This is a genomic window from Streptomyces smyrnaeus (assembly GCF_017676345.1).
Classification (GTDB): Bacteria; Actinomycetota; Actinomycetes; order Streptomycetales; family Streptomycetaceae; genus Streptomyces; species Streptomyces smyrnaeus.
Genome location: NZ_JAFFZM010000011.1, coordinates 170,065 through 224,781, shown reverse-complemented (window position 1 = coordinate 224,781; position 54,717 = coordinate 170,065). Strand labels below are relative to the sequence as shown.

The following is a 54,717-nucleotide window of genomic DNA, read 5'->3' as shown; positions in this document are numbered from 1 at the left end:
GGTGTGTGCTGCGCCGCGAACTCGGCCCCCGCGGCGCGGCCGGCTCCGCCGGACCGCCGTCGCGGCTCGTGCGGCCGGGCCTGCGGAGTCTCCTCCGGCCGTGCCTGCCGGGCGCTGTCGGAGGTCAGTACGACCAGGCCCCAGGCGGCCAGCGCCCCGGCGCCCAGCGCCAGCACCGTGCCCGTCGCGCCGTACCGGAAGCCCTCGTCCAGCAGGAGGATCCCGGCGGCCGCGGCGACCACCGGGTTGGCGACGGTGGCGGTCGCCAGCGGTGTGGCCAGACCTCCGTCCCGGTAGGAGGCCTGCGAGCTCGCCAGCCCGGTGGTCGCCAGCACCACCGTCAGCACGGCGAGCGGCACGGTGGCGGCGAGGGGGGCGGAGGTCCAGCTGTCGGCGAGCGTCTTCACGAAGACCGAGGCGGCGCCGTAGGCCACCCCGGCGGCCAGCGCCAGCGATGCGCTGCGCAGTGCGACGAGGCGGCTCCCGGGGCGGTCGTGGGCCATCCGGCGTGCCGCTGTCGCCGTGCCCACCAGCAGCGCGACGGAGCCCAGCACACATGCCGCCAGGGCGAACTGGCCGGTGCCGTCCAGGGAGTCGGCGCCCCGGTTCCCGGTGAGCAGCAGTATGCCCGCCAAACCGGCCGAGACCAGGATGATGCCCCGCCATGCCGACGGGGTCACCGGACGCCGCCCCAGGAGGGCCGCCATGGGGGCGGCGAGGACGAGCGTGAGCACGCCGAGCGGCTGGACGACGGTCAGCGGTCCCAGCCCGAGCGCCACCACATGCAGCAGCGCGCCCGCCCCCTGCAGCACGGCGGCGGTCCACCACATGCCGGTGCGCAGCAGGCCCCACCGGCTGGGTGCTGTCGTCGTGGCGATCCGCTCCTGCACGATCGCGGCCAGCGCGTAGCTGACGGCGGACACCAGGGACAGCAGCACCGCCATCGTCAGTGCGCTCATATCCGGTCCGTGCGGCGCGGCTTGGGCATCGGCTTCATGCCCTCCACGATCCCGTCTCCGCGGTGACCTGTCGTCACCTGTCAGCACCGTCTTGATGTACAGCCAGCGGAGTACGGCGCGCGCTCGTATCCGCCTGTCAGGTGACCTCCGGAGGACTACCGCCGTGCCGGGCGGCTAAGGCTGTGTCGGCAGGGGGCCCTCGCCCGAGACCTCGACCGGCCCGAAACCGCTGCCCAGCAAGGTGACCCGGCAGACGCGTCCGTCGGCCAGCCGCAGCCCGGCCGTGTCGCCCTCCAGCTCGGTCCACAGTGGCTGGCTGCCCTCCGGCCTGATGGTGCCGGACCATGCGGTTCCCGCGCCGCTGGTCTCCGTGAACAGCGCCGCGTCGACCGGCACCTCGGCGGCTCCGGTCAGCAGGGTCGCGGGACCACGGTAGAACTTGTCCATGCGGCCAGTGTGGCAGTCCTTTTCCCGCTCGGCACAACAGTGCGCGGGCTGATCGCTCGACGCGAACCGACGGAACCCCGCCGCCCGCACGGTGCGGGGGCGGGGTCCGACGGCCGACGTGCACTGTGGTGCCTGGACCTCAGAAGGTGTTCTTGCAGTAGCTCTGCGGGACGCTCAGCGCCGGGATGACGTTGATGCCGCAGGCGTTCACGCCGAGGTCCAGAATGCTCGGCGACTTTTTGGGGCCGTCGTTGGCGACCGCGGTCCCCGCTGTGGTGCCGAGCAGGGCGACGGCGCTGAGGGCGCCGGCGGCAATGGCGGTACGGATTCGCATGTTCGCTCCCAAGAGAGAGGTAGTTGTTGTCTCCACGCCCACCGTGGGTCCGTGGGGATGCACCGTGCATTTCGGGATACTCCGGACGGGTGTTCGTGTTGGTACGGTGCGTGCCGACGGGCTCGTGCGGTGCCAGGGCTCGTGACGCCGGGGAAGGGGGCGCGGATGACCGCGAAATGGGAGCCGGACCGGGCCGCCGGCGGCGATGCGGTGGCCACCACACGGGCGGCGGAGGACGCAGCCGCGGAGCGGGTGGACGCCCAGGCGGCCCCGCTGCCGGGGAGCGAGCCGGTGTCCGGGCGGCGGGTGCTGTGCCGCATGTGCGGGCAGCCGCTGCGCGACCGGGCCTCCCGGCTGTGGGGCCTGGGGCCGGACTGCCGTCGCAAGCTGGCCGTACGCAGCGCCCCCGCACCGGCCCGGCACGAGGTCGACCAGGACGCGCTGCCGGGGCTGTGAATCCTCCGCTGCCCCGACGCGTCCCGGCCGGGCCACTGGCGCGTCCGCGCCGGGTTTCCGGAGCGCGCCGGGAATCATGGGGGAGTCCACCGGCGAAAGGCAGTTTCCGTGTCCCAGCCACCGCAGCCCGGCCCGCACCGGGACGACGATCCCCGCTCCCACCGCCGCCCCCGCTCCGGTACCGAACCGGTGACCGCCCGCAGCGACCTCCGACTGCGCACGTTGCTGTCGTCCATCGGAGTGCCGTTCTTCGCCGCGGCCGCGGCGCTGTTCGCCTGGTGGGCCGCCTCTTCCGACAGCCACAGCACCCCCAGCGACCGGGTTCTCGTCGTGCTGGCAGCCGTCTGCGGCGCGTTGGCGCTGGGTGCGGCCGTCGATCTGCTGGTGCTCAGGCGCAGGCGCCGGCAGGAGCGCGAACGGCGCCGCTGACGGCAGCCGGTCCGCCCCCGGGTCCGGCGGTCAGCCCACCGACTCGCCCGCGTGCGGGCTGAGCACGCCCGCCGCCATCAGCGCGAACAGGGCCAGTCCCAGCAGGATCCGGTAGATGACGAACGGCATGAAGCTGCGGGTGGAGATGAACCGCATGAACCATGCGATGACGGCATATGCCACCACGAACGCCAGTACGGTGGCGAAGAGTGTCGGGCCCCAGGAGACATGCCCCTCGCCGATGTCCTTGAGTTCGAACAGGCCCGAGGCGAGCACCGCGGGAATCGCCAGCAGGAAGGAGTACCGGGCCGCCGCCTCGCGCCGGTACCCCATGAACAGGCCACCGCTGATGGTGGCGCCCGACCGGGACACCCCCGGTACCAGCGCCAGTGCCTGCGCGCATCCGTAGAGCAGGCCGTCGCGCACGGTGAGCTGTTCCAGCGACTTGCGCTCGCGCCGCGCCCGGTGCCGGCCGCCCTTGGTGTCGCGGGCCGCCATCCGGTCGGCGATGCCGAGGACGATGCCCAGACCCACCAGCGTGCTCGCGATCAGCCGCAGATCGCGGAACGGACCTTCGATCTGGTCCTTGAAGGTCAGTCCGAGCACCCCGATCGGGATGGAGCCGACGATGACGAGCCAGCCCATCTGCGCGTTGTGGTCGCTGCGGGCCTCGCGGTCGTGGAGCGAGCGGAACCAGGCCGCGAGGATACGGCCGATGTCCTTGCGGAAGAAGATCAGCACGGCTGCCTCGGTGCCGATCTGGGTGACGGCGGTGAACGCGGCGCCGGGATCCTTCCAGCCGGCGAACGCCGCGACCAGCCGCAGATGGGCGCTGGAGGAGATCGGGAGGAACTCGGTCAGTCCCTGGACGAGTCCGAGGACGAAGGATTCAAACCAAGACATCTGCGGCGGGGCTCGTCCCTGTGATAGTCGGTGTCAGTGGTGGGAGACCGGCTCGCGCACCGGCGGCGAGCAGGCTTCGGGAGGGGCGGTGGTCGCGGCGGCCTCGCGGGGGGCGGTGCCCCGCAGCTGGGCGCGCTTGCGCCAGGCGACCACGCCGCCCGCCAGCCCGGAGAGCGCGATGAAACCGAACGAGGCCAAAAAGACCGGGGAAGTCGGCGTCGCGGCGCTGCTGCCCGCGATGACGTAGGCCGCGGTGTTGGGCACCGAACCGAGCGCCGTCGCCCCGAGGAAGGCGGGCCAGCTCATCCGGGAGACGGCGGCGCCGTAGTTGGAGGCGGCGAACGGTACGCCGGGCAGCAACCGGATCACCAGCATCGAGCGGAAGCCGTGCTTGCTCAACTGACGGTCGGCGGCGGCCAGCCAACGCCCCCGCAGCAGTGTGCGCAGCGCGTCCTGGCCCAGCAGTCGGCCCAGTCCGAAGGCGATGCCCGCGCCGATCACCGTGCCGGCCGTCGCCGAGAAGGTGCCGGCCTGCGCGCCGAAGAGCACGCCTGCCGCGACGTTGAGCACCGGGCGGGGTACGAAGGCCGCGGTGCACAGCCCGTAGGCGGCGCCGAAGAGGGCGACGGCCACTCCGCCGGCGGCCTGCGGAGGCCAGCCGTGGGCGAGCAGCCGCTGGGGCTCGTACAGCAGCATCGTCGTCGCCGCCCCGCACAGCAGTACGGCCAGCAGGGCGAGGCGGGACCATGGTGAGAGCAGCGTCCTGGTGAGACGGCCGGGGAGTCCGTCTGGCTGCGTGGCGGGGACGGGCACGCTGGGAGCGTAACCGACGAACCGGTCCCTCCGCTGTTCGATGCGGTACGGAAAGCCCGAAAGGTGCCGCTTCGAAGCGGTGTTCGTCCGCTGTCCATCCCCGCTTTCACCTGCGCCGGAGGGCGCAGCACGGGCCGCGGGCGGCAGCGTCGAAAACCGTTCGACGCGGGGCGGTTGAGCGGGCGATGATCGACCGATGTTCCGGCAGCCCCGACTCTGTGCTCCGGCCGCGGTCGCGGCCGCTCCGCGGGCTGCCCTCGTCCCGCTCCCGGGCCTGCGCGTGCTGACCGCGGGCACGCACGCCTGCTGCCTGCCTCCCGGCGTCCGTCTCCGCCGACGCTGACCCTTCCCGGACCGAACCGAGGACCCCGCAGGGGAGGGTCGGTCCTCCTGCGGGGTCCCGCCTCGTCTCGTACCGGTCCAGGAGGGCACCCATGTCCGGCCACACCCACCCGTGCGTCATCCCGCATCCCGTTCCGCATCTGACCATCGGCACGCTGGGCCACCAAGGGCACGGCAAGACCACGCTGGCCGCTGCGCTGGCGGCGGCCCGCACGCCCGGTGCCCCCGGCCCCCGCCGCCCCGGATATCCACACCGGCCACGACGACGATTCCGGTACGCGACCGACACCCGTCGCTACACCCTGCTGGACCCTGCCGAGGGCCCGGAACACCTGGAAGGCCGGGAAGACCGGCAGGATCCGCTCGGCCCCGGGGGGCTGGGTGGCCTCGACGGTGCGGTGCTCGTCGTCTCCGTCCTGGAAGGCGCCCGCTCCGGCACGGCCGACCACCTCGCGCTCGCCCGGCGCAGCGGCCTCGCACACCTGGTCGTGGCCCTGTCCATGGCCGACGCCGGCAACGACGAGCTGACCGAGCTGGTGGAGAGCGAGGTACGGGCGCAGCTGACGGCGCACGGCTTCGCGGGGGAGTCCCTCCCGGCCGTACGGGTCTCCGCCCGCCGTGCGCTGGAGGGCGATCCACGGTGGCAAGGCACGATCGAGGCGCTGCTGGATGCCGTCGACACCTACGTGCCCCTGCCCGAGGTGTCCTGAGCCGCCCGCCCACCCGCACAATGGGGCGGTGGACACCGACGCCCACGGGGAGCAGATACCCCGCACCCGAGCCGTCGCGGGCGGCACCGCCAAGCTGCTGCCGGACGTCGACCGGGAGCGGGCCTGGCTACTGACCGTGGACGGGGCGCCGCAGTCCTATGTCGACCTGGACGACCCCCGGCATCTGGAGTTCGAGTACGCGCGCCGGGTCGGCCACCTGCTGGATGTGGCGGCGCCGCCCGGGGCGCCGCTGGACGTGCTCCACCTCGGCGGGGGAGCGCTGACCCTGCCCCGCTACCTCGCCGCCACCCGGCCCGGCTCGCGGCAGCAGGTGGCCGACCCGGACGCCGAGTTGACCGCGTTCGTCGCCGCGTACCTGCCACTCCCGGACGGTGCCGACATCACGGTGGAGGCCGTCGACGGGCGGGCCCTGGCCGAGTCCTCGCCGACCGGCAGCGCGGACGTGCTGGTGGCCGACGTCTACGGCGGCTCGCAGGTGCCGGCGCATCTGACCACGCTGCCGTACGCGAGGGAGGTGGAACGGGTGCTGCGGCCCGGGGGCACGTACGTGGCCAATCTCGCCGACGCCGCTCCGTTCCGCTTCCTGGCCTCCCAACTGGCCACGTTCGCCGCGGTCTTCCCGCAGCTGGCAGTCGTCGCCGAGCCGGCGGTGCTGCGGGGACGGCGGTTCGGCAACATTCTGCTGCTCGCCTCGCGGCACCAGCAGCCGCTGTCCGAACTGGCCCGCCGCTGCTCGGCCGATCCGTTTCCGGCCCGGGTGGAGCACGGAGCGGCACTGGAGCGCTTCACGAGCGGCGCGCGGGCGGTCGAGGACGGCGACGCCGTACCGAGCCCCGAACCGCCGGACGGCGCCTTCAGCATCGGCTGAAGGCGCCGCCCCGGGCCCGCACCGCGCCGGGCTTGCCGGGTCAGCCGCGGGGCTCGTTCCCGCCGCCGTCGTAGGTGCGGAGGCTGCCCATGATCTTCTTGATGGTGGCGTCCGGGAGCTCGTCCTTGACGCCCGCGTCGGTGTAGAGGACCCAGATCGCCAGGTCACCGTTGCTGTTGATCCAGGACGCCGTGACGACCTTGCCCGCGCTGGTGGCGCACTTGTCCGCCTTGGGAGCTCCTGTGACCTTCGCGGTGGCGGTGTGGCCCTTGATGCCGTGCTTGTTCTTGAACGGCTTGGCCTTGGAGACCTTGAGGGTGCCCTTCTGCTTCTGGTCGTAGCCGGCTATCGCGAAGTTGCCCGCCGCGATCCGCGCCGCCTCCTTGGTGTTCTTGGAGCCCTGCCCGCCCTTGGTGCCGACGGCGGCGCGGCTGCTCTCCTTGCACCAGTTGTCCTTGTAGTAGGCGGGCGCCGACATGGCGACCAGGACCTTGCCCTTGTCGCTCTCGAAGCCGGTGATGGTGCCCTGGCTCGCGAGCGTCCAGTCCTTGCTGTCCGGTACGTCGAAGGCCGAGTACCACTTGGGGTTGACGACGGTCTGCCAGCCGGGGACCACCGGGTCGGACGGGTCCTTGGAGGCTTTGCCCCCGCCTCCCGGGTCCGCATCCTCGCTCTTCTCCGGCTTGGTCTTCACCGAGGGCGAGGCGGACTTGTCGGCCTCGTTCTTCTTGCCGCTGTCGTCGTCACCGCCGAGCACGACGACGCCCGCGACGGTGGCCGCGACGACCGCGACCGCGGCGACGATCGAGATGACGACCGTCTTCTTCCGGCCGCCCCCGCCGCTCCCGCCGCCCTTGGGCGACTGCGGACCGCCGGGCATGTCCGCCGGGCCCCACTGCCCCGACTGGCCGGGGCCGCCCGGCTGCTGGCCGTAGGGGTACGACGGCGCTCCTTGCTGCGGCCCGTAACCGGGCTGACCGGTCGGCGGCTGCTGCCCGTAGCCGGGCTGACCCGCCGGCGGCTGCCCGTGACCGGGCTGCTGGCCCGGAGGCTGTTGCCCGTAGCCGGGCTGCTGATACGGGTTCGGCTGCCCGTAGCCGGGCTGTTGGTACGGGTTCGGCTGCTGCGGGTTCTGCTCGCCCCCGGGCTGCTGCTGTCCTGGCCACATGGCTGACAACCCTATGGTGCGCTCTTCCTGCCGACCACCGCTCCCCTCGGATCGGTACGTACCCGCTACATGAATGGGTCGGAAGCGGGAAAGAACGATTCTCCCGCCCGCGGTTACTCAGTGGTAACGTGCGGCCATGACCACTCAGTCGCAGCCGGACATCGGCGAGATGATGAGGGCTTCCGTGCCCATGGCCCGCACCCTCGACCTCCAGTACCTCGAAACGACACCGGAGCGGGTCGTCGTCTCGCTGCCCGACCGGAGCGAGTACCACAACCACGTCGGCGGCCCGCACGCCGGTGCGATGTTCACGCTCGCGGAGTCGGCGAGCGGAGCGGTGACGCTGGCCGCCTTCGCCGACCAGCTCTCCCGCTCCGTCCCGCTGCCGGTGCGCGCCGAGATGGACTTCAAGAAGATCGCCAAGGGCGTCGTCACCGCCACCGCCGAACTCGGCCGCCCGGCGGCCGACGTGGTCGCGGAGCTGGACAGGGGCGAACGACCGGAGTTTCCGGTGCGGGTCGCGCTCAGCCGCCCCGACGGCGCCGTCACCAGTGAGATGACCATCGTCTGGACCCTGCGGCCCAACGACTGACCTGGCGCTGCGCTCGACGCGGGGTGCGCGGCCCGGGCGGTGCCCGGTCGAGTAGGCTTCCGGACCCGTGCTGCCATGACAGCTCGTGCCCGTGTCATGAGAGGAAGCCGCAGTTGCACATCCAGGAGTGGCTGGAGAGCGTTCCGGCCGTGAGCGTGTACCTCCTGGTGGGGGTCGTCATCGGGCTGGAGAGCCTGGGCATTCCACTGCCCGGGGAGATCGTTCTCGTCAGCTCCGCGCTGCTGGCCTCGCAGCAGGGCCACATCGACCCACTGATCCTGGGAACCTGCGCCACGGTCGGGGCCGTGGTGGGCGACTCGATCGGGTACGCCATCGGCCGCAAGGGCGGCAAGCCGCTGCTGGAGTGGCTGGGCCGGAAGTTCCCCAAGCACTTCGGGCCCGGCCATGTGGCCACCGCCGAACGCTCCTTCCAGCGGTGGGGTATGTGGGCGGTCTTCTTCGGCCGGTTCATCGCACTGCTGCGCATCTTCGCCGGACCGCTCGCGGGCGTACTGAAGATGCCGTACTGGAAGTTCCTGACGGCGAACGTGCTGGGCGGAGTGCTGTGGGCCGGTGGTACGACCGCCGTCATCTACTACGTCGGTATCGTCGCCGAGGCGTGGCTCAAGCGCTTCTCCTGGCTCGGACTGGTGGTCGCCGTGCTGATCGGCGTCGCCTCCATGGTGATCGTCAAGCGCCGCGCGGCGAAGGTCACGGCCGGGACGACCGGGAGCCCGGTAGCGGAAGGGCGACCGGACCCCGCCGGAGCCGGAGGGGAGCGGACGGCCGCGGGTGCCGGGGACGCGGACCGGTCCGCGGACGGCGTGAGCGTTGCGGCGCCGGAGCTGGACACCGCGGCGACGGGCCCGGCAGGTGAGTGAGACGGAACGCGGCAACAGCGGCATACCCGAAGCGGAGAGTGGTGTGGCACAGCGTGGACTGCTCGTGGCGGTCGGCGGGCACGAACCCCAACTGGACGGCGCGGCGTTCAACGCGCCGACCTCCGTGATCGCCGGCCAGGTCACCATGGCCGCCGGGTCGAGCCTGTGGTACGGCGCCGTGCTGCGTGCCGACGCCGGTCCCATCGTGCTGGGCGAGGACAGCAATGTGCAGGACAACTGCACCGTCCACGGCGACCCGGGCTTCCCCGTCACCGTCGGCGCACGGGTCACCGTGGGACACAACGCGGTGCTGCACGGCTGCACCGTCGAGGACGAGGTGCTGATCGGTATGGGAGCCACCGTCCTCAACGGCGCGCACATCGGTGCCGGTTCGCTCGTCGCCGCGCAGACCCTGGTGCCGCAGGGCACCGTCGTGCCGCCCGGCTCGCTGGTCGCCGGGGTGCCGGGCAAGGTGCGCCGGGAGCTGACCGAGGAGGAGCGTGAGGGCGTGCGGTTGAACGCGCTCGCCTATGTGGAGCTGGCCGCACAGCATCGCGCGGCGTCCGTCTGCGAGCCGCCCTCGCCCTCCTGAGCCGCGCAGCCGCGGACCGGCTGCGGCCGGGTCGGCGCGACCCGGAAGCTACTGGTGAGGAACCTCACCGGGGCGAGCGGGTGCCAGGGCGCTACCGTGACGGCGTGCCATCCCTCAGGAACACGTTCTCGTCCCTCACCTCCCGCGCCGTGCACGGCATCTGGCGCCGGGTCCAGTACGCGGGAGCCGTCACGGCCGAGCGCCCCGGGCCGTACGCGTTCCGCCGGATCGGCACCGGGACCCGGCTCGCCTTTCCGCAGGGAACGCTCTTCGGTACGCCGTGGATCGAGCTCGGCGACCACTGCGTCGTCGGCCAGGACGTCACGCTGACGGCCGGGATGATGCCGGATCTGGACCTGGGCCCCGAGACCGTGCTGCGGCTGGGCAACGGCGTGGTGCTGGGCCGGGGCAGCCATGTCATCGCCGACACCCGGGTCAGCGTGGGGGACGACGTGTTCTGCGGCCCGTACGTCTACATCACCTCCACCAACCACTCCTACGACGATCCGGCACGGCCGGTCGGCAAGCAGTGGCCGCGCACGGCACCTGTCGAGATCGGCGCCGGCAGCTGGATCGGGGCCGGGGCCGTGGTGCTGCCGGGTGCGACGCTGGGGCGGAACGTCGTGGTCGCGGCGGGTGCAGTGGTGCGCGGGGAGGTGCCGGACCACGCGGTGGTCGCGGGAGCCCCCGCCAAAGTGGTGCGCCGCTTCGATCCGGAGGAGGGATGGCAGCCGCCGCTGCGCACCCCGCCGCCGGTGCCCGTCCCGGAGGGCGTCACCCCGCAGGAACTGCTCGCCCTGGCCGAACTGCCCCACCGGCGTGGCCCGCTGGACGGCGGCTGCGACCGCGACCCCGACGGCACCGCGGACGGCGGCTGAGCCGCGCGCCGGTCAGCCCGAGGCGAGCAGCACCGTGCCCAGCAGCGCCAGTCCCGCGCCCGCGGTCTGCAGGGCCCTGAGCCGCTCCTGGAGGACGCCCCGGGCGGCCAGCGCGGTGACCACCGGGTAGAGGGAGGCGAGCACCGCGGCCACCGTGACCGGGCCGTGCTGTGCCGCGACGGCGTAGGTCCCGTTGGCGGCGACGTCCGCCAGGCCGACGAAGGCCAGCGCGGGCAGCACCGTCCACACGGCCCGGACCCCCTCCTCGGGGAGCGCGGGGGTGCCCCGCCGCACCGAGGCGTACAGTGCGCCGCCCCCCACCACGACGTTGACGACCCGCTGGAGGAACAGCGTCAGGAAGAGCCCCGCGATGGTCGTCGACGCCTCGGCGACCAGGCTCATCGTCGCACCGAAGCCGAAGGCGGCGATGAGGGTCAGCAGGACGGTGCGCTGTTGCACGGGCGCGCTGCCCCCGCCCACGCCGCCGGCCAGCACCACACCGGTGACCGCGACCAGGGTGCCCACCGCCTGCAGCAGGCCGGGCCGTTCGCCGTGCAGCACCATGCCGACGGCCACCGGCACCGCCACACTGCCGAGGGTGGCGACGGGTGAGACCACGCCCATCGGGCCGATGGCCAGCGCCCGGTAGAAGCACAGCATCGACACCGGCCCGATCGCGCCGGCGGCCACCGCGCACCACAGCAGCCGGGCGTCCAGCTCGCTCCAGGCGCCGGTGGACAGCACGATGGCGCCGAGCACCAGGCAGGCCGCACCCTGTGAGACGACCACCACGGTCAGCTCGCGCAGACGCTTGCTGAGCAGCCCGCCGCCGAAGTCGGCCAGCCCCCACAGGAGACTGGTGGCCAAAGCAAAGACAGCGGTCATGACGGAATACCTCACAGTACAGTGTGGTGAACACTCAAGTCCAGCACACCGTAGTTCAGCGTAGTGCACTCTGCAATCTAGTATTTTGGATGGTGCGGAACACCGTGACGGACCTCGACCACCTCACGCAGGCGCTGGCCCGCAACCTCAAACACCTGCGGGCCGAGCGCGGCTTCACCCTGGATGCGCTCGCCGCGCGGGCAGGTGTCAGCCGGGGCATGCTCATCCAGATCGAACAGGCCCGCACCAACCCCAGCGTCGGCACCGTCGTCAAGATCGGCGACGCGCTCGGCGTCAGCATCACCTCGCTGCTCGACTTCGACCAGGAGCCGCAGGTCCGGCTGGTCCCCCCGGAGCAGGCCGTAAGGCTCTGGTCCACCGAGGCCGGCAGCCACAGCACCCTGCTCGCGGGCACGGAGGCCCCCGGGCCGCTCGAGCTGTGGCACTGGAAGCTGGTGCCGGGCGACGCCAGCGACTCCGATCCGCACCCCATCGGCACCGCCGAACTCGTCCACGTCAGGGAGGGCACGCTCACCCTCGATGTGGACGGCGACAAGTACACCGTCCCGGCCGGGACCTCCGCCTGCTTCGAGTCGCACGTACCGCACGGCTACCGCAACGACGGTACGGAAACCGTCGAGATGACCATGGCCGTCTCGGTACCCGAACCGCGCTGACCCTCCCCGGTCCGCGGCCGAACGGTACCCGTCGGCCCGACGCTCGCTAGAGTGCCGGTATGCGTGCGCCCATCGGAGAATTCGACAACGCCAGGCCGGCCCCCGAGGTCCTCGACCAGTTGGCCGCCCCCGTCGCCACCGCGGTCCGCGGCTGGGAAGGCCCCGTACCCGCCGACCAGTTGTTCCACGTCGACACCGATCCCGAGAAGGCCGACACGGCCGCCTTCGTGGAGGCCTACGGCCAGGAGTTGCTGGAGTCCTCCGCCAACTGTGTCGTCGTCGCCGCCAAGCAGGGCGGGGTCCGCACCCTGGCGGGATGTGTGGTGCTCTCCGCCGCCCGCGTCGACGTCAACGGAGCGGTCCGGCGCGGTCTCGGCGCCCGCAAGGTCTCCTTCGCACCGCACGAGACCGCCGTCGGCGAGACAGGCATGGAGTACGGCGGCATCACTCCCGTCGGGCTGCCCGGCGACTGGCCGCTGCTGGTGGACGCCGAAGTCGCGGCCCTGCCCTGGGTGCTGATCGGCAGCGGCAGCCGCCGGGGCAAGCTGATCGTGCCCGGCAAGGCACTGGCCTCGCTGCCCGGCGCCGAGGTCGTGGAGGGGCTGGGGCTGCGCGGCTAGTCCAGCGCTCAGCGCCGTGGAGGCCGGGAGGCGGCGTCCGGTGTGCCGACATCGAGCGACAGCGGGATCGAGTGCTCGGCGAAGCCCATGGACCGGTACATCGCCTCCGCCTCCGGCGTCGCGTGCAGATCCACGCGCGTGACGCCCGCGCGGGCGAACTGGGCCAGCAGCGCGGCGGTCGTCGCCCGAGCGTAGCCGCGACCGCGGTACCGCTCGTCGGTGCACACGTTGAAGACGAAGCCGAACAGGCCGTGCGGGCTCACCGGCGCCGGCAGCCGCTCCTCGACCCGGCCCACCGCGCACGCCGCGAGGTGGGCCGGCAGGTCGGGCCGCTCGCCGTCCACCACGAACGCCAGCAGCGGAGAGTCCTCCAGCGCGAGCTGCCGCCGCGCGATGCGTACGGCTTCCTTCTCCCACGGCCCCGGCTCGTCCCGGCCGAGCATGGCAGCGAACATGACCCTGCGCAGCCGTACGATCTCCTCGGCGTCGTCGGGTGTCGCCCTGCGTATGTCGATCATGCGTGGACGCTAGCGCGCCGCGCTCATCCCAGCCGGGGAATCTCGATCGCCGGACACCGGTCCATCACCATCCGCAGACCGGCCGCCCGGGTGCGTTCGTACGCCGCGTCGTCGACCACCCCGAGCTGGAACCAGACCGCTTTGGCGCCGATCGCCGCCGCCTCGTCGGCCACCTGTCCCGCCAGGCGGGAGTTGACAAAGACGTCCACCACGTCCACGGGGAAGGGGATCTGCGCCAGGCTCGGATAGCCGCGCTCGCCGTGCACCGTCTCCGCCGCTGGGTGGACGGGCACGATCCGCTTGCCGTGGCGCTGGAGCACCTCCGCCACCCCGTATGCGGGCCGGGAGGTGTTCCGGGAGAGCCCCACCACCGCCCAGGTATCACCCAGCTCGGTGAGAATCTCCCGTACCGTCCCGGAATCGCCGTACATCGCTCTCTCCTCCGCAGCAGACATGCCCCCTCCACCCCGACAACGGCTCGCACCCCGCACCGATTCCCGCGGCCCGCGGCCATAGGCTGGCGGGATGCAGCCCGAGCAGCGCCCACAGCACGAGCCGGAGGGACCGGCGGAGTACCTCACCGTCGCGGCCGAGGGTGTGCACGAGACCGAGGTCAACCGCTCGCGCTTCCTGTGCGCCCTCGCACCCGCCGCCACCGAGGCCGAGGCACAGGAGTTCATCGCGCGGGTGCGCAAGCAGCACCCCGGCGCCAACCACAACTGCTCCGCCTATGTCATCGGCGCGGACGCGAGCATCCAGAAGGCGAACGACGACGGTGAACCGGGCGGCACCGCGGGAGTGCCGATGCTCCAGATGCTGCTGCGCCGTGAGGTCCGCTACGCGGTCGCCGTCGTCACCCGCTACTTCGGCGGTGTCAAGCTGGGCGCGGGGGGCCTGATCCGGGCGTACGGCGGAGCGGTCGGAGAGGCCCTGGACGCCGTCGGGACCGTCACCCGGCGGCGCTTCCGGCTGGTGACGGTCACCGTCGGCCATGAGCGTGCCGGACGGCTGGAGAACGATCTGCGCGCCACCGGGCGCGAGGTACGCGAGGTGCGGTACGGCGCCGAGGTCACCATCGAACTCGGACTGCCCGGCGCGGAGGTGGCCGAATTCCGGCGCTGGCTCGCCGACGCGACCGCGGGCGCCGCACACGTCGAGGTGGGCGGCGAGGCGTTCGGCACCGTCTGAGTGCACCGTCTGCGTGCACCGTCTGAGCGCGCCGTACGAACGCACCGACTGCGGGCGCGTCCGAGCACACCAGCTGCGCGCACCGTCCGGAGCGGGCGGGGGACAGCGGACGGTCCGGGGTGCGGCACGCGCTGTCAGTGGTGGGCCGTAAGGTCGTTGACCATGCGTCTGCTGCACACCTCGGACTGGCATCTGGGCCGGAGCTTCCACCGCGTGAGCCTCCTCGATGCCCAGCGTGCCTTCCTCGACCACCTGGTCGCCACCGTCGAGGAGCGCGCGGTGGACGCCGTGCTCGTCTCCGGCGACATCTACGACCGCGCCGTCCCCTCCCTCGCCGCGGTCGAGCTGTTCGACCAGGCGCTCCACCGCCTCGCTGACCTGGGCGTGCCCACCGTGATGATCTCCGGCAACCACGATTCGGCACGCCGGCTCGGCGTCGGCTCGAAGCTGATGGGCCGTGCGGGCGTGCACCTGCGCACCGACCCGCGCGAGTGCGGCACACCGGTGCTCCTCGACGGCGCCGACGGGGGCGGCCAGGTCGCCGTCTACGGGCTGCCCTACCTGGAGCCCTCGCTGGTGCGCCAGACCCTCGGCGCCGAGGGCACCGGCCACACCGCCGTGCTCCGCGCCGCGATGGACCGGGTCCGCGCCGACCTCGCCACCAGACCCGCCGGGACCCGCTCCGTCGTCCTGGCGCACGCCTTCGTCACCGGTGCCGAAGTCTCCGACAGCGAACGGGACATCACCGTCGGCGGGGTCGCCTCCGTACCCGTCTCCGTCTTCGACGGCGTCGATTACGTCGCCCTCGGTCATCTGCACAACTGTCAGTCGATCACCGAACGGGTGCGCTACTCGGGCACCCCGCTCGCCTACTCCTTCTCCGAGGCCGGGCACGAGAAGTCGATGTGGCTGGTCGAGCTCGGCCCCGGCGGCGAACCGGCCGCCGAGCGGCTGCGCTGTCCTGTCCCGCGCCCCCTGGCCCGGCTGCGCGGCACACTCGCCGAACTGCTGGAGGAGCCGGCCCACGAACAGCACACGGGCTCCTGGGTGGAGGCCACCCTCACCGACGCCGCCCGCCCGCACGACCCGATGGCCCGGCTGGCGAAGCGCTTCCCGCACATCGTCAGCCTCGTCTTCGCACCCGAGCGGGAGGAGACCGACGACTCACGCTCCTACGCCGTCCGGCTCAAGGGCCGCACCGACCGCCAGATCGCCGAGGACTTCGTCGGCCACGTACGGCCAGGGCGGCAGGCGGCGCCCGAGGAACGCGAGATGCTGGGACAGGCGCTGGAGGCCGTCCGCGTCGCCGAGTCGGAACCGGACGAGCCGCTCGCCGCCTCCCGTACGGCACCGACGGCACCGACGGCGGCGCGGCAGGGCGAGGGCGCACCCGGGGTGGTCCGATGAGGCTCCACCGGCTCACCCTCACCGCCTTCGGCCCCTTCAGCGGCACCCACACCGTCGACTTCGACACCCTCTCCTCGGCAGGGCTCTTCCTGCTGCACGGCCCCACGGGGGCGGGCAAGACCTCCGTGCTGGACGCCGTCTGCTTCGCCCTCTACGGAGGCGTGCCCGGCGCCCGCCAGCAGCCCGGCGGCACCCTGCGCAGCGACCACGCCGACCCCCGCACCCGCACCCAGGTCGTCCTCGACCTCACCGTCGCGGGCCGGCGGTTGGAGCTCACCCGCGCCCCCGAGCAGCTTCGTCCCAAGGCCCGCGGCACCGGTCTCACCCGGGAGCGGGCCCGCTGCGAGCTGCGCGTCCTGGACCCCGCGACCGGTGAGTGGCACGGCCTCAGCCGCTCCCACCAGGAGATCGGCGAGGAGATCGGCCAGGCCCTGGGGATGAGCAAGGAGCAGTTCTGCCAGGTGGTGCTGCTGCCGCAGGGCGATTTCGCGCGGTTCCTGCGCTCCGGCGCCGAGGACCGGGCGAAGCTGCTGGGACGCCTCTTCGACACCGGCCGGTTCGCGGCCGTCGAGGAAGAGCTGGCGCGCAGGCGCAAGAGCGCCCAGCAGGAGGTCGCCGCGGCCGACGAGGAACTGCTCGCCCTCGCCCACCGGATGCGGCAGGCGGTCGGCGATCCCGCGGAACTGGGCGACGGCCCCACACCCGCGCCCGAAGCGCAGCCCCTCCCCGGCCAGCGCACCGCCCCGGCGTCCGGCAGCGCCCCGGCGGCCACCTCGGGCCCGGAGCCCGGCACCGCAACGGGCGGCACCCGGCGTGCCGGACGGGGCGGCGCCCGTGCCAAGCAGTCCGTGGCACCCGAGCGCGGCCGGCTCGCACCCGGCGACCCGGGTCTCACCGAAGCCGTGCTGACCTGGGCGGCGCAGGCCCGCTGCTACGCCAGGGAGCGCCTCACCTGCGCCGCCCTGGCCGCCGAGACGGCGCGCGAGCGGTACGGGACCGCCGTAGAGAAACTGGAGGCGAGCCGCGAACTCGCGCGAGCACAGCAGCGGTTCGCCCGCGCCCGGCAACGCGCCGACGAACTGGCGGCCGGCGCGGAGGAGAGCGAGGCGCTGCGGCGCCGACTGGAGCGGGCGCAGTCCGCCGAGGCCGTGGCGCCCGCGCTCCGGTTCCACCGGGCGGCACATGACGAGCACGTCCGGGCGCGTGCGGCCGAACGGGACGCGCGGGCCCGCCTGCCGCAGCCCCTGGCCGAGGCCGCCCCCGAGCGGCTGGCGGAGCTGGAGCGGGAGCTGCGCCAGGAGCTGGGCGCGCTGCGGGCCGTCCGCGAGGAGGAGCCGCGCGCTGCCGGGATCGAGGCCGAACTGCGCCGGCTGGACGCCGAGTCACGGGCCGACGAGGATCTGCTCCGCGAGGCGGCGGAGTGGCTGGCGGCCTGGGAGGAGCAGCGGTACACCCTCCAGCGCCGCGTCGAGGACGCACAGGAGGCTGCCACCCGCGCCGAACACCTCTCCGGACGGCTCCACCCGGCCCGCGCCCGCCTCCAGGCCGCGCGCCGCCGCGACCAGCTCGCCACCGAGATCTCGGCCGCCGTCGAAGCCCTGCACAGCGCCCGGGAGGTGGCCGCCGAGGCGAAGGAGCGCTGGCTCGCCCTGCGCGAGCGGCGGCTGCGCGGTGTCGCGGCCGAGCTCGCCGCCCACCTGGTGGCGGGCGAGCCGTGTGCCGTCTGCGGCTCCACCGCCCACCCGGCTCCCGCCCGCGAGGAGCCGGACCATGTGGACCGCGCGACCGAGGACGCCGCACTCGCCGCCTCGCAACGGGCGGCCGAGCACCGCCGGTCGGCCGAGGAGCGCCTCGCGGCGCTGCGCGAGAACCACACGGCGGCTCAGACCGAAGCGGCGGGCGGAGCCGTCGGCGGGCCGGGGACCGAGGGGTCCGCCGCGCTCCCGGGGGAGGCCGAGGACGCGAGCACCGAGGCGCTGGCCGCCGCCGTCGCCGCGCTGGAGGACGAGCACGCGGAGGCGTACAGGCAGGCGTCCGGCACCCACGAGGCGCGTGAGGCGTTGGCCGCCGCCGAACGCGAGCATGCCGAGCGGCAGAACGCGCGCCAGGACGCCGAGCGCCGTGCAGCGGCCCGCACCTCCACGCGGGACGCGCTGCAGCGGGAGCTGGCGGCCCTCACCGAGCGGCTGGCGAAAGCCCGCGGCGAGGCCCCCAGCGTCGCCGCCCGCTTCACCGAGCTGGAGCGGCGCGTCGGACTGCTGTCCCGGGCGGCGGAGGCCGCCCACACGGCCGCCCGCGCCGCCGAACGGCTCGCCGAGGCCGCGGAGCAGTTGGCCGACGCCGCCGACCGGGCCGGGTTCCGGGGGCCCGAGGACGCGGAGCAGGCCGTGCTGCCCGAGTCCGAGCAGCGCGAGCTGCGTACCCGGCTGGAACGCCGGCAGGCCGAGGAAGCAGCCGTGCGCGAGGAACTGGCCGACCCCGCACTGGCCGCGGCAGCCGCGCGGTCGGCGGCGGACCCCGAGGCGGCGCGGGCCGTCGCCGATGCCGCGGAGACGCGGCTGCGCTCCGCCGACGCCGAACGCCATGCCGCGCGGGGCACGGTGGAGGCACTGGACGGGCTGGGGGCGCGCGCCGCCGACCGCGCGCGCAGGCTGGCGCCGCTGCGTACGGCCTACGACCGCGTCGCCCGGCTAGCCGCTCTCGCGGCGGGTACGTCGGCCGAGAACGAGCGCCGCATGCGGCTGGAGTCGTATGTGCTGGCCGCCCGGCTCGAACAGGTCGCCGCCGCTGCCTCGGCACGCCTCGCCCGGATGTCCTCGGGCCGCTACACACTGGTGCACTCCGACGCACGGGCCTCCGGGCGCGGCAGATCCGGGCTGGGCCTGCACGTCGTGGACGCCTGGACCGGAGCCGAGCGGGACACCGCCACCCTCTCCGGCGGTGAGACGTTCTTCGCCTCCCTCGCCCTCGCCCTCGGACTCGCCGACGTGGTGACCGAGGAGGCCGGCGGCACCCGGCTGGAGACGCTCTTCATCGACGAGGGCTTCGGCAGCCTGGACGAGCAGACGCTGGATGAGGTCCTGGACGTGCTCGACTCGCTGCGCGAGAGGGATCGCTGCGTCGGCATCGTCAGCCACGTGGCCGACCTGCGACAGCGAGTGCCCGCCCAGCTGGAGGTCGTCAAATCCCGGCACGGCTCCGCGCTGCGCCACCATGCGGCTCCCGCGGACGGCTAGCTTCTCCGCCGCGACGGTGCTCAGCCGACGACTCACTGTCCGGCTGCCCGCCGTCGCGGCGGAATGGGGAAGAGGGGAAGGGCGGCTCAGCTGCTCAGAGCGCCGACAGCTCCCTCACCAGATCATCGAGGCCCAGCGAGCCGAGCGAGAGCGCCGCCATGTGCCAGGCCTTGGCGTCGAACGCGGCGCCGCGCTCGCGCCGCGCCGCGTCGCGACCCTCCAGCCAGGCGCGCTCGCCCAGCTTGTAGCCGATCGCCTGACCCGGCATACCCAGGTAGCGCACCAGCTCGCTCTCCACGAAGTCGGCGGGGCGGCCGCTGTGCATGCCGAAGAACTCCTGCGCCAGTTCGGGAGTCCACCGCTCGCCCGGGTGGAAGGGGGAGTCGGCGGGGATCTCCAGTTCCAGGTGCATACCGATGTCGACGATGACCCGGGTGGAGCGCATCATCTGCGCGTCCAGATAGCCCAGTCGCCGCTCGGCCGTGGTCAGGAAGCCGAGCTCGTCCATGAGCCGTTCGGCGTACAGTGCCCAGCCCTCGGCGTTGGCGCTGACCATGCCGACGGTCGTCTGGTAGCGGGAGAGCTTGTCGGCGACGTACGTCCACTGCGCGAGCTGCAGATGGTGTCCGGGCACACCCTCGTGGTACCAGGTGCTGACCAGGTCGTAGACCGGGAACCGGGTCTCGCCCATGGTGGGCAGCCAGGTGCGGCCCGGCCGGGAGAAGTCCAGCGACGGCTGGGTGTAGTACGGCGCGGCGGCGCTGCCGGGCGGGGCGATCCTGGCCTCCACCCGGCGCACCGGATCGGCCAGCTCGAAGTGGGTGCCGTCCAGCTCGCTGATGGCCTCGTCCATCAGCCCCTGGAGCCATTCGCGGACCGCGTCGACGCCCTCGATGGCCTCGCCGTGCGTGTCCAGATGGCGCAGCGCCTCCCAGGGGGTCTTCGCGCCGGGAAGGACCTCCTCCGCCTCGGTGCGCATCTCGCCGAGCAGCCGGTGGAACTCCTCCCAGCCGTAGTGGTAGGCCTCCTCCAGGTCGAGATCCGCGCCGTTCCAATAGCGCGCCCAGCGCGCGTACCGCTCGCGGCCCACCGTCTCGGGGGCGCCGGCGATGCCCGGTGCGTACACGTCCCGCAGCCAGTCGCGCAGCTCGGAGACGGCGCGGGTGGCCTCGGCAGCCGCTTCGCCGAGCTCGGGACGGAGGGTGTCGGGGCAGCCGCCGGCGAACTGCGCGAACCAGCCCCGGTCGTCTTCCGAGTCCTTCTCGCCCAGCCACTGCGCCAGCTGTCCCAGCACCGTGGACACCTGCCGGGGCCCGGCGTACAGCCCGCGGGAGAGGCCCTCGGCGAGGGAGGCGCGGTATCCGTCGAGCGCGAGCGGCATCGCCCGCATCCGGTCGGCGACCGCCTCCCAGTCCTCCTTCGTCTCGGACGGCATCACGGTGAAGATGCCGCGCACCGCGTGGAGGGGCGAGTTGAGGTTGCTGACGGCGCGCAGCCCCTCACCTGCCTCGTGCACGGCCAGCTCGGCGGTCAGCCGCTCGCGCAGCAGCCGCGCGCAGCGCCGCTCCTCGTCGCTGTCGCCGCCGGGCCGCGCCTCGGCAGCGGCCAACTCCTCAAGGGTGGTGCGGTTGAGTACGGCCACCGCCTCCTGGCCCGCGGGGGAGAAGTCGGGCAGCTTGCCGTGGCTCTCGGGCACCCCGAGGTAGGTGCCGGAGATCGGGTCGAGTTCGACGAGCGCGTCGACGTAGGTGTCGGCCACCTGACGGGGCAGGGGACCGGGGGTCGCTGTGTTGATCGCATCGGACATGCGCCCATACTCGTACGCCGACACCCCTGCCGTCAGCACCGGGACGCCGCAGGTGGAATGCCGACGCACGGTGCCGTGGCGGTCGGTGTGCGGGGCGGCGCTCAGCGCGGCGCCACGGCGGCGGGTGTCAGCGCCGCGGTCACCACCAGCGTGCCCTCCTCGACCTGGTAGTCGAGCGGCAGCCCCAGTCCGCGCATCGCGGCGACCATTCCCGTGTTGGACGACTGGGTGACCGCGTAGACGCTCTCGCAGCGCGCCTCGCGGGCCATGCCGATCAGCCGCCGCAGCAGTGCCGAACCGATACCCCGCCGCTGCCAGGCGTCCTCGACCAGCAGCGCCGCCTCGGTCTCGTCGCCGTCCCACAGCAGATGGCCGAGCGCCACCAGCTCGCCCGCGGGTGACTCCACCGCGAGGGTGCGGCCGAACCGGGGGGAGAGCAGATGCCGCAGATAGCGGTCGGCGTCCTTGACGGGGCCGTGGTAGCGGCTGCCGAGGGTCTGCTTCGAGCAGCGGGCGTGCATCGCCAGCGCGGCGTCGAGGTCGCCCTCGTCGGCGCGGCGGATCGACACGGCCCGGCCCTCGGGCAGCGTCAGCGCGTGCTGCTCGCGCGGGGCGCGCCGTCCCAGCCGCGCGTCCAGCTGCACCAGAGCGTGTGCCCGTGCGAACTCGGTGGGGGTGAAGGGCACATGGTGCCGTTCCACGACGATCTCTCCTCCGGCAGGGTCGGGCAGGCGCAGTAGCGTACCCTCCAGTGTGCCCTGGGCGGGGGTGTCGCCGGGGACCGAGCGGATCGTGCAGCGGCCCAGCAACGTCCGCAGGGCCAGCGGGAGTTCGGCGGAGTCGAGTGCGGCCCGGGTGGCCAGGCCGAGGATCCGGGTGGGGGTGTCCACCAGGTCGTGGGCGTCGGCCCGCTCGGCCCAGGTGTCGTCGCCGCCGGCCTCGGACAGCAGCCGGGTCAGTTCGGGTGCCTCCAGCGCCGCGGGGGTGCGCAGCAGGAACTCGTCCACCGTGCGGTCGCCGAGCGGGTGGGTCTGCAGGGTGAGGATGTCGACCCGGCCCGCCGCCAGCGCGCCGCACACCCGCGCGAGGGAGCCGGGTTCCTCCCGTACGGTCGTGCGTACCCGCCACAGGCAGGTGGTGCCCTCGGGGCACGGGCGGCCACCTGCCCCGGCGCCCTCCCGGGGGCCCTCGCCGTGCACCTGGCGGGCGCGCCACGCCCGCCATCCCTCCCGTGCGGCCGTCGTCGCACGGTGCCAGGGACGCGTCGTCGCCCCGGTCGTGGTGCCCGCCTTCTTCGCGGCAGAGTCATCAGCCATACGACCACCCTCCCGGACGGTCGTTGCCTGACCACGAACGATGCGTGACAGGTGCGTAAAAAGAGCGCCTGGCGGCCAAACATCCCTTTTGAGTCATCTGTTGAGCATTCACCCTGTGGGGGGCCGCTCCCGCGCCAGTCGCCGCAGCACCTGCCCGCACCGGTGCGCGTACAGCCGCTGCAGCACCGGCACCAGGGGGCCCGCCGCGCGTGTCCACCACACCGCCGGGTTGCTGTAGGACCATACGGTCAGCCGGACCCGGCCGTCCACGGCCTGCTCGACCCAGAACGCCTCCTCGCCGCACTGCGGATGACCCGGCAGCGTGCCGTACGCCCATCCGGCGCGGCGCTCGTCCTCCACCAGCCACACCACCCGGCAGGGTCCGTACACCCGCAGCGGCCCGATGCCCAGGCCCACCGTCACCTGTACGCCGGGCGCCGCCCGTTCGGCGTCCGTCTCCATCCGTACGCCCATCGCTCGGTGCATCCGCCACTCCAGCACGGCCCGCGAGGCCGCCTCGAAGACGGCCTCGCCGGTGCCCAGGGGAGTACGTACGCACAGCGGGCGGAAACCGGGCGGCGTCACCCCGTGCGCGGTGCGGCCGACGGGCGCGTAGCTGAACGCGGGATGCTGCTCGGTCACGGCTGCCGCCCGCCCCGCGCTACTGTCCCACCCGGCCGGGCCGGAGCGCCTGGGTGAACAGCACCGCGCCGCTCTCCTCGCGCAGCCGCACCGTCATCGCGCCGGTGGAGCCGTCGATGTCGACCTGGCCGAAGTACTGCCCGCCCTCGGTCGGCGGTGTGTTGGCGCGGGTCGGTGCCTTGATGAACCTCTGGTCGGGACCGAAGGTGCCGTCCAGCTTCAGTGCGCCGAACCCGCCCGCGTTCAGCGGCCCGGAGACGAACTCCCAGAACGGCTCGAAGTCCTTGAACGCCGCCCGGTCGGGGTCGTACCGCTGCGCACAGGTGTGGTGCACATCCGTGGTGAACCACACCGTGCCGGTGATCCGCCGGTGCTTGATGTGCCGCAGCAGCTCCGCGATCTGCAGCTCCCGGCCCAGCGGGGCACCCGGATCACCCTGTGCGACCGCCTCGAAGTCGGTCTTGCCGTCCGACACGACCAGCCCGAGCGGCATGTCCGAGGCGATCACCTTCCACACCGCGCGGGAGCGCGACAGCTCCCGCTTGAGCCACTTCAGCTGCCGCTCGCCCAGGATGCCCTGGGTGTCGTCCGGCCGGCGGCCCGGCGAGTTGGCGTTCCGGTAGCTGCGCATGTCCAGGACGAACACATCCAGCAGCGGGCCGTGCCGCACCACGCGGTAGACGCGTCCGTCCTCGTCCGCGGGCGGCAGGGTGCTGATGGGGAAGTACTCGCTGAAGGCCCGCAGCGAGCGGGCTGCGAGGGTGGAGACGTCCTTGACGGTGTACCGGTCGTCGTCCAGGATCTCGCCCGGGTACCAGTTGTTGAGCACCTCGTGGTCGTCCCACTGCACGATCGAGGGCACCTGCGCGTTGAACCGGCGCAGATTGTCGGCCAGCAGGTTGTAGCGGAAGTTGCCGCGGAACTCCGCCAGGGTCTCGGCCACCTTCGACTTCTCCTCGGTGGTGACGTTGCGCCACACCCCGCCGTCCGGCAGCTCCACCCGCTCCTGGATGGGGGAGTCCGCGTAGATGGTGTCGCCGCTGTTGAGGAAGAAGTCCGGGTTCAGCTTCCGCATCCGGTCGAAGATCGGATAACCGCCCCGGTCCGGGTTGATGCCCCAGCCCTGTCCCGCCAGGTCACCCGACCACAGGAACCGTACGTCGCGTCGGCGCGCCGGCGCCGTGCGGAACGTGCCGTGCACCGGCCGGCCGGATCGCCGCGGGTCGTCGGGGTCGGCCAGGATCACCCGGTAGTGGATCTGCTCGCCCGGCGGCAGCCCGTGCAGTGCGGTACGGCCCGTGAAGTCGGTGTCCGGCCCCACCACGGGCCCGTACCACCGCTTCGGGTTGCGGAACGACTCGGTGGCCGCCGTCTCCACCACCATGCGCGCCCGGCGGTCCGCACGCACCCACACCAGCCCGGAGGTCGTGGTCACGTCCCCCGCCTGTACGCCCCACTCGGCCGACGGGCGACCGCGCCGCGCCTGTGCGGGTGCCGCCGCGCCGACCAGCGGCAGGGACAGCGCCGCCCCCGCGCCGACCGTGCCGCGCAGCACCGTCCGCCGGGCGGGGGATCTGCCGGTCGTCGGATCGCCTTGTGCCATGTGCGGGCCTCCTCCAAGCGTGTCAGCTGCCACCCGTGCCGGCTGTCACCCATGTCGAGCTGTCACCGTGTCAGCTGTTACCCGTGTTGCCTGTGTCCGGTTACCTCTATCCCGTTCGGGTGCCGTACACACGAAGCCCCAGTGAACACCGGTGTCACACCGGACAGAAGGGGGGCACCCGACTCCCGGCCTCCAGCCGCCTCCGCGGCCTAGGATGCCGCTTCACGGACAACTCCACCCGCATGCCGCCCGCCCGCCCCACCCCGGCCCAGGAGGCCCGATGACCACCAGCCGTACGCCTGCCCAGCTCCGTGCGGACATCCGGGCGTGGGGCCTGGCGCCGCACGGCCCCGAGCGTGTCGCCCGCGCGGTGGAGCTGGTCGCGGAGGCCGAGACACCGGCGCGGGACGGCGGCCGAGAGGCGCGCGCCGCGCTGGGCGCGGCGCTGGTGCATCTGGCCGCCAGCCGCGCCTTCGGCTCCGCCGGACGCACCACCCCCGCCCCCGTGGCGCGGGCGCTGCGGCTGTGGGAGGAGGACCCGGGAGCGTTCGACGACGAGACCGCGTTCGCGCTGCTGTGGTCGCTGCGATGGGCCGTGGAGGACCTGATCGCCGACCCGGGGACACCACTGGCGGACATCGAGGAGTGGCTCACCCTGCTGGCCCGCAGCCACACCGAGGCGGGCCTGTCGCAACGCGCCGTGCACGCCCGCGAGTTCCTGGCCGCCCAGCGGTTCGGTGACCGGCAGCGCGCCACCCGGGCCTACGATGCGTGGCTGGAGGCCGAACGCGACCGCAGCGCCGACTGCGCGGGTTGCGAGCTGGCCTGGCGCGGCCGGGCACATGCGATCCGCGCCGAGGAGGCGGAGGCCGAGACTCCGGGCAGCGGGGCTGCCGAGGACGAGGCGGCGCTGCGCCTGTGGGAGCCGGTGCTGCGCGGTGAGTACCCGTGCGGCAGCAGCCGGCCGTATCTGCTGGCCGTCTCCCTCGCCCCGCTGCTGCGCCTGGGACGCACCGCCGAGGCCCGCAGCAGGCACCTCGCGGGCCACCTGCTGGTGCGGGAGGAGCCGACCGGGCGCGGGGCCCTCGCCCGGCATCTGGAGTTCTGCGCCCTCACCGGCAACGAGGCGTGGGGTCTGGAGATCCTCGCCGAGCAGGACGGGACGCGCTGGCAGGAGCAGGAGGACGCCCCCGGGTACGAGGTGTGGATGTCCGCCGTGGCGCTGCTGATGCGACGGCTCGTCGAACTCGGCCACGGCGCCCTTGCCGTCCCCGGGCCGGCGGGACGGGAGTGGGACGCCGACTCGCTGCTGGAGTACGCCGCCTCGCAGGCCCGTCAGGTGGCGGACCGCTTCGACCGGCGGGCCGGCACCGCACTGCACGGTGCGGCCGTCCGCGCCCGGCAGGCCGCGTCACCGCGGGTCCCGCGCCTGCCGCTCGGCGTCGGTGCCGTGGTGCTCCCGTCCTCCGGGGCCGGCTCCGAGGCCGGGACGGGCTCCGAGGCCGTGACCGGGGCCGCGGGCGGGACGGCCGTTCCGGACCCGTACCGGCTGCTGGACGAGGCGCGGCGGCTGAGTGCCGCGGGGCACCCGGACGCGGCAGCCCGGTGGGCCGCCGTCGAGGACGCCGTCGCCCGCACCGGCGTACAGCTCGGCCAAGGGGAGCGGGCCGAACTCCTCGACCACCGGGCCATGGAGCTGGCCTTGACCGACCCGGCCACCGGAGCCGCCCGCTTCACCGAGGCGGCGAGCCTCTTCGCCGGGGCCGAGCTGCCCGGCGAGGCCCTCGCGTGCCGGGCACGCGCAGCCTTCGCCGCCTCCTTCGCAGCCGAAGGCGCGGCCGTGCCGCCCGAGTCCATCGACGCGCTGTGCACCCAGGCCAGGCACCTGCACGCGGAACACCGCATCGGCACCCGGCACGCCACCGCCGTACTGCTGACCCGCGCCCGGATGCGGGCACACGAACTCGGAGGGGTGCTGGAGGCCGGCGGTCATGGGGGCGGCACCCCCTTCGACGCGGCGCAATCGGGCCGTACCGCGCGCACCACCGGGGCAGAACGCGTGGACAGCGCCGACAGCGCCGCGGCCGATTCACTGGGTCCGGTCGCCGACGCGCTCGACGCCGAACTGGCCGAACTCGTCGCCCTGGCCCTGCCCGACAGCTCCGAGCCCGCCGTCCGTGCCCGGATCGCCGAGGCCACCGAGACCCGCGGGCGGCTGGCGGCCCAGCGCGGCGACGCGGTACGGGCGGGCGAGCTGCTGGCCGAGGCGGCCGGCCTCTTCCATGAGGCGGGCCGCCCCTGGTCGGCCACCGGGCCCGAAGTGGCCCGGGCCCGGCTGCTGATGGAGACCGGTGACCACAAGCGGGCCGCCGAGGTGCTGCGCGGCGCCTTGCGCGAGCGGGAGGGCGCGGCCGCCCGCACCCCGGCCGACCTCGCGCGTCTTCATCTGATGCACGCCGATGTGCACGCCGCGCAGGGGCTGCTCGGCGAGGAGGCCGAATCCCTCCGGCACGCCGTCCACGCCCTCCAGACCTCGGGCGGCGACTTCGAGGCGTCCCGCGCCAGGCTCCGTCTCGGCGGCTGCCTGGTGGCTCTGGAGCAGCCCGACGAGGCGGCCGCCGTCCTGGTCGCGGCCCTCGGCGAGCTGTTGGAGGTGCCCGACGAACCGGGCATCGTGCAGGCCTGCGTGTGGCTCGGCCACTCCTGCGCGCGGCCCGAACAGCTGCGGACCGCCGCCGGGCTGCTCCGTCGGGCCGCCGATCTGCCGCACGCGTGGCAGGACCGGCACGGGCGTGCCGTGGTCACCCATCTGGCCGCCGACACCCACCGCGCCTCCGGGCAGTACACCGCCGCGGGGCAGCTGTACGGGCGGGCCGAGGAGCTGTGGCGGGCGCTGGGGGACCCGCACGCGGTGATCCGTACGCTGCACGCGAGGGCGTGGCTGGCGATGGAGTCGGGCGCGCCCGTGGCCGAGTCGCTGGCGTGCATGGAGGCGGCGCAGGAGGAGATCGCGGCTCTCCTCCGCGACCCGGGGGACCAGCTGGAGAAGGAACAGCGGCTACGGCTCCGGCTGGAGATCGGCCACACCTACCGGCAGACAGCCGAGTTGCTGATCGAGCCGGTGACGGTGCCACCGGCGCCGGGAGAGCAGGACGCCGAGGCGGTGGAGTGCTGCACCAGGGGCATCGAGTACGCGGACCGGGCCGTGGCCGCCTTCCACGACTGCGGCGAGGCGGGGTTGCACGAGGCGACGAGCGCCGAGCTGCGGGCTGCCGCGCTGGAAGTGGACCTGGGCCGCTACGACCAGGCCGTCAACAGGCTGACCCGGGTACGTGCCGCCTATCCGGCCGGTACGCCCGACCCGCACGGCGTGGTGGCCGAACGGGTGAGTGAGGCCGGTGCCCTGGAGCTGCGGATCGAGAGCGAGCTGAGCTGACTACCTGGCGGCGGGCAGGGCGCGTTCCACGTCGGCCTGCCGCGCCGTGTCGGTGATGACGCGGGCGACCGTGGCGGGGTCGTCGTTCATGGGGACGTGGCCGCAGCCGCGGAGCCGGACCAGCCGGGCGGCGGGGATCGCGCGCTTGGCGCGGACTCCTTGGCGGCGCAGGAGCAGACGGTCCCGGTCGCCCCAGCCGATGGTCACCGGGATGTCGCGGATGGTGTGGCCGAAGCTCGCCCCGGGGTGCCGGCCCTGGGCCAGCACCGGGGCGAAGCCGACCGCCCGGCGAAGGGCGCGGGTCTCGGCGACCACGGCGTCGGCGGAGCGCCGGCCGGGGCGTGCGTAGATGGTGCCCGTCAGCGCCGCCCGCCCGGCTGCGGTACGGGCCAGCACCTCCACCACCGGGTCCGGCAGGCTCCGCGCCCCGGCGCGCATCCCGCGCAGCACGGTGAAGGCGTACAGCTGTTCGGGCCGGGTGAAGAAACCGGCGGGCGCCAGGGCGGTGACCGAACGGGCGAAGCCGTGCAGCCCCATCTCCAGGGCCAGCAGCCCGCCCAGCGAGTTGCCCGCCACATGGGGCCGTTCGACACCGAGGGCCGTGCAGGTCTCGGCGAGCAGCGGCACCACGCTCTCCAGCCCGTAGGAGACCCCTTCGGGCAGCCCGGGGGAGGCGCCGAACCCGGGCAGGTCGAGCGCGATCACGTCGTAGCTTCCCGCGAGCACGGTCAGCACCGGCTCCCACGCCTGCCAGTGGTGGCCGATGCCGTGCAGCAGCAGCATCGGCTCGCCGGAGCCGCGCCGCTCGTAGGCGACCTGGAACGGCGGCCGTCCGGGGCGTGGGACCTCCACGACGGAGGCGGAGTCCTGGGCGGGCGTCTGCGGGGTGAAGACGGCGGGCATGGCCACTCCTACGGTTCCTGCGGTGCTGCGTGGCGCGTCGCCGTGGGGCGCGCGCCGGGGGACGAGTGCTGCTGCGGCTCGTTGACACGATGTCAGCAAGCGCCCGCGCAGGGAAGCCCCGCGCAGCCTGGCGCCCGCGGCCCGGTGGCATGATGACAGGGTGACCGCTGACCCGACCGCCGAGGTGACCGAGGTCTTCGAGGAGCACCGGGCCGTGCTCCTCGGGGTGGCCTACCGCATGCTGGGCCGGGTGGCCGACGCCGAGGACGTGGTGCAGGAGGCGTGGCTGCGGTGGTCGGCCGCCGACCGTGCACAGGTGCGTGAGCCGCGCGGCTATCTGGTGCGCGTCACCACCCGGCTGGCCATCGACCGGCTCCGCCAGGCGCAGTCCCGGCGCGAGGCGTACGTCGGCACCTGGCTGCCCGAGCCATTGGTCACCGACTTCGAAGCGACAGTGGCGCCCTCGCAGCAGGAGGGCGCCGAGCGCGCGGTGCTCGCTGAGTCGGTCTCCCTGGCGGTGCTCGTGGTGCTGGAGTCACTCTCGCCGCTGGAGCGTGCCGTGTTCGTGCTGCGTGAGGCCTTCGGCTTCCCGTACGCGGAGATCGCCCGGACGCTGGAGCGGTCCGAGTCCGCCGTACGCCAACTCGCCGGGCGCGCCCGGCGGCATGTGGCGGAGCGCAAGCCGCGCTTCGAGGTCGACCCCGGACTGCAGCGCGATCTGACCGAGCGCTTCTTGAAGGCCGCGCTGGAAGGCGACCTCCAAGGGCTGGTCTCGGTGCTCGCGCCGGATGTGCGGCTGGTCTCCGACAGCGGGGGCGGCGCCAAGGCGCCGCGCCGCGTCATCCTGGGCGCCGACAAGGTCGGCCGGTTCCTGGCCGCTGTCGCACAGGAAGGCGTGCGCGACCCCGCGTTCGACGTCCACCTCCTGGAACTGAACGGCGGTCCCGGGGCACTGGCGACCCACGGGGGACGGCCTGACGCGGTCTTCTCCGTGGACGTGGCAGACGGTCTGATCCAGGCCATCTATCTGATCCGCAACCCCGGGAAGCTCACCCACCTGCAGGGCGTGGGGGAGTGACACCGCGCCGGCTCGCCGTCACAGGCCTCCCGCGACCCTGAGCACCGCGCCCGAGGTGTAGGACGCCTCGTCGCCGAGCAGCCAGGCGACGGCGTCGGCGATCTCCTCCGGCTCGCCCGGGCGCCGGGCCGGAGTGATCTCCGCCTTCTTCCACGCCCGGTCCGGATCGCCCATCTTCGCGTGCATATCGGTGAGGACCGATCCCGGCTGGACGCAGTTGACGCGTACCCCCTCGCCGGTGAACTCCTTGGCCAGCCCCACCGTCATGGCGTCGACGGCGGCCTTCGACGCGGCGTAGTGCACATACTCGCCGGGGGAGCCGAGGGTGGCGGCACAGGAGGAGATGTTCACGATCGCGCCGCCGCGCCCGCCGTGCGCGGTGGACATCTCCCGCAGGGCACGCCGGGCGCACAGCAGCGCCCCCGTCACATTGACGTCCACGACGCGGCGCATCACCTCCGGCGAGGTCTCGGTGAACCGGCCCAGCGGCCCGGAGATGCCCGCGTTGTTGACCAGCCCGGTGATCGGGCCGAGTTCTTCCCGCACGGTGTCGAAGAGGCGGTCGACGCCGGCCGCCTCGCTGGTGTCCAGCTGAACGGTGACGGCCGCGCCCCCGACTTCGCGCACAGCCGCTGCCGTACGCGCTGCCGCCTCCTGGTCGTCGGCGTAGCCGATGCCGATGTGGTGACCGTCCCGGGCCAGTCGCAGGGCCGTGGCGGCGCCGATGCCGCGGCTGCCGCCGGTGACGACGGTGACGCGCTGCAGGGAGGCGGGGGTGCGGGGGCGGGTCATGGGTCCTCCGGGCGCGGGGGCGGATCGGCAATGATCGATGATCGATCATTGCAGTGCGGCGGGGGGTCGGCAAGGGGGTGACCGGGGCATTGGTCTTGACCAAGGGTGAGGGCCGTCCTATCGTCGGTGTGGCATACGCAAGGTCCTTTAAAAAACAAGGACGCATAAACAAGGACGCGGAACACCGCCACACAGCGCCCGCCGGGCGTACGGGGATTGCGGAGGCAAGGGTGGGGACCACGCAGCTGGAGACGGTGCCGGAGCCGAAGTACTGGCATCTGAAGACCGTGCTGTCCGACGCGCTCGACTCCGAGTTCGCCGTCGGCGAGATCCTTCCGAACGAGCGCGAGCTGGCCGCCCGCTTCGGCGTGGCCCGAGCCACGCTCCGCCAGGCCCTCGAACAGCTCGAACTGGAGGGGCGCCTGCAACGTCGCCGGGGCGTCGGCACGACGGTCGCCCCGCCCCGGGTGGGCGTGGACGTCGGTTCCGAGGCCGGCCCCCACACCTGGCCCGGAGCGCCGGGCGACGCCTGGCACACCGAGGAGCACGAGGCCGCCCCGGCACCCGCGCCCGTGGCCCGGATGCTCGGCGTGGCCGGTGACGCGGCCGTGCACGCGGTGCGCCGCAGCCGGACGACCGGCGGTCAGCAAGTGGCGTCCGAGGTGTTGTACGTCCCCACCGCCTCGGTCCCCGGCCTCGCCGCAGACGTCGAGGAGGAGCCGAGCGGAGCGGCGCGGGCCCGTGCGGTGCTGCGCGAACTGCACCGGCTCCAGCTCGCGGGGCAGGACCGTACGGTGGAGCTGGGATCGGCGCGCGCCGACGACGCACGCCGGCTCGACCGGCTGCCCGGCGCCCCGGTCCTGGTCGTGACCACGCGGTATCTCGCCGACGGCGGCACGGCCGCCGTCTCGGTCGCGACCTACCGCGCCGACACCTGCCGGCTCTCCTTCAGCGACACCGACGCGGTCGCGCTGCTGGCGAGCTGACGCCCTCGCCCGCCACGGCCCCCGGTCAGCGGGCGGGTTCCGCCTCCTCCGACAGCGTGAACAGCTCGCTCTCCGCATGATCGAGGGCGACCCGCAGAGCCCCCGTCGCCACTGCCGTCTCACCCAGGCGGGAGAGGGCCACCCGCGGCGGGCGCAGACAGTAGCGCTCCAACTCGGCGCGCAGCGGGTCCAGCACTCCGTCCAGCCCCGAGGCCCAGCCGCCGACCACCAGCAGCTCCGGGTCCAGCGCCAGCACCAGCGCCGCCACGTCGTGCACCAGCCTGGCCAAGAAGCGGTCCATGGCCCGGCGCGCCTGGTCGTCCCCGCCCCTGGCCTGGGCGAACACCCGGGCCACGGCCGCCTCGTCGAGCGGGTGCAGCGGCTCGTCCGTCGTGGACAGCAGCCGTTCGGGTCTCACCTCCCGGCCGAGCAGATGCAGCGCCCCGATCTCCCCGGCCGCGCCGCCGAATCCGCGGTGCAGCCGGCCGCCGATCAGCGAGCCGGCACCCGGGCTCAGCCCGGCGAGCACCATCACCACGTCGTCCACGCCGCGCGCGGCGCCCTTCCAGTGTTCGGCCAGCGCCGCCGCATTGGCGTCGTTCTCCACCAGCACGGGGCAGCGGAACGACCGTCGTAGCCGCTCGCCCAGGGCCAGCCCCGTCCAGCCGGGCAGCGCCGTGCCCAGCCGCACCGTGCCATCGGCCTCCACGATGCCGGGGGTGCCGACGCCCACCGCGCGCAGTGTGTCCCGCGCGGTGCCGGTCCTGCGCAGCAGTTCGGCGACGGTGCCGCGGATCCGCTCCAGCCGCGCGTCGGCCTCCGCGGTCTCGGCCACCTGACGGGTGAGGGAACCGGTGAGGCGTCCGGTCAGATCCGAGAGGACGGCCGCCACCCGGTGCGGGCCGATCTCCAGGCCCAGCAGCTGGCCCGCCTCGGCACGGAACCGGAATCTGCGCGCTGGACGTCCCCGCCGGGCCGCGCCGCCCGGCGGGTCGTGCGTCGCCTCGGCCACCAGACCGGCCTCGATCAGATCCTCGACCACGCCCTCGACCGTGGGCCGGGACAGCTCCGTGGCGTGCACCAGCTCGGTGAGGGTGAGCGCTTCGGGGGCCGTGGTGCCGCGCAGGGCCCGCAGCACGACCGTGGAGTTGATCCTCCGCAGCAGGGACGGGTCCCTTCCGGTCAGCCTGCTCACGCTCCGCCTCCCTGCCTGTGCGCGTGGGGCGGATCGTAACCGCTGTGGGGAATCACGGCGAGCAGCCGGGGTACCACGGTCACCTGACGCTGCTTCCGCTCGCTGTTCCCGGTGGCCGGACGGCTGCCGTTCCCGTGGCCGCCCGGCCCGTCCAACCGGCTGTCAGTGCCGGGAGGTTGACTGTTCCCATGCATCTCGCCCACCACCTCACCGAAATCGGACGGCTGCAGGCCGAGCCCACCGCCCGCATCGTCGCCTTACGTACGGCCGATCCGGACCCGGACGGCGATCCGGTCGAACTCCTGGAGGCCGAGCAGGACATACGCGCCGACCACGAGGCGCTGGTGGTGCTGCTGTCCCAGCAGTGGGGCGAGCCGGAGAGCGTCGATCTGGACGCGCTGCTGCCGGACGCCGGGGACCCGGTCCGGCCGAAGGAGGAGGAAGGCGTTCAACTGCCCGAACCGGAGCGCACGCTGTGCTGGCGGGTCGCCGAGCTGGCCGTCTGGACGGTGGGGGAGCGCTGGACGGGCGTCGGCCTGGCCCGGCGCGGTGAGGGCATGCCCTTCCAGCTCCTGGCGGCGGTGGGGGAGCGGGGCAGGAGGACACCGTCACTCCTCGGCTGACGCCGCCACCCGCAGTCTGCCGAACTCCTCGGCCAGCGCGGGCGGCGTGTAGTGCGCGTTGAGCCCGCTGGGGTTGGGCAGCAGCCACACCGGCGCCCCGCCGACCAGCCGCTGCTGCGGGCCCACCGCGGCGGCCGGCTCGTCGAAGGCGGCGCGGTAGGCCGTTATGCCCAGCACCGCCAGCCAGCTCGGCCGCAGCCGCGCCACCTTCTCCGCCAGGAGCCGGCCGCCCTCGGCGAGCTCCTCGCGGGACAGCTCGTCGGCCCGCGCCGTCGCCCGGGCGACCACGTTGGTGATGCCCAGGCCGTACGACAGCAGCTCCTGCTCCTCCTGGGGGAGCAGCCTGCGCGGGGTGAAGCCGGAGGCGTGCAGCGCGGGCCAGAACCGGTTGCCGGGGCGGGCGAAATGGTGGCCCGTCGCCGCCGAGAGCAGGCCCGGGTTGATGCCGCAGAACAGCACCCGCAGCCCCTCGGTGGCCACGTCGGGCACCAGCCGGTCGCGGGCCGCCTCCAGCTCCTCCTTGGTGAACCGCGGACTCAGAGGATCGCTCCCGGACGGTAGGCGACGGCCTCCGGGTGCAGCTGGGCAACCTCCTGGACGCGGCTGACGACCTCGGCCGTCTGCGCCGCCGCCGCACCGGTGAACGACAGCCGGTCCGCCATCAGCTCGCCCAGCGCGGTGCGGTCCAGCGGGATGCGCGAGTCGGCCGCCAGCCGGTCCAGCAGCTCGTTGTGCTCGGCGCCCTTGCGCATCGCCAGCGCGGAGGCGACCGCGTGTTCCTTGATCACTTCATGGGCGATCTCCCGGCCGACCCCGGCGCGCACGGCGCCCATCAGTACCTTCGTCGTCGCCAGGAACGGCAGGTAGCGGTCCAGCTCCCGCGCCACCACGGCCGGGAAGACACCGAACTCGTCCAGCACCGTCAAGAAGGTCTCCAGCATCCCGTCGAACGCGAAGAACGCGTCGGGCAGCGCGACCCGGCGCACCACCGAGCAGGACACGTCGCCCTCGTTCCACTGGTCGCCCGCCAGCTCACCGGCCATGGAGGCGTAGCCGCGCAGGATCACCATCAGGCCGTTGACGCGCTCGCAGGAGCGGGTGTTCATCTTGTGCGGCATCGCCGAAGAGCCGACCTGGCCCTCCTTGAAGCCCTCGGTGACCAGCTCCTGGCCCGCCATCAGCCGAATCGTCTTGGCCAGCGACGAGGGGGCGCCGGCCAGCTGCACCAGCGCGGTGACCACCTCGTGGTCCAGCGAGCGCGGATAGACCTGCCCGACGGAGGTGAGCACCCGGCCGAAGCCGAGGTGCTCGGCGATGCGGCGCTCCAGGTCGGTGAGCATCTCCTGGTCGCCGCCGAGCAGGTCCAGCATGTCCTGCGCGGTGCCGACCGGGCCCTTGATACCGCGCAGCGGGTAGCGGCGCAGCAGCTCCTCCAGCCGCTCGAAGGCGACCAGCAGCTCGTCGGCACCCGTCGCGAACCTCTTGCCCAGCGTGGTGGCCTGCGCCGCGACATTGTGCGAGCGGCCGGCCATCACCAGGGCCGCGTGCTCGCCCGCCAGCGTGCCCAGCCGGTGCAGCAGCGCCACCGTGCGGTCGCGTACCAGCTCCAGCGAGAGCCGGATCTGCAGCTGCTCGACGTTCTCCGTCAGATCGCGCGAGGTCATGCCCTTGTGCACGTGCTCGTGCCCGGCCAGCGCGTTGAACTCCTCGATCCGCGCCTTCACGTCGTGCCGGGTGACCTTCTCGCGCTCCGCGATCGAGGCGAGGTCGACCTCCTCGACGACCCGCTCGTAGTCCGCCACCGCCTCGTCGGGCACGGTGATGCCCAGGTCCCGCTGGGCCTTGAGCACGGCGAGCCACAGCCGCCGCTCCAGCACGATCTTCGACTCGGGGGACCAGATACGGACCAGTTCCGGGGAGGCGTAGCGGGACGCCAGGACGTTCGGGATACGCGGCTTGTCACTCACGCCGCCCGAGTCTACGGGCCGCTGCGCGCTGCTGTGCCGCCACCTGCCGGTGAGGGGGCCCCTGCTGTGTCTGCGGGCTGCGGGTCGTTTGTGGCCGGTCGCGCAGTTCCCCGCGCCCCTGATGGTCCAGGTCTTGCGCTTGGGCAGTCCGCTCCCCCAGCCTCCGGCCGGGAGGTGCCCCTGGGGGTACCCCCTGCTCGAAGAGCTCGGGGGAGCAGGGTGGCAAGCGCAGCCCCCCATGCCGGGTACGCCTACATGGGGATGAGCTCCGGCCGCTTGGGCGCCCGGCCGTCACCGGAGGAGCGGCCGGTCAGCCGCCGCCCGATCCAGGGCAGCAGATGGACGCGGGCGAAGCGCAGATCGGCTGCCCGGCGGGCTGTCCAGGAGGGCGGGGCGGCGGGCGGCAGCGGAGCGTTCCAGTCGGACTCGGCGGGCAGCCCGAGGCGCTGCCAGACGGCTTCCGCCACCCGCCGGTGGCCTTCGGCGGTGAGGTGCAGCCGGTCGTCGGCCCACATCCTGGGGTCGCCCAGCGCCTCCGAGGCGAAGAGGTCCACCACCACCGCGCCGTACCGGTCGGCCAGCCCGTCGATGAAGTCGAACAAGTGCTCCATCCGGGCCCGGTAGCGCTCCAGCACCGGGCCGCGGCGGCCGGGGCTGCGCATCAGCACCAGCGTCCCGCAACTGGGCGCCAGCGTGGCCACGGACTCCTCCAGCAGTGCGCACACCCGCGCGGTGTCGCAGCCCGGCCGCAGTACGTCGTTGAGCCCGCCCACCAGCGTCACCAGCTCGGCCCGCATCGCCGCGGCGGGCGCGACCTGGTCCGCGGTGATCTGTCCGATGAGCTTGCCGCGCACCGCGAGGTTGGCGTACCGGAACTGCGGCTCCAGGGCGGCCAGCCGGCTCGCCAGCACATCGGCCCAGCCCCGGTATGCGCCGCCGGGCAGCAGATCCGACATGCCCTCGGTGAAGGAGTCGCCCAGGGCGACGAACGAGCGGAAGGCGGCGGGCGGTTGGGTGGATTCCGCGGGCGAGGCGGGTGCTGCACTGGTCACGGTCGCCCATGGTAGCCCGTTGCCCCGAGCAACGATCTCTCGCCCTCGGGGCAACCGTGCCGTCGGCGGGCGGGCGGCGCTGCTACGCCTGGCCGACCAGCTCGCGCAGCACGTCCTCCATCGTCACCACACCCGTCGCCCGCCCGTCGGAGCCGGTGACGGCTGCCAGATGGGTGCCGCTGGAGCGCATCGCGCCCAGCACGTCGTCCAGCGGCAGCGAGGCGCGCACCCGGGCGATCGGACGCATCGCCGTCAGCGGGAACGGCGCCTCCCGGGGCGAGGCGTCCAGCGCGTCCTTGACGTGCAGATAGCCCAGTACCCGGCCGTCGTCGTCCACCACGGGGAAGCGGGAGAACCCGGACTCGGCCGAGAGGTTCTCCAGCCCCTCGGGCGTCACGCCGCGACCCGCCGTCACCACCTTGTGCAGCGGCTGCGCCACATCGCCGATCGGCCGCCTGCCCAGCTCCAGCGCGTCCCGGAGCCGTTCGGTGGAACGGTCGTCCAGCAGCCCCGCCTCACTGGAGTCGGCGACCATCTGCGCCAGATCGTCGTCGGAGAACGCGGCCTCGACCTCGCTTTTGGGCTCGACCCGGATCAGCTTGAGGATGCCGTTGGCGAACGAGTTCACCGTGAAGATCACCGGGCGCAGCGCCCTCGTCAGAGCCACCAGCGGCGGACCCAGCAGCAGCGCTGCCCGCTCGGGCCCGGCCAGCGCGATGTTCTTCGGCACCATCTCGCCCAGCAGCATGTGCAGATAGGTGGCCAGCGACAGCGCGATCACGAAGGAGACGCCGTGCGCCACACCGTCCGGTACGCCCATCGCGTGGAAGACCGGCTCCAGCAGGTGGGCGATGGCCGGTTCGGCGACGACACCCAGCACCAGGGTGCACAGCGTGATGCCCAGCTGCGCCGCGGCCAGGATCTGCGCCACGTGCTCCAGGCCCCACAGCACCTTGCGGGCCTTCTTGTCGCCGTCCTCGGCCAGTGGCTCGATCTGGGCCCGCCGTACCGAGATCAGCGCGAACTCGGCGCCCACGAAGAACGCGTTGAGCACCAGCGTCAGGAACCCGATGAAGAGCTGGATCACCGTCATCGGTGTGCCTCCGCCCGGTCAGCGGCCGCGGACCCGGCCGGATCGTCCTGCGGCGCGGGCCCGTACAGCCGCACCTGTGCGGCGCGCCGTCCGGTCGCGTCCGTGACCTCCAGCCGCCAGCCGGCGACCGACACCGTGTCCCCGACGGCCGGGATGCGTCCCAGTTCGGTGGCGATCAGCCCGGCGAGCGTCTCGTACGGGCCCTCCGGGGCACGCAGCCCGATGCTCTCGACCTGGTCGGTACGGGCCGCGCCGTCCGCCACATAGAGGTGCCGGCCCTCCGCGTCCTGTCCGGCCGGCGCCAGATCGGGCGTCTCCAGCGGGTCGTGCTCGTCGCGGACCTCGCCGACGACCTCCTCGATGATGTCCTCCAGGGTGACGACACCTGCCGTGCCGCCGTACTCGTCGATGACGATCGCGATGCTGCGGTCCCCGCCCGAGAGCTGGTCCAGCAGCCGGTCCACGGTCAGCGACTCGGGCACCAGCAGCGGCTCGCGCATCAGATCGGTCACCGGGCGCAGCCGACGTTCGGCGGCGGGCACCGCCAGCACGTCCTTGATCCGCACGATGCCGACGACGGTGTCCAGGTTCCCCCGGTAGACGGGGAAGCGGGACAGCCCCGTGGCGCGGGTGGCGTTGGCGACGTCCTCCACCGTGGCCTGCACCTCCAGCGAGGTGACCTGCACCCGCGGCGTCATCACGTTCTCCGCCGTCAGCTCGGCCAGGTGCAGGGTGCGCACGAACAGATCGGCCGTGTCCTCCTCCAGCGCGCCCTCCTTGGCGGAGTGCCGCGCCAGGGCCACGAGCTCCTGCGGGGAGCGGGCCGAGGCCAGCTCCTCGGTGGGTTCGAGCCCCATCCGCAGCAGTACCCGGTTGGCGGTGTTGTTCAGATGGCGGATCAGCGGCCGGAAGGCGGCGGAGAAGACGCGCTGCGGTGTCGCCACCTTCCGGGCCACCGGCAGCGGCTTGGAGATCGCCCAGTTCTTCGGCACCAGCTCGCCGACCACCATCAGGACGACCGTCGAGAACCCCGTGCCGAGCACCAGGGCGACGGACGAGGAGGCAGAGGAGGGCACGCCGAGCGAGCGCAGCGGTCCGGCGATCAGCTTCGCGATGGACGGCTCGGCGAGCATACCGACGATCAGGTTGGTGACGGTGATGCCCAGCTGCGCGCCCGACAGCTGGAAGGTGAGGGAGCGCACGGCCGCCAGCGCGCTCTTCGCACCCCGGTCGCCGCGCTGCTCGGCCCGCTCCAGTTCGCTGCGTTCGACGGTCGTCAAGGAGAACTCCGCCGCCACGAAGCCACCGCAGGCCAGCGACAGCAGCAGTGCCACCAACAGCAGCAGGACTTCCGTCATCGGCCCCTCACCTCCCTCCCATCGTGGGACAGGGGGCGCCGGTACGCGCGATGTCGGTTGCTGCTTCGGGGGCCACTACTGGGAGGGTCGCCCATGGGCGGACGCTCACACCTTTCGGATCCGATGACTGTGCCGGGCCTGCGGGAATGCAGGCCCGGCGATGTACAGCGTAAACGGACCGAGTGGCCGACCGGTTCCTGAGCTCAGGAGACGAGTGTTTTCACCCAACGGCTCCACTGTGGTTGCGGAGCGTAACCGGCGGCTTCCCACGCCCGGTGCGCCCGCTCGTTCGCGTCCAGCACCATCGCGTCGCCGCGCCGCCCGCCCAGCGCCGCGAACCGCTCCTCGGCGGCGGCCAGCAGGGCCCGGGAGACGCCCTGCCGTCGCCGGGAGGGCGCCACCGCGAGCCGGTAGAGGGAGCAGCGCCAGCCGTCCCAGCCTGCGATGACGGTGCCGACCAGGTGTCCGTCCCACTCCGCCAGCAGCAGGGCCTCCGGGTCGCGGGCCAGCAGCCGCGCCACCCCCTCCCGGTCGTCGCTGACGCTGGTGCCCTCGGCGGCCTCCCGCCAGAAGGCCAGCACCGCCTCGATGTCCCGCTCGGTCGCGGCCCGTATCGAAAGATCGCTCATGGTCGGCATCCCAGCACGGCCCGCACTGCCGCTGCCACGCTGTTTCGCCTGCTGAACGGGTGGTGCCGGTGCTGATCAGCTGCCGCTCAGCTCCTCCACCACCGGGGCGAACACGTCCATGAAGGGGTCGAGCACGGTGAAGTACGAGAAGCCGAAGCGCTCCCGGTGGGCACGCAGCTGCTCGGCCATCTCCTTGGGGGAGCCCAGCAGGAGGGCCGGGTGCGCCAGCAGCTCCTCGTCGCTCATCCCCGGCCCGTACGGGCGCAGACGCTCCAGGGCCTCGCCGGGGTCGGCGGTCTGCGCGACGTACTGGACGAGGTAGTTCAGCTCCGGCGGCTCGGCCCGGTCCTCGGCGAAGCCCATGGCCGCCCGGGTGCGCTCCTCCAGCTCCGCCGGGGAGATCAGCGCCATCGTGCCGTCCGGTTCGCCCGGCACCTGGCGACCGCCGGTGAAGGCCGCCACCGCGGCGGTGCGGGCCGCCAGCCTCAGTACGCGGTCACCGTTGCCGCCGATCAGCAGCGGCACCGGCTCCTGCACCGGGCGCGGCGTGTGCTCGGGGTCGGCCAGCAGCCGGCTCACCTCGGCGACCAGGTGCTCCAGGTGGTCCACCCGGCCGCCCGGCGAGGCCCACGGCAGGCCCGCTCTGTCGTGTTCGGCCTTCACATAGCCGGCGCCCAGCCCCAGCTCGAACCGGCCACCCGAGAGCTGGTCGACGGTAACCACCTCGCGGGCCAGCAGCGCCGGGTTCCAGAAGCCGGCGTTGAGCACGAACGTGCCCAGCCGGGGCCGCTCGGTGGCCTCGGCGGCAGCCGCGAGCGCCGGGAAGGGGGCGGACATGCCCAGGTGATCGGCCACATGGACGGTGTCGTAGCCCTGTTCCTCGGCTCGCCGGCAGCGCTGCCGGAACTCCTCGCCCGAGCCGAAGCTCACCATGTTCACACCGAAACGGAACGGTCGTACGGGACCGGACATGCCAAGCCTCCCTGGAGGGCGCCGAGTTGGCGTCGGTGAGCGGTCGAAGCCTTGATCCTAGGGCGGGCCGGCACCCCCGGGCCACGGGGTGGTGGGGCGACCCGGCGCCTGTTCACTGCTAGCGGAACGGTGCTAGCGTGGTGGTGTGGCGAAGACACAGATGAACGTCCGCGTCGACGAGGCGACGGCGCAGGCCGCCAGAGAGCGTGCGCTGGCCCGCGGTGTGAGCGTCAACCGGTACATCGAGGAGCTGGTCCAGCGGGACGCGGCCGAGGTGGGCCGCTCCTTCGTGGACGCGGCCGCCGACTTCATGAAGAGCTACGAAGCGGTCTTCGCCGAGGAGTTCGACACCGCGCCCGGCGAGCGCGGCGGCGCGAGCGGGAGCGGGACCGGAAGCCTGCCCGCGGCGTGACCGTACGCATCGACCTCGCCTGGCTGCTCATCCTGGCGGAGGAGAAGACCCCCGGCGACCCACGCGTCACCGACTACGGGGCCCTGGTCGCCGCCGTCAGCCGCCACGAAGCCGCCATATTCGGCCGCCCCGTCTACGCCGAACCGTACGACCGCGCCGCCGCGCTGCTGCAACTCCTGCTGCACGTACCGGCCCTGGAGCGCTCCAACGCCCTGTTCGCGTCCGCCGTGGCCTACGGCTACCTCGTCGCCAGCGGACTGAAGGTGGTCACCTCGCCGGAGCGGATCCGCGACCTGGCGAGGCTCGTCAAGGACGGCACCGCCGACCTCGACGCCATCGCCGCGGAGCTGCGCAGCTGGACCCTGTGAGCGGCCCGCTCAGTCCGCTGCCGCCGGTACCGTCGCCGTGCCGCCCAGCTCAGGTGTCAGCCAGCCCGGCGCCGCCGCGCTGAACCGTGCCGGCGGCAGCGCACCGGCCCTCTCGGGGACGGCGCCCAGCAGCGGCAGCCCGGAGTACCGCGGCAGGTCGGCGAGGTTGCAGCGCTCCGCGAGCCCCGGCGTCGCCGGCATGCTGCCGATCACCGTCCCCGCGCACTCCACCCGCCGGGCCCGCAGCGCCTCGGCGGTCAGCGTCGCCGTGTTCAGCGTCCCCAGCCCCGCCTGGACGACGACCAGCACCGGCGCGGCCAGCAGCCGCGCAGCGTCCGCCAGGGTCGAGCCGTGGTCGTCGAACCGCACCAGCAGTCCGCCCGCGCCCTCGATCAGCACCAGGTCGTGCGAGGCGGCCAGCTTCTCGGCCGCCTCCGCGACCTGGCGCGCCGACACGTACGGCAGGTCCGCGCGTCTGGCCGCCGTCTCCGGCGCCAGCGGCTCGGGGTACCGCGCCAGTTCGGCGCCGGTCATCGCGTCCGGCGCCGTCCCGCCACCGCCGGCCAGCCGCAGCACCTCGGCCACATCCCCCGGCTCGTCGGCGGCCACCCCCGTCTGGGCGGGCTTGAGCACGGCAACCGAGCGGCCGGCGCGCAGTGCGCACGCGGCCACCGCCGCCGTGGTCACCGTCTTGCCGATCTCCGTCCCGGCTCCGGAGACGCACAGCACGCCGCCCCCACCCGGCAGATCGGATGTGTTCCACATGTTCGGCATCCTCGGCCTCCCGTCAGCCTTCCCGGGCCGCCGCGCACATCGCGGCGGCGATCCGTGCGACGTCCTCGTCGTCGGTGACGTACGGCGGCATGGCGTAGACCATGTCGCGGAACGGCCGCAGCCACACCCCGGCCCGTACGGCGGCGCGGGTCGCCGCCGCGAGGTCCACCTCGTGGTCGAGGCGTACGACACCGATCGCGCCCAGCACGCCGACCTCCCGTACCCCCGGCAGTCCGGTGGCGCCGGCCAGCCCGGCGCGCAGGCCGTCGCCCACCCGCCGCACCTGGGCCCGCCAGTCCTGGGACAGCAGCAGATCCAACGAGGCACCCGCTATCGCCGCGGCCAACGGGTTGCCCATGAACGTCGGTCCGTGTGCCAGCACCGGTACCGAGCCCGCCGCGATCCCCCGCGCCACGCGCGGTGTGCACAATGTGGCGGCCATCGACACATAGCCGCCGGTCAACGCCTTGCCGACACACATCACATCGGGAGCCACCCCGGCGTGCTCGGCGGCGAACAGCTCTCCGGTGCGGCCGAACCCGGTGGCGATCTCGTCCAGCACCAACAGCACATCGTGCGCGTCGCACACCTCGCGCAGCGCCCGGACGTACCCGGGGGAGTGGAACCGCATCCCGCCCGCGCCCTGCACCACCGGCTCGACGATCACGGCGGCCAGTTCGTGCGCGTGCTGCCCGATCAACTCCCGCAGGTGCGCCAGATACGCCTCGTCGGGCTCCGCGGCGAAGCCGGAGGGCGGCGCCTGGGCGAACACCTGCACCGGCAGCGCGCCCGACCACAGCTGGTGCATACCGCCCTCGGGGTCGCACACCGACATCGGCTGCCAGGTGTCCCCGTGGTAGCCGCCCCGCCACGTCAGCAGCCGCCGCTTCTCCGGGCGGCCCAGCGAACGCCAGTGCTGGAGGCACATCTTGACCGCCACCTCGACGGCGACCGAACCCGAGTCGGACAAGAAGACGTGCTCCAGATCGCCGGGAGCGATCTCGGCGAGCCGGGCGGCCAGCCGTACGGCGGGCTCATGGGTGAGCCCGCCGAACATCACATGGCTCATCCGGCCGAGTTGGTCACGGGCGGCCTCGTTGAGCACCGGGTGGTTGTAGCCGTGGATGGCCGACCACCAGGACGACATGCCGTCCACCAGCTCCCGCTGCCCGTGCGCCGCCTCGGCCAGCCGCAGCCGCACCCCTGAGGCGGACTCCACCACCAGCGGATCGGCACTGCCCGGCATCGGCGCGTACGGGTGCCACACGTGCTGCCGGTCCAGCGCGAGCAGTTGCCCGATGCTTCCGGTGCTTCCGGTGTCCTGGGTGCTCCCGGTGGGGTCGGCGGCCTCAGCGGCGTCGGCCGCGCCCGGCTCGTCAGGCTCGACCGGTGCGCCGGGCACGGCTGTCGCGGTGGTGCGCTCAGGCATTGGGCGGCAGCTCCGTCCCCGCGCCCCGCAGCCGCACGGCGACCCGCTCATGGGGGTGTGCCGTCTCCTGCCGCCGGTGGTCCGGCAGCGTGGTCTCCTCGGTGCCCTCGACCTCGAAGCCGGAGTCGGCGATCATCTCCAGGTCGGCCTTGCCCGCCTGGCCCTCGCTGGTGAGGTAGTCGCCCAGGAAGAGGGAGTTGGCCAGGTGCAGCGCCAGCGGCTGCAGCGAGCGCAGATGCACCTCGCGTCCGGCTGCCAGCCGCACCTCCACATCCGGACAGACGAACCGCACCATGGCCAGGATGCGCAGCGCACGCTGCGGCGTGAGGTTCCACTGCTCGGCCAGCGGCGTGCCCTCGAACGGCAGCAGGAAGTTGACCGGCACCGAGTCCGCGTCCAGCTCCCGCAGCGAGAACGCCACGTCGACCAGGTCCTCGTCCGTCTCACCCATCCCCGCGATCAGCCCGGAGCACGGCGAGAGCCCGGCACCCCGCGCCTGCTTGACGGTCTCCACCCGGTCCTCGTACGTGTGCGTGGTGCAGATGTCGCCGTAGGTGGCCTCGGACGTGTTGAGGTTGTGGTTGTAGGCGTCGGCCCCCGCCGTGCGCAGTCGCTCGGCCTGCCCCTCGGAGAGCAGGCCGAGGCAGGCGCACACCTCGACGCCCTCGTTGCGGTCCTTGATGGCCTCGATCGTCCGGGAGACCCGGTCGATGTCACGGTCGGTGGGGCCGCGCCCGCTGGCCACCACGCAGACCCGCTTGGCGCCGCCCCGCACCCCGGCCGCCGCGGCGTCGGCCGCCTCCTCGGGCTTGAGCCAGCTGTACTTGAGGATGCCGGCCTCGGAACCGAGCCGCTGCGAGCAGTACGAGCAGTCCTCCGGGCACAGCCCGGACTTGAGGTTCACCAGATAGTTGAGTTTGACCCGCTTCCCGAACCACCGGCGGCGCACCTTCCCGGCAGCCGCCACCACATCGAGCAGGTCGTCATCCGTGGTACGCAGCACCGCCAGTGCCTCGTCCCGCGTGGGTGTCTCGCCGCGGAGCCCCTTGTTCACCAGTGAGTTCAGCAGGTCGTCCATGGGCACGATCCTTGCCCATGCGACCCTGCCGGGTAATGGAGGAAGCCTACAAGACCGCTTGAGCGAGGTGTGGATGTTGTCACACGTCGACCTTCGTCATGGCACGTTAGGTTCTATTGACTGCCTACAAACAACCGGCACAGCCCCAACCGTGCATCCCAGGCCGCGCGAAAGCCCGGGCGCCCCGGCGGCCCGGCGTGACGACGCGGGTGACGAAGAGAGCCCCCATGTCCCAGGACCCCTTCGCATGGACCGCCGCGGCGCTGGAGACGCGCCGCGCCGCAGGGCTGCTGCGCACCCTGGTGCCGCGGCCCGCCGACTCCCCGCTGCTCGACCTGGCCGGCAACGACTACCTCGGCCTCTCCCGGCACCCCGAGGTGGTCCACGCCGCCGCCGAGGCGGCCCGGAGTTGGGGCGCCGGCGCGAGCGGCTCCCGTCTGGTGACCGGCTCCACCGAACTGCACGCCCGGCTGGAGACGGAGCTGGCCGCCTTCTGCGGCTTCGAGGCGGCCCTGGTCCTCTCCTCCGGGTACGCCGCCAACCTCGCCGCGGTCACCGCGCTCACCAACGCGCCGGGCGGCGGCGGCCTGATCGTCTCCGATGCCCACAACCACGCCTCACTGATCGACGGCTGCCGCCTCTCCCGCGCCCGCAGGGCCGTCGCCGCGCACGCGGACCCGGAGGCGGTGGCCAAGGAACTGCAGACGCACACGGGCGAGGGGCCCGCCCTGGTCGTCACCGACTCCGTCTTCTCCGTCGACGGGAACGCGGCCCCGCTGGCCGCGCTGGCCTCCGTCTGCGCCCCGGCGGGCGCCGGGCTGCTCGTCGACGACGCACACGGTCTCGGGGTGCTCGGCGAGGGCGGCCGGGGCGCACCGTACGCGGCGGGGCTCGCGGGCACCCCCGGCACGGTGGTGACGGTCACCCTGTCGAAGTCGCTGGGCAGCCAGGGCGGCGCCGTCCTGGGGCCGGCGCACGTGATCGCGCACCTGGTCAACACCGCGCGGACCTTCATCTTCGACACCGGGCTGGCCCCCGCCGCGGCGGGCGCCGCACTAGGTGCACTGCGGCTGCTGCGCCGCGAACCCGAACGCGCGACGCGCACCCGTGCCGTCGCCACCGAACTGCACACCCGGCTCACCGCGGCCGGATTGGACGCCACCCGGCCCGACGCGGCCGTCGTCTCGGTGCGGGCCCCCTCGCCGCAGGCCGCGGTGCGGTGGGCCGCCGACTGCCGCAGCGCGGGCATCCACGTCGGCTGCTTCCGTCCGCCGTCCGTCCCCGACGGCGTCTCCCGCCTGCGGCTGACCGCCCGCGGCGACCTGTCCCCAGCCGTGCTCGCCCGGGCGGCGGACACGGTGATCGCCACGGCACCCCGCACGGCCTGAGCCGCAAGGCCGGCGGCACTCCGCCGCCCCCGGAGGCGGCGTGCCCTCCCCGGGCGTGAGGGCCCGATAGTCGGGGCCGCGGCCAAAACGGTCCCGGCCCCGCAGAGTTCACCGCTTCGGGCGACAGAACCGCGCGCAAGCAGGGGGATCGGCCGCACGGCGCCGCCAGGAGTGGCACTCTGTCGCGCAGCGGTTCCGGGACGCCCTCCGCCCCTTCGAAGGCGCGGATGCGAAAGCGCGGAGCGTGTGCCCGCTGCCGCGCGACGGAGGAGCCAACGGCCCCGGGAAAGGGACGGCCTCGCCATGGCAGACCACCAGGAAGCGACGATCACCCTGCCGAGCGTGCCCGCTTCCGTCGCCGCCGCCCGCAGACATGTCATGGAAACCCTGCGCGCCTGGGGCCTGCCGGCGGACGCGGACGCCATGGAGATGCTGCGCCTGATCGTCTCCGAGCTCGCCACCAACGCCGTCCAGCACACCTTCGGCAGATCGCCCACCTTCACGGTCGATCTACGGCTGGAGGAGACCGAGCGGCTGTGTCTGGGCGTCACCGACAGCCACCCCGGCCGACCCCGCAGGCTCCCGGCCGCCGTGCAGCAGGACAACGGACGCGGACTGGTGATCATCCGTACCCTCACTGCCGAGTCCGGCGGCCGGATGCGGGTCGTTCCCGCGCCCGGCGGCGGCAAGACCGTCCGGGTCGAACTCCCGTGGCTGCCGGTGCCCACGGGGTGACCGGGGCCCGGCCCCGGCCGGTTCAGCGCGGAGACTCCTCCGGTGAGAGCAGCACCTCCGCACCGACGGGTACGAAGCCCGCCGCGAGGAACGCCCGCAGGCTCGCCGCGTTGCCCGGCGCCACCTGCGCCCACAGCGTCTCGTCCGCCGGCACGAGGGCCCGCGCGGCGGCGGCCAGCGCGCGGCCCAGCCCCAGGCCGCGGGCCGTGTGGTCGACCTCGACGGCCACCTCCCAGCGGTCCGCCACCCCGCGTCCGGTCAGCACCGTGCCGCCGCCGGAGGCCGTCCAGACCCGGACGTCCGCGCGGTGGGCGAGCGCTCTGACCACTCGCGGGTGCGACTGGTCGCGGGTCTCCACCAACCCGCCGACGAACGCCGGGTCGTGGGCGGCGGCACCGGGCTCCGGCGGAAGGGCGAGCAGCACATCGATGCTGCCCGCCTTCCGGCCGGTACGGGCGCACAGCGCCGTGAGGAACGGCGGCCCGAGCGGAGCGCCGAGGTCGTCCGGCGGCAGCTGGCGCCGTATCCACTCCGGTGGCAGGTCGGCGAAGACGACCGCGTGCCCGGTCAGTGCGAGCACGCCCGCGTCGCGGGGTGCGGGCTGCGGCAGCACGGTCGTGCCACCGTCGGGAGGCGGGAACTCGCCCCGGGCGGCGGCCTCGAGAATCTTCGCCAACTCGTCCACCCGCCGGAGCCTAGGCGGTCCGTCCGCCGGTGCCTAGGCGGTCCGCGCCGTCTCGGCCCGGGTCAGGAACGCCACGGCGGTCAGCAGTACCAGCGTGCCCGCCAGCATCGGCAGGGTCAGCCGCTCCCCGAGCAGCCCGACGGCGAGCACCGCGGCGCTGACCGGCTCGATCAGCATCACCACCGAAGCGGTGGCGGCCCGCACGACGGCGGCACCCGCGAAGTACAGCGGGTACGCCAGAGCCGTGGGTACCGCCGCCACGTACAGCAACAGCAGTACCACCCGTACCAGTTCACCGGAGTGCGGGAGGGCTCCCTCGGCCAGCGCGAACGGGAGCAGCACAACGGCGCCCACCCCGAACGACCATGCGGTGAGAGTGAAGGAGCTCTCCCGCGCACCCGAGCTGCCCACCCAACGGGCGAGCACCATGGAGGCGGCGAAGGCGGCCGCGGACAGCAGGGCGAGGGCGACACCGCCGGGCCGCACCCCGCCGCTGCCGTCGCCCAGCACCAGGACGGCGAGCCCGGTCAGCGCCGCGCCCACGGCGGCCGTACCGCCCCGGCCCAGCCGCTCGCCCAGCGCCGTCCAGGCGCCCAGTGCCACGAACACCGGGGCCGCGCCCAGCGTCACGATCGTCGCGACCGCCACTCCGGTCGCCGGTACGGCGGCGAAGTAGGCGGTCTGGAAGACGGCCAGACACAGCCCGGTCGACAAGCGCAGCACGAATCTGGAGCGGGGGAGGGCAGGGCGCAGCCGCGGCACCGCGGTCGCCCCGCGCGGACGCAGCCACAGCAGCAGGACGCGCCCTGTGAGCAGCAGTGTCAGTCCGCTGACATAGCGCCAGAAGGACACCGCGAGCGGGCCCAGGTCGCTGGAGGAGAAGATGAGGTCGACGGCCGCGCCCGTGGTGCCCCAGGTGGCACCGGCGGCGGCGAGGAAGAGCAGGCCACGCCCGACGGGCAGGCCGCAGGAGCCGGAAGAACCGGCGGAAGAAGTCGGCACGAATGCGCTCCGCGTAAGGAGGGGTCGAATGGTGGTCCCGTGCGCGGGCGCCACCGACCCCGCGGCGGACAAGCGTGCGTCCGTCGCGGCAGCCGAGCGTGGCCGCCCGCCTTACGCGGTGGGCGGGGAGAGCGTCGTCGTTGCCGAAAGCATGATCGGCACTCTAATCACCGGGGCCGACATCCGTCATCGGAAATCCGGATGGTGGACGGGGCGTGCCAACGGGGCGTGCCGGGGCGGCCTTCGCCGAGGTGGGATTCAGGCAACGGGAGCGCCCGGCACCGTGCCGACGCGTGTCGGGCGCAGCCCGTCGAGGACGATCCGCAGATTGCGCTCCCACTGCTGCCCGTCGGCCCGCAGACCCAGCGTGTGTTCGCCTGTCGCGGCGGCGGCGAACAAGAACGCGACGTCATGCCAGGTGACGTCCGTACGCAGGTCGCCGCTGGATCGGGCGCGTTCCACCAGACGGCGGATCCCCTCCCGCAACTGCTCGATCCGCGTGGCGAGAGCGTCTGTGCAGGCGCCGCCGAGCGCCTCGCTGATGCCGCAGCTCTCCGCACGGAGGCGCACGTAGGCCGTCGCGAAGCCACAGAGCCCGTTCCAGGGGTCCGGGTCCGCCAGCGCGCGGTCGGCGGCGTCGGTGATCTCGTCGAGGACTTCGTCGAGCACCGTCTCGAGGAGCAGTTCCAGGGAGGGGATCCGCCGGTAGAAGGTGCCGACACCCACGCCTGCCCGCTGCGCGATCTGGTGCGCCGACACGCCGACGCCGACCTCCGCGACCGTGGTCCGGGCCGCTTCCACCAGCCGCTCGACGTTGCGCCGGGCGTCGGCGCGCGGGCGCCGCCCCGACTGGTCGACCAGCAGACGGTCGACTGCGTTGCTTCTCGGTCGGCTCATGTGCTGATCCTAGCGATAACTGGACCAAACCTGTCCGGTTGACCCGCGGTGGGCACCAGCCGCGCCGAGAGCGCCGAGGCGGCGGCGCGCCGGTTCGGGGCCGCCCACGCCTTCACCGACCCCGGGCAGCTCGCCGAGCATCCCGAGGTGGACCTGGTCGTCGTCACCGTGAGGTCCCCGCGCACGCCGAACTGGTCGAGGCGGCGCTGGCGGCCGGCAAGCACGTGTACTGCGAGTGGCCGCTGGCCCGTACCACCGAGGAGGCCGCCGGTCTCACCGAGGCGGCCCACAGCGCCGGTGTGCACCATGTGATCGGACTGCAGGCCCGGTACGCCCCGGCCGTCGCCTACGCCCGTGACCTGGTCGCCGAGGGCCGGTTGGGGCGTGTCACATCGGCCACCGTGTACGCCGCCCGCGGCAAGGGCGCCCGGGGGCGGATCCCCGGCTGGGCGGCCTACACCCTGGAGCGCGACAACGGGGCCGGGACCTTGGAGGCCGCGGGCGGGCACACCCTCGACGCGCTGCAGTACATGCTCGGCGGCATCAGCGAGCTCTCGGCCGGCTTGTCCGTCCAGCACCCCGTGTGCACCGTCGCCGAGACCGGTGAGGTGGTCGAGGCGACGAGCCCCGACCACCTCGTCCTCGCCGCGACGCTCGGCAACGGCGCCGTCGTCTCCGCCCACATCCACGATGCCGGGATCGCCGACGCCCGGACCCGGCTGGACATCGCGGGCACCGAGGGAGACATGGCTCTCGTCTCCACCGGAGCAGCCGGCCCGGCAGGCATCCAGATCGGTGAACTGCGCCTGCTCGGGACGGCCCCGGACGGTACGTATCAGCAGTTGCCCGTCCCCGACCGGTACCGCTGGGCCGACGGCATCGACCCGGCCGCGGAGGGCTTCAACGTGGCCCAGATGTACCGCCGGCTGGCCCAGGACCTGCGCCCCGGATCCGACGGCACCCCGACGTCCGGCGCCGCCCCGGCATCCGACCGCGTCCCAGGATTCGACGCCGGCCTGCGGCTGCATCAGCTCCTCGACACGATCAGGCTCTCGGCCGCTACCGGCACCCGCCGGCCCACTGGCTGACGCGGGAGCCGTACTCCGCCGGGGCTGAACTTCGGTGTGCTCCCCGCCTGCTCTAGGTGGTGCGGTCGTCCGGTTTCGGTGCGGGTGGCCCGACCAGTCCCGCGCGCCGTTCCCCGTCGAGCACCCGCAGCGCCCGCTCCAGCGTCGCCGCGTGCAGTTCGCTCTCGCCGCGCTCGTGCATCAGCGTCAGCGCGTCCCGCAGCCGGACCGCCTTGCTGACCAGGCCCTGGGCGGCGCGCAGTCCGCTGTAGGTGTCGCGGCCGCGAGCCGGGTTGATACGGCCGAGCAGATCGAGCACCTCCAGATAGGCGTCGACCACCTCGCACTCGGCACGGGTCAGCGCGGGCAGCGGCGGCAGGTCGGGCGGCCGGTGGCGGCTCATCCCGGCCTCACCGCCGCACCGGGGCGACGGGCGCCGATTTGCGGCTGGTGGTGAGCCGGTCGATGAGCCCGTAGTCGACGGCCTGCTCGGCGGTGAAGATCTTGTCGCGCTCGATGTCCTGGCTGATCCTGTTGCGCGGTTGGCCGGTGTGCCGCTCGTACAGCTCCTCCAGCATCTCGCGGGTGCGCAGCATCTCCCGCACCTGGATCTCCAGATCGCTGGTCTGTCCCTGGACGGGCTCGCTGAGCGACGGCTGGTGGATGAGGATGCGCGCGCCCGGCAGCGCGAGCCGCTTGCCCGGCGTGCCGGCGGCCAGCAGTACGGAGGCGGCCGAGGCCGCCTGTCCCAGACAGACGGTCTCGATGTCGCAGGAGACGAAGCGCATCGTGTCGTAGATCGCGGTCATCGCCGTGAAGGAGCCGCCCGGCGAGTTGATGTACAGCGAGATGTCCCGGTCCGGCGCGGTGTGTTCGAGGTGGATGAACTGCGCCATCACATCGTTGGCCGAGGTGTCGTCGATCTGGGTGCCGAGAAAGACGATCCGCTCCTCCATCAGCTTCGAGTACGGGTCCATCGTCCGCATGCCGCTGCTGGTGCGCTCCGTGAACTCGGGCAGGACGTACCGGGCTGTCGGTGCTGTCGGCTGGTTCCGCATGGCGTCGCACTCCACTCCGAGCGAGAAAATGTACAGGTTGTACAGAACGTACGCTGAGCAGCCTGCCACGGTCGGCGCTCAACAGCCCATGGAGCGGGGCGGATTCCGCTGAAGGCGAAGCAGGGAGATCCCTCGCGCGGGGTGCGGAGGAGAGGGCGCAGGGGCGGCGGGACAGGGGGCGAGCAACGCCCGACTGCTGTCCGATAACCGCTTTGACCTGCGGTTTTGAGCTCGCCCCTAGAATGGCGGGCATGGCTTACGAGATTCCGGTGACGCAGGCCCGGGCCGAGCTGGCGGAGCTGATCAATCGGGTCGTCTACGGCGAGGAGCGCGTTGTGGTGACCCGGCATGGAAAGCCGCTCGTCGGACTGGTGTCGGCTGCCGATCTGGAGCGGCTGGAGCGCTTGGAGGCCGCCGACCAGGAGCAGCCGGAGCCCGAGGAGATCCTCAGCACCGTCTCCGGATTCCGGGACGCCCATGGCGGTGCGGTGCCGCGCGAGGCGCGGCGGTTCGGGATCGCCGCCGAACACCGGGGCCCGGCCGCCGGGGACCGGCGGCCGGGCCAGGGGAGTTGAGCCCGCAGGGGTCGAAGGTCAGGAGCTGAGCGTCCAGACCGCGTGCGCGATGGCGTCGCTGTGCAGGTCGAGCGCCTTCTCGTCGATGTTCGAGGTGTCGTCGCAGGACGAGTGGTAGCACGCGTCGTACGGCTCGCCCGCCGTACCGCCCCACTTGTCGGCCTGCGCCCGGGTCTTCCGTGCGCCGGCGCCGGTGAAGGTGCCGCCGACGGTGACGCCCGCCCGCTTGAACGAGGCGTGGTCGCTGCGTCCGTTGGTCTCCTCCGAGGGCTCCGTCCGGACCCCCTTGGCGCGGAACCAGTCCGTGAACACGGACTCGACGGCCGGATCGTCGTCGTAGACGAAGTGGCCCGCGTTGGGCGAGCCGATCATGTCGAAGTTCAGATACGCGTCGATCTTGCCGAGCTCGTCCTTCGAGAGGCTGTCGACGTAGTGGCCGGAGCCCACCATGCCCTGCTCCTCGGCTCCCCACCAGGCGAACCGGAGATGCTTCTTGGGTTCGAGGTCCGCCTTGGCGACGGCCAGTGCGGTCTCCAGCACCCCGGCGGAGCCCGACCCGTTGTCGTTGATGCCCGGACCGGAGCGCACGGAGTCCAGATGGGCGCCGGTCATGACCGTCGCCCCGGTGCCGCCCTTGGGCCAGTCCGCGATGAGGTTGTAGCCGGTGCTGCCGCCGCTGGTGAACTCCTGGACGGTGGTCGTGAAACCGGCCGCGTCCAGTTTCTGCTTCAGATGATCGAGGGAGGCCCGGTAGCCGGGGCGGCCGTGTGCGCGGTTGCCGCCGTTGGCCTCGGCGACGGACTGCAGCTCCTTCAGGTCCTGTTGGACGGCGGCGACGTCGATGTCGGGTGCCGCGGCCGTCCGGGTGGCCGGTCGGCCGCCGGGGCCGTCGGGGCTGGCCTGGGCGGCTCCGCCCGCGGCGGCGAGCAGGGCGAGGGCGAGCGCGGTGCTCGCCGAGGTGGCGACGGCAGCACGGCGCTGCTGTCTGTGGTGTCCGCGTATCACTGCTGAGCTCCGATGGTGTGGGGGGTGTGGGACTGCCGAGGACGGCAGGTATCGCCCGGAGCGGCGAAGGGAGCGATGCTGTTGATTTGACGCGGACATGAGAATGCTGCGGGTGTGCGGCCCCGTCAAGAGCGCATATCGGACAGGCGGTTGCGGAGAGCGGAAGGCCGGGGCTCTTCTCTCCGCAACCGCCCGTCGGTCGCGTTCCGCTGCCGAGGCGGGTCCGGCTCAGCCGGCCGGCACCCGGTCGACCGCCGGGGCCCGCCGGGCATCCGGCTGGCGCGACTCCGGCCGCCCGGCGCGCAGGCCGCCGAGGGTCACCGCGGCCAGGCCCAGCACCGCCCATACGGTCAGCACCAGCACCGGGGTGTCCACCGCCCGGCCGTCGAAGAACCCGACGCCGCGCAGCAGCGTTCCCCCGGCCCCCGGCGGCAGCAACTGGCCCAGCACTCCCAGTGGTTCGGGCAGCATCTCCGGCGCGCTGGACACCCCGGACCAGGGGTTGCCCAGCAGCACCGACAACAGTGCGCCCAGTCCGATGCCCTTCGCTCCCAGCAGCGTCCCCAGCCCCGCAACCGTGGAACTCACGGCGAGCACGGTCAGTCCGAACGCGGCGGCCTCCGCCCACCAGTTGCCGGTCAGGATGCCGAGCCAGCTGTCGGCCAGTGCGGCGGCCGCGAGACCGACCAGCGCGGAAGCCCCCAGCAGCGCGGCCACGCCCGGCGTACCGCGCAGCCGCAGCAGGACGGTCAGCCCTCCGGCCGCCACCCCCGCGAGGGCGAGCGGCAGCACGCTCGCGCTCAGTGCCGCGCCCCGCGGGTCCGCCGCGGGGGCGGGGGCCACATCCTCGGTGCGCGCCCGGGTTCCCTCGGGTGCGGCCCGGGTGGCCACCTGGGTCAGCAGCTGTGCGACCACGGGACCGGCGGCGCTCGCCGTCAGCATCTTGGGCCCCGAGGCAGTGGCGACCACGGCGCCGTAGACCTCGCGGTCCCGTACCGCCTGCCGTGCCGAGGCCTCGTCGTCGTAGCGGTGGACCTCGAAGGCCCCCTTCTGCTGGTGGAGTTGGTCCGTCAACTGCTCGACGGCGGCAGGCGGGCCCGCGACGCCGAGCGGCAGGTCGTGCGGTGCGGTGCGGGCGGCGGACCAGGCGAAGGCCCACAGTGCGAACGCGACGATCAGCGGCACCGCCACCAGTACGGCGAGCGGCCCCCGGGTCCGGGGCCGGGTGGGGGAGGGGTCGGGAGTCGTGGCCATGGTGTGACCCTCCAGCTGGGAGAGAAGGGCGGACGGGATGGAAGAAGGGGCGAACGCGGCGGCGGCGTGCAACCGCGTCTCGCAAAGAGAAGGATCGTTCGTTTTAGCGAGACCACCGTTGCGTGGGCGCGCGTCGATTGTCAAGAAGGAACGTTCGTTTTAGGCTCTCGGTATGGCTCGCGTCTCCGCCGAACACCTAGAGGCCCGCCGTCGTCAGATCCTGGACGGCGCCCGCCGCTGCTTCCTGCGCAACGGCTTCCACGCCACCTCCATGCAGGACGTGCTCAAGGAGAGCGGGCTGTCCGCGGGTGCCGTCTACCGCTATTTCCGCAGCAAGGAGGAGATCATCGCAGCCGTGGCGGCGGAAGCGCTGGAGACCATCCGCACCTCCTTCGAGCAGGTGACCTCCGCGCAGGTGCCGCCGACGCCGGACGAGCTGTTCATCGAGGTCTTCGGACGGCTCCAGGAGTCCGTCGGGGCCGGCGAGGACCCCAGGGAACTGCCCCGCCTGCTCGTCCAGGTGTGGAGCGAGGGGCTGCGCAACCCCGAGCTGGCCGAGACGATCTCCGACGCGTACGCGCAGCTTTCCGTGCAGTGGGCCCGGCTGATCTCGC

At 73.4% G+C, this 54,717-nt stretch carries 56 protein-coding genes and 1 pseudogene (2 of these 57 cut by a window edge); 24 read left to right on the top strand and 33 right to left on the bottom strand.

The genetic code is table 11. The annotated features are described in order from the left end of the window. The 3 genes from JW613_RS19740 to JW613_RS19730 all read right to left on the bottom strand — a co-directional run. On the bottom strand, positions 1-959 hold the 5' portion of the coding sequence (locus JW613_RS19740) for a DMT family transporter (protein ID WP_209212141.1). Its footprint begins 76 nt before the window's first position; only the first 959 of its 1,035 coding nucleotides appear in the window; its start codon is at positions 957-959; its stop codon lies off the left edge, out of view. 174 nt (positions 960-1,133) lie between these two features. Then, positions 1,134-1,406: a hypothetical protein gene (locus JW613_RS19735; RefSeq protein WP_209212140.1), complete on the bottom strand. Its 273-nt coding sequence runs from the start codon at positions 1,404-1,406 to the stop codon at positions 1,134-1,136. Positions 1,407-1,545: 139 nt separating this feature from the next. Continuing rightward, positions 1,546-1,740 carry a hypothetical protein gene (locus JW613_RS19730; RefSeq protein WP_209212139.1) on the bottom strand — a complete coding sequence of 65 codons (195 nt, stop codon included), beginning with the start codon at positions 1,738-1,740 and terminating at the stop codon, positions 1,546-1,548. A gap of 165 nt (positions 1,741-1,905) precedes the next feature. Here JW613_RS19730 and JW613_RS19725 point away from each other — a divergent pair, with 165 nt between their 5' ends. Both JW613_RS19725 and JW613_RS19720 read left to right on the top strand, forming a co-directional pair. Then, positions 1,906-2,196: a DUF6011 domain-containing protein gene (locus JW613_RS19725; protein ID WP_372447966.1), complete on the top strand. Its 291-nt coding sequence runs from the start codon at positions 1,906-1,908 to the stop codon at positions 2,194-2,196. A gap of 108 nt (positions 2,197-2,304) precedes the next feature. Further along, on the top strand, positions 2,305-2,625 hold the full coding sequence (locus JW613_RS19720) for a DUF6343 family protein (protein WP_209212138.1): 321 nt from the start codon (positions 2,305-2,307) through the stop codon (positions 2,623-2,625). A 30-nt stretch (positions 2,626-2,655) separates the two neighbouring features. Here JW613_RS19720 and JW613_RS19715 read toward each other — a convergent pair whose 3' ends face one another. Then, positions 2,656-3,528, bottom strand: coding sequence for an undecaprenyl-diphosphate phosphatase (locus JW613_RS19715; protein ID WP_209212137.1), 873 nt, complete (start codon positions 3,526-3,528; stop codon positions 2,656-2,658). Positions 3,529-3,561: 33 nt separating this feature from the next. After that, positions 3,562-4,341, bottom strand: coding sequence for a TVP38/TMEM64 family protein (locus JW613_RS19710; protein ID WP_307865955.1), 780 nt, complete (start codon positions 4,339-4,341; stop codon positions 3,562-3,564). Positions 4,342-5,063: 722 nt separating this feature from the next. Between JW613_RS19710 and JW613_RS36815 the strand changes: the two are divergent. Further along, positions 5,064-5,384, top strand: a pseudogene (locus JW613_RS36815) (GTP-binding protein); the annotation flags it as partial. 37 nt (positions 5,385-5,421) lie between these two features. After that, positions 5,422-6,282 (top strand): spermidine synthase, encoded by an 861-nt coding sequence (locus tag JW613_RS19700; RefSeq protein ID WP_307865954.1) that lies wholly within the window; start codon positions 5,422-5,424, stop codon positions 6,280-6,282. Between the two features lie 40 nt (positions 6,283-6,322). Here the strand turns inward: JW613_RS19700 and JW613_RS19695 are convergent, their stop codons facing one another. Beyond that, positions 6,323-7,450 carry a DUF8017 domain-containing protein gene (locus tag JW613_RS19695; RefSeq protein ID WP_209212134.1) on the bottom strand — a complete coding sequence of 376 codons (1,128 nt, stop codon included), beginning with the start codon at positions 7,448-7,450 and terminating at the stop codon, positions 6,323-6,325. 136 nt (positions 7,451-7,586) lie between these two features. On the opposite strand from JW613_RS19695, the gene JW613_RS19690 reads away from it, so the two are divergent. The 4 genes from JW613_RS19690 (at position 7,587) to JW613_RS19675 (ending at position 10,393) form a co-directional block, all read left to right on the top strand. After that, positions 7,587-8,042 (top strand): DUF4442 domain-containing protein, encoded by a 456-nt coding sequence (locus JW613_RS19690; RefSeq protein ID WP_099878278.1) that lies wholly within the window; start codon positions 7,587-7,589, stop codon positions 8,040-8,042. Between the two features lie 113 nt (positions 8,043-8,155). After that, positions 8,156-8,923 (top strand): DedA family protein, encoded by a 768-nt coding sequence (locus JW613_RS19685; RefSeq protein ID WP_209212133.1) that lies wholly within the window; start codon positions 8,156-8,158, stop codon positions 8,921-8,923. A gap of 43 nt (positions 8,924-8,966) precedes the next feature. Next, complete coding sequence (locus JW613_RS19680) at positions 8,967-9,515, top strand: gamma carbonic anhydrase family protein (protein ID WP_209212132.1); 549 nt, start codon at positions 8,967-8,969, stop codon at positions 9,513-9,515. Positions 9,516-9,619: 104 nt separating this feature from the next. Beyond that, entirely contained in the window at positions 9,620-10,393 is a 774-nt protein-coding gene (locus JW613_RS19675) for an acyltransferase (RefSeq protein WP_307865953.1), read from the top strand. Positions 10,394-10,405: 12 nt separating this feature from the next. On the opposite strand, the gene JW613_RS19670 is transcribed toward JW613_RS19675, so the two are convergent. After that, complete coding sequence (locus JW613_RS19670) at positions 10,406-11,278, bottom strand: DMT family transporter (protein ID WP_209212130.1); 873 nt, start codon at positions 11,276-11,278, stop codon at positions 10,406-10,408. An 89-nt stretch (positions 11,279-11,367) separates the two neighbouring features. Here JW613_RS19670 and JW613_RS19665 point away from each other — a divergent pair, with 89 nt between their 5' ends. Together JW613_RS19665 and JW613_RS19660 are read left to right on the top strand one after the other, a co-directional pair. Next, positions 11,368-11,955: a helix-turn-helix domain-containing protein gene (locus JW613_RS19665; protein ID WP_185016214.1), complete on the top strand. Its 588-nt coding sequence runs from the start codon at positions 11,368-11,370 to the stop codon at positions 11,953-11,955. Positions 11,956-12,014: 59 nt separating this feature from the next. Then, positions 12,015-12,575 carry a YbaK/EbsC family protein gene (locus tag JW613_RS19660; protein WP_209212129.1) on the top strand — a complete coding sequence of 187 codons (561 nt, stop codon included), beginning with the start codon at positions 12,015-12,017 and terminating at the stop codon, positions 12,573-12,575. An 8-nt stretch (positions 12,576-12,583) separates the two neighbouring features. Here the strand turns inward: JW613_RS19660 and JW613_RS19655 are convergent, their stop codons facing one another. Then, positions 12,584-13,093, bottom strand: a complete 510-nt coding sequence (locus JW613_RS19655) for a GNAT family N-acetyltransferase (RefSeq protein WP_209212128.1) — start codon at positions 13,091-13,093, stop codon at positions 12,584-12,586. A 23-nt stretch (positions 13,094-13,116) separates the two neighbouring features. Next, a complete protein-coding gene (locus tag JW613_RS19650) occupies positions 13,117-13,524 on the bottom strand; it encodes a CoA-binding protein (protein ID WP_099878262.1) in 408 nt (135 codons plus the stop codon). Between the two features lie 94 nt (positions 13,525-13,618). On the opposite strand from JW613_RS19650, the gene JW613_RS19645 reads away from it, so the two are divergent. The 3 genes from JW613_RS19645 to JW613_RS19635 all read left to right on the top strand — a co-directional run bounded on the left by JW613_RS19645 (position 13,619) and on the right by JW613_RS19635 (position 18,924). Next, positions 13,619-14,281 (top strand): YigZ family protein, encoded by a 663-nt coding sequence (locus tag JW613_RS19645; protein WP_209212127.1) that lies wholly within the window; start codon positions 13,619-13,621, stop codon positions 14,279-14,281. A 162-nt stretch (positions 14,282-14,443) separates the two neighbouring features. Continuing rightward, a complete protein-coding gene (locus tag JW613_RS19640) occupies positions 14,444-15,688 on the top strand; it encodes an exonuclease SbcCD subunit D (protein WP_209212126.1) in 1,245 nt (414 codons plus the stop codon). After that, positions 15,685-18,924, top strand: a complete 3,240-nt coding sequence (locus JW613_RS19635; RefSeq protein ID WP_209212125.1) for an AAA family ATPase — start codon at positions 15,685-15,687, stop codon at positions 18,922-18,924. Before JW613_RS19640 ends, JW613_RS19635 begins: the two co-directional genes overlap by 4 nt. A gap of 94 nt (positions 18,925-19,018) precedes the next feature. Here the strand turns inward: JW613_RS19635 and JW613_RS19630 are convergent, their stop codons facing one another. From JW613_RS19630 to JW613_RS19615, 4 genes are all read right to left on the bottom strand, one after another. After that, positions 19,019-20,731, bottom strand: a complete 1,713-nt coding sequence (locus JW613_RS19630; RefSeq protein ID WP_209212124.1) for a DUF885 domain-containing protein — start codon at positions 20,729-20,731, stop codon at positions 19,019-19,021. A gap of 101 nt (positions 20,732-20,832) precedes the next feature. Then, on the bottom strand, positions 20,833-22,047 hold the full coding sequence (locus JW613_RS19625) for a GNAT family N-acetyltransferase (protein WP_209212123.1): 1,215 nt from the start codon (positions 22,045-22,047) through the stop codon (positions 20,833-20,835). Between the two features lie 108 nt (positions 22,048-22,155). After that, on the bottom strand, positions 22,156-22,689 hold the full coding sequence (locus tag JW613_RS19620; protein ID WP_209212122.1) for a DUF1990 domain-containing protein: 534 nt from the start codon (positions 22,687-22,689) through the stop codon (positions 22,156-22,158). A 19-nt stretch (positions 22,690-22,708) separates the two neighbouring features. After that, positions 22,709-24,292: an alkaline phosphatase D family protein gene (locus JW613_RS19615; RefSeq protein ID WP_209212121.1), complete on the bottom strand. Its 1,584-nt coding sequence runs from the start codon at positions 24,290-24,292 to the stop codon at positions 22,709-22,711. A gap of 280 nt (positions 24,293-24,572) precedes the next feature. Here JW613_RS19615 and JW613_RS19610 point away from each other — a divergent pair, with 280 nt between their 5' ends. Continuing rightward, a complete protein-coding gene (locus JW613_RS19610) occupies positions 24,573-27,728 on the top strand; it encodes a hypothetical protein (RefSeq protein ID WP_209212120.1) in 3,156 nt (1,051 codons plus the stop codon). Here the strand turns inward: JW613_RS19610 and JW613_RS19605 are convergent, their stop codons facing one another. Further along, positions 27,729-28,631: an alpha/beta fold hydrolase gene (locus JW613_RS19605; protein WP_209212119.1), complete on the bottom strand. Its 903-nt coding sequence runs from the start codon at positions 28,629-28,631 to the stop codon at positions 27,729-27,731. It abuts the gene before it with no gap. A gap of 160 nt (positions 28,632-28,791) precedes the next feature. Between JW613_RS19605 and sigJ the strand changes: the two genes are divergently transcribed. Then, positions 28,792-29,709: an RNA polymerase sigma factor SigJ gene (gene sigJ / locus JW613_RS19600; RefSeq protein WP_307865952.1), complete on the top strand. Its 918-nt coding sequence runs from the start codon at positions 28,792-28,794 to the stop codon at positions 29,707-29,709. Positions 29,710-29,727: 18 nt separating this feature from the next. On the opposite strand, the gene JW613_RS19595 is transcribed toward sigJ, so the two are convergent. Then, positions 29,728-30,501: an SDR family oxidoreductase gene (locus JW613_RS19595; protein ID WP_209212118.1), complete on the bottom strand. Its 774-nt coding sequence runs from the start codon at positions 30,499-30,501 to the stop codon at positions 29,728-29,730. 230 nt (positions 30,502-30,731) lie between these two features. Between JW613_RS19595 and JW613_RS19590 the strand changes: the two genes are divergently transcribed. Then, complete coding sequence (locus tag JW613_RS19590; protein WP_209212117.1) at positions 30,732-31,487, top strand: GntR family transcriptional regulator; 756 nt, start codon at positions 30,732-30,734, stop codon at positions 31,485-31,487. 25 nt (positions 31,488-31,512) lie between these two features. Here JW613_RS19590 and JW613_RS19585 read toward each other — a convergent pair whose 3' ends face one another. After that, positions 31,513-32,682: an ROK family protein gene (locus JW613_RS19585; RefSeq protein ID WP_209212116.1), complete on the bottom strand. Its 1,170-nt coding sequence runs from the start codon at positions 32,680-32,682 to the stop codon at positions 31,513-31,515. A gap of 188 nt (positions 32,683-32,870) precedes the next feature. On the opposite strand from JW613_RS19585, the gene JW613_RS19580 reads away from it, so the two are divergent. Continuing rightward, entirely contained in the window at positions 32,871-33,305 is a 435-nt protein-coding gene (locus JW613_RS19580) for a hypothetical protein (protein WP_209212115.1), read from the top strand. Here JW613_RS19580 and mug read toward each other — a convergent pair. The 7 genes from mug to JW613_RS19545 form a co-directional block, all read right to left on the bottom strand. Beyond that, the gene (gene mug, locus JW613_RS19575) at positions 33,291-33,794 is read right to left on the bottom strand and encodes a G/U mismatch-specific DNA glycosylase (protein ID WP_209212114.1); all 504 of its coding nucleotides are present in this window, start codon (positions 33,792-33,794) and stop codon (positions 33,291-33,293) included. The genes JW613_RS19580 and mug overlap by 15 nt on opposite strands. A 47-nt stretch (positions 33,795-33,841) precedes the next feature. Continuing rightward, positions 33,842-35,272, bottom strand: coding sequence for an adenylosuccinate lyase (gene purB, locus JW613_RS19570; protein ID WP_209212113.1), 1,431 nt, complete (start codon positions 35,270-35,272; stop codon positions 33,842-33,844). A 251-nt stretch (positions 35,273-35,523) separates the two neighbouring features. After that, positions 35,524-36,324 (bottom strand): SGNH/GDSL hydrolase family protein, encoded by an 801-nt coding sequence (locus tag JW613_RS19565; protein ID WP_209212112.1) that lies wholly within the window; start codon positions 36,322-36,324, stop codon positions 35,524-35,526. 82 nt (positions 36,325-36,406) lie between these two features. Beyond that, the gene (locus JW613_RS19560) at positions 36,407-37,417 is read right to left on the bottom strand and encodes a hemolysin family protein (RefSeq protein ID WP_209212111.1); all 1,011 of its coding nucleotides are present in this window, start codon (positions 37,415-37,417) and stop codon (positions 36,407-36,409) included. Continuing rightward, positions 37,414-38,775, bottom strand: a complete 1,362-nt coding sequence (locus tag JW613_RS19555) for a hemolysin family protein (RefSeq protein WP_209212110.1) — start codon at positions 38,773-38,775, stop codon at positions 37,414-37,416. The genes JW613_RS19560 and JW613_RS19555 overlap by 4 nt, the downstream gene beginning before the upstream one ends. 203 nt (positions 38,776-38,978) lie before the next feature. After that, positions 38,979-39,404 (bottom strand): GNAT family N-acetyltransferase, encoded by a 426-nt coding sequence (locus JW613_RS19550; RefSeq protein ID WP_209212109.1) that lies wholly within the window; start codon positions 39,402-39,404, stop codon positions 38,979-38,981. Between the two features lie 75 nt (positions 39,405-39,479). Continuing rightward, positions 39,480-40,376: a TIGR03621 family F420-dependent LLM class oxidoreductase gene (locus tag JW613_RS19545; RefSeq protein ID WP_209212108.1), complete on the bottom strand. Its 897-nt coding sequence runs from the start codon at positions 40,374-40,376 to the stop codon at positions 39,480-39,482. 145 nt (positions 40,377-40,521) lie between these two features. Here JW613_RS19545 and JW613_RS19540 point away from each other — a divergent pair, with 145 nt between their 5' ends. Further along, entirely contained in the window at positions 40,522-40,788 is a 267-nt protein-coding gene (locus JW613_RS19540; RefSeq protein ID WP_209212107.1) for a toxin-antitoxin system HicB family antitoxin, read from the top strand. Then, a complete protein-coding gene (locus JW613_RS19535) occupies positions 40,785-41,156 on the top strand; it encodes a fic family toxin-antitoxin system, toxin component (RefSeq protein ID WP_209212106.1) in 372 nt (123 codons plus the stop codon). Before JW613_RS19540 ends, JW613_RS19535 begins: the two co-directional genes overlap by 4 nt. A gap of 9 nt (positions 41,157-41,165) precedes the next feature. On the opposite strand, the gene bioD is transcribed toward JW613_RS19535, so the two are convergent. From bioD to bioB, 3 genes are read right to left on the bottom strand one after another with little or no spacing between them, the layout of a single operon-like run. After that, positions 41,166-41,921: a dethiobiotin synthase gene (bioD, locus tag JW613_RS19530; protein ID WP_209212105.1), complete on the bottom strand. Its 756-nt coding sequence runs from the start codon at positions 41,919-41,921 to the stop codon at positions 41,166-41,168. Positions 41,922-41,943: 22 nt separating this feature from the next. Continuing rightward, entirely contained in the window at positions 41,944-43,359 is a 1,416-nt protein-coding gene (locus JW613_RS19525) for an adenosylmethionine--8-amino-7-oxononanoate transaminase (RefSeq protein ID WP_209212104.1), read from the bottom strand. After that, entirely contained in the window at positions 43,352-44,437 is a 1,086-nt protein-coding gene (gene bioB / locus JW613_RS19520; protein WP_099878205.1) for a biotin synthase BioB, read from the bottom strand. The genes JW613_RS19525 and bioB overlap by 8 nt, the downstream gene beginning before the upstream one ends. A gap of 227 nt (positions 44,438-44,664) precedes the next feature. Here bioB and JW613_RS19515 point away from each other — a divergent pair, with 227 nt between their 5' ends. Both JW613_RS19515 and JW613_RS19510 read left to right on the top strand, forming a co-directional pair. Beyond that, complete coding sequence (locus JW613_RS19515; RefSeq protein ID WP_209212103.1) at positions 44,665-45,825, top strand: 8-amino-7-oxononanoate synthase; 1,161 nt, start codon at positions 44,665-44,667, stop codon at positions 45,823-45,825. 303 nt (positions 45,826-46,128) lie between these two features. After that, positions 46,129-46,560 (top strand): ATP-binding protein, encoded by a 432-nt coding sequence (locus tag JW613_RS19510; protein WP_209212102.1) that lies wholly within the window; start codon positions 46,129-46,131, stop codon positions 46,558-46,560. A 22-nt stretch (positions 46,561-46,582) separates the two neighbouring features. On the opposite strand, the gene JW613_RS19505 is transcribed toward JW613_RS19510, so the two are convergent. From JW613_RS19505 to JW613_RS19495, 3 genes are all read right to left on the bottom strand, one after another. Further along, complete coding sequence (locus JW613_RS19505; RefSeq protein ID WP_209212101.1) at positions 46,583-47,245, bottom strand: GNAT family N-acetyltransferase; 663 nt, start codon at positions 47,243-47,245, stop codon at positions 46,583-46,585. A gap of 33 nt (positions 47,246-47,278) precedes the next feature. After that, a complete protein-coding gene (locus tag JW613_RS19500) occupies positions 47,279-48,247 on the bottom strand; it encodes a DMT family transporter (protein WP_209212100.1) in 969 nt (322 codons plus the stop codon). Positions 48,248-48,505: 258 nt separating this feature from the next. Next, the gene (locus JW613_RS19495) at positions 48,506-49,144 is read right to left on the bottom strand and encodes a TetR/AcrR family transcriptional regulator (RefSeq protein ID WP_209212099.1); all 639 of its coding nucleotides are present in this window, start codon (positions 49,142-49,144) and stop codon (positions 48,506-48,508) included. Positions 49,145-49,182: 38 nt separating this feature from the next. Between JW613_RS19495 and JW613_RS19490 the strand changes: the two genes are divergently transcribed. Further along, positions 49,183-50,232 carry a Gfo/Idh/MocA family protein gene (locus tag JW613_RS19490; RefSeq protein ID WP_209212098.1) on the top strand — a complete coding sequence of 350 codons (1,050 nt, stop codon included), beginning with the start codon at positions 49,183-49,185 and terminating at the stop codon, positions 50,230-50,232. Between the two features lie 52 nt (positions 50,233-50,284). Here JW613_RS19490 and JW613_RS19485 read toward each other — a convergent pair whose 3' ends face one another. Together JW613_RS19485 and JW613_RS19480 are read right to left on the bottom strand one after the other, a co-directional pair. Further along, a complete protein-coding gene (locus JW613_RS19485; RefSeq protein WP_209212097.1) occupies positions 50,285-50,614 on the bottom strand; it encodes a hypothetical protein in 330 nt (109 codons plus the stop codon). Positions 50,615-50,621: 7 nt separating this feature from the next. Beyond that, on the bottom strand, positions 50,622-51,269 hold the full coding sequence (locus JW613_RS19480; protein ID WP_209212096.1) for an ATP-dependent Clp protease proteolytic subunit: 648 nt from the start codon (positions 51,267-51,269) through the stop codon (positions 50,622-50,624). 251 nt (positions 51,270-51,520) lie between these two features. Here JW613_RS19480 and JW613_RS19475 point away from each other — a divergent pair, with 251 nt between their 5' ends. Next, positions 51,521-51,844, top strand: a complete 324-nt coding sequence (locus tag JW613_RS19475) for a type II toxin-antitoxin system Phd/YefM family antitoxin (RefSeq protein WP_209212095.1) — start codon at positions 51,521-51,523, stop codon at positions 51,842-51,844. An 18-nt stretch (positions 51,845-51,862) separates the two neighbouring features. Here JW613_RS19475 and JW613_RS19470 read toward each other — a convergent pair whose 3' ends face one another. After that, positions 51,863-52,849, bottom strand: coding sequence for a M28 family metallopeptidase (locus tag JW613_RS19470; RefSeq protein WP_307865950.1), 987 nt, complete (start codon positions 52,847-52,849; stop codon positions 51,863-51,865). Positions 52,850-53,077: 228 nt separating this feature from the next. Further along, positions 53,078-54,103 (bottom strand): ABC transporter permease family protein, encoded by a 1,026-nt coding sequence (locus tag JW613_RS19465; RefSeq protein WP_209212093.1) that lies wholly within the window; start codon positions 54,101-54,103, stop codon positions 53,078-53,080. A 172-nt stretch (positions 54,104-54,275) separates the two neighbouring features. On the opposite strand from JW613_RS19465, the gene JW613_RS19460 reads away from it, so the two are divergent. After that, positions 54,276-54,717: the 5' portion of a TetR/AcrR family transcriptional regulator gene (locus JW613_RS19460; protein ID WP_209212092.1), read on the top strand. 200 nt of this gene lie beyond the right edge of the window; the window shows 442 of its 642 coding nt (coding positions 1-442); it begins with the start codon at positions 54,276-54,278; the stop codon falls past the right edge of the window.

What these genes read in the sequence shown, in the direction of transcription:
- JW613_RS19735 (WP_209212140.1), bottom strand. Translation starts at nt 1,406, where the DNA reads ATGGACAAGTTCTACCGTGGTCCCGCGACCCTGCTGACCGGAGCCGCC.
- JW613_RS19730 (WP_209212139.1), bottom strand. Translation starts at nt 1,740, where the DNA reads ATGCGAATCCGTACCGCCATTGCCGCCGGCGCCCTCAGCGCCGTCGCC.
- JW613_RS19725 (WP_372447966.1), top strand. Translation starts at nt 1,906, where the DNA reads ATGACCGCGAAATGGGAGCCGGACCGGGCCGCCGGCGGCGATGCGGTG.
- JW613_RS19715 (WP_209212137.1), bottom strand. Translation starts at nt 3,528, where the DNA reads ATGTCTTGGTTTGAATCCTTCGTCCTCGGACTCGTCCAGGGACTGACC.
- JW613_RS19695 (WP_209212134.1), bottom strand. Translation starts at nt 7,450, where the DNA reads ATGTGGCCAGGACAGCAGCAGCCCGGGGGCGAGCAGAACCCGCAGCAG.
- JW613_RS19690 (WP_099878278.1), top strand. Translation starts at nt 7,587, where the DNA reads ATGACCACTCAGTCGCAGCCGGACATCGGCGAGATGATGAGGGCTTCC.
- JW613_RS19670 (WP_209212130.1), bottom strand. Translation starts at nt 11,278, where the DNA reads ATGACCGCTGTCTTTGCTTTGGCCACCAGTCTCCTGTGGGGGCTGGCC.
- JW613_RS19665 (WP_185016214.1), top strand. Translation starts at nt 11,368, where the DNA reads ATGGTGCGGAACACCGTGACGGACCTCGACCACCTCACGCAGGCGCTG.
- JW613_RS19660 (WP_209212129.1), top strand. Translation starts at nt 12,015, where the DNA reads ATGCGTGCGCCCATCGGAGAATTCGACAACGCCAGGCCGGCCCCCGAG.
- JW613_RS19655 (WP_209212128.1), bottom strand. Translation starts at nt 13,093, where the DNA reads ATGATCGACATACGCAGGGCGACACCCGACGACGCCGAGGAGATCGTA.
- JW613_RS19650 (WP_099878262.1), bottom strand. Translation starts at nt 13,524, where the DNA reads ATGTACGGCGATTCCGGGACGGTACGGGAGATTCTCACCGAGCTGGGT.
- JW613_RS19645 (WP_209212127.1), top strand. Translation starts at nt 13,619, where the DNA reads ATGCAGCCCGAGCAGCGCCCACAGCACGAGCCGGAGGGACCGGCGGAG.
- JW613_RS19640 (WP_209212126.1), top strand. Translation starts at nt 14,444, where the DNA reads ATGCGTCTGCTGCACACCTCGGACTGGCATCTGGGCCGGAGCTTCCAC.
- JW613_RS19635 (WP_209212125.1), top strand. Translation starts at nt 15,685, where the DNA reads ATGAGGCTCCACCGGCTCACCCTCACCGCCTTCGGCCCCTTCAGCGGC.
- JW613_RS19630 (WP_209212124.1), bottom strand. Translation starts at nt 20,731, where the DNA reads ATGTCCGATGCGATCAACACAGCGACCCCCGGTCCCCTGCCCCGTCAG.
- JW613_RS19625 (WP_209212123.1), bottom strand. Translation starts at nt 22,047, where the DNA reads ATGGCTGATGACTCTGCCGCGAAGAAGGCGGGCACCACGACCGGGGCG.
- JW613_RS19615 (WP_209212121.1), bottom strand. Translation starts at nt 24,292, where the DNA reads ATGGCACAAGGCGATCCGACGACCGGCAGATCCCCCGCCCGGCGGACG.
- JW613_RS19610 (WP_209212120.1), top strand. Translation starts at nt 24,573, where the DNA reads ATGACCACCAGCCGTACGCCTGCCCAGCTCCGTGCGGACATCCGGGCG.
- JW613_RS19605 (WP_209212119.1), bottom strand. Translation starts at nt 28,631, where the DNA reads ATGCCCGCCGTCTTCACCCCGCAGACGCCCGCCCAGGACTCCGCCTCC.
- JW613_RS19595 (WP_209212118.1), bottom strand. Translation starts at nt 30,501, where the DNA reads ATGACCCGCCCCCGCACCCCCGCCTCCCTGCAGCGCGTCACCGTCGTC.
- JW613_RS19580 (WP_209212115.1), top strand. Translation starts at nt 32,871, where the DNA reads ATGCATCTCGCCCACCACCTCACCGAAATCGGACGGCTGCAGGCCGAG.
- JW613_RS19560 (WP_209212111.1), bottom strand. Translation starts at nt 37,417, where the DNA reads ATGACGGTGATCCAGCTCTTCATCGGGTTCCTGACGCTGGTGCTCAAC.
- JW613_RS19555 (WP_209212110.1), bottom strand. Translation starts at nt 38,775, where the DNA reads ATGACGGAAGTCCTGCTGCTGTTGGTGGCACTGCTGCTGTCGCTGGCC.
- JW613_RS19550 (WP_209212109.1), bottom strand. Translation starts at nt 39,404, where the DNA reads ATGAGCGATCTTTCGATACGGGCCGCGACCGAGCGGGACATCGAGGCG.
- JW613_RS19545 (WP_209212108.1), bottom strand. Translation starts at nt 40,376, where the DNA reads ATGTCCGGTCCCGTACGACCGTTCCGTTTCGGTGTGAACATGGTGAGC.
- bioD (WP_209212105.1), bottom strand. Translation starts at nt 41,921, where the DNA reads ATGTGGAACACATCCGATCTGCCGGGTGGGGGCGGCGTGCTGTGCGTC.
- JW613_RS19525 (WP_209212104.1), bottom strand. Translation starts at nt 43,359, where the DNA reads ATGCCTGAGCGCACCACCGCGACAGCCGTGCCCGGCGCACCGGTCGAG.
- bioB (WP_099878205.1), bottom strand. Translation starts at nt 44,437, where the DNA reads ATGGACGACCTGCTGAACTCACTGGTGAACAAGGGGCTCCGCGGCGAG.
- JW613_RS19515 (WP_209212103.1), top strand. Translation starts at nt 44,665, where the DNA reads ATGTCCCAGGACCCCTTCGCATGGACCGCCGCGGCGCTGGAGACGCGC.
- JW613_RS19510 (WP_209212102.1), top strand. Translation starts at nt 46,129, where the DNA reads ATGGCAGACCACCAGGAAGCGACGATCACCCTGCCGAGCGTGCCCGCT.
- JW613_RS19495 (WP_209212099.1), bottom strand. Translation starts at nt 49,144, where the DNA reads ATGAGCCGACCGAGAAGCAACGCAGTCGACCGTCTGCTGGTCGACCAG.
- JW613_RS19485 (WP_209212097.1), bottom strand. Translation starts at nt 50,614, where the DNA reads ATGAGCCGCCACCGGCCGCCCGACCTGCCGCCGCTGCCCGCGCTGACC.
- JW613_RS19480 (WP_209212096.1), bottom strand. Translation starts at nt 51,269, where the DNA reads ATGCGGAACCAGCCGACAGCACCGACAGCCCGGTACGTCCTGCCCGAG.
- JW613_RS19475 (WP_209212095.1), top strand. Translation starts at nt 51,521, where the DNA reads ATGGCTTACGAGATTCCGGTGACGCAGGCCCGGGCCGAGCTGGCGGAG.
- JW613_RS19465 (WP_209212093.1), bottom strand. Translation starts at nt 54,103, where the DNA reads ATGGCCACGACTCCCGACCCCTCCCCCACCCGGCCCCGGACCCGGGGG.